Raw genomic sequence first — 56,338 nt, 5'->3', positions numbered from 1 at the left:
CCTCCGGGCGCGAATGGACGGAAAGAGCGGATGCCGTGCTCGACTGCACCGGCTCCTACGGCCAGCCCAATGCGCTGGGAGACGGCGGCATTGCCGCCCCCGGTGAGGCTCCGCTCGACGACCAAATCCGCCGCACGATTCCCGATCTAGAGGCAGAAGGCGGGCAGTGGGCCGGACGGACGATCCTTGTGGTCGGTGCCGGCCACTCGGCTCTCACCGCGGTCTCCGACCTTGCCAAGCTCGCCGAGGAGGCGCCGGCCACATCGGTGGTGTGGGCTCTGCGCCGTGAGCATCCCAGCTGGCACGTTGATCCGAAGGACCCTCTGCCGGCGCGATCGCGGCTCGCCGAGCGGGCCCACCAGTTCCTGGCAGGCGAGTCGCCGGCGATTCACCCAATCAGCGGCGTCGTGGTGGAATCCGTCAGCCGCGACGGAAACCGGTTCGCAGTCGGCCTGCGCCGCACGGATGGCACGGTCGAAACCGTCCATGTCGACAAGATCCTGTCGCTAACCGGCTCCGTCGGCGACCACGATCTCTACCGACAGCTACAGATTCACGAATGCTATGCCACCCACGGACCGATGAAGCTGGCGGCGGCCCTGCTCGGATCGTCCGGATCGTCGAGCGCAGACTGTCTCGACCAGCAGAGTCAGGGCGCCGAGACCCTGCTCAACCCCGAGCCCAACTTCTTCATCCTTGGAGCCAAGTCCTACGGGCGCAACCCGTCGTTCTTGATGCGACTGGGCTGGCAGCAGGTCGACGAGGTCTTCGAGCTGCTCGATGCGCCGGAGGCCGAGGCGGCCGCCGAGCCCGATCCAAACTAGACCGGATCAGTCGTCCAGGCGCAGGCGCCAGGCGCCTCGTCCGTGCGTAAAGGCGAACAGATAGCGGGCTCCACCGGGGGTCTCGATGTAGCTGATCCACTCGGTCACCGCCGGCGGCAGACCGCTTGCCTCGACACCCCAGGTCGAGCCGCCGTCGGCAGAGGCAAATACTCCGAGGTCGGTGCCCAGGAAGATCTGTCCGGATTCGGCCGGGTCGACCACGATCGAGTGCACCGGCAGATCCGGGAGCGCGCCCGCGCCGCTGCCGTCCAGGGCGCTCCAGGTCATTCCCGCATCCTCGCTCTTCCAGACGTGCTCGCCGTTGAATGTCGCGTAGGTCGCGTAGACGATGTCCAGGTTCTCCGGATCGAAGGCGATCGATGATACGAAACCGGAACGCAGTCTCGTTCCCGGCCAGTCGTCGGTGCTGCCGGCGAGTGTGGCTTGGTCGTTGGTGTGGATCCAGCCGTTGTCGGTGCCGACGATAACCAAATCCGACCGGCCCGGGGCCACGGCGACGGCACTCACCTTGCCGGCGCTCGACAACGGCGCCGAGGCCGCCCTCCAACCCAAGGCTCCGTCATCGGTTCGCCACAGCCGGCGCCCGCCCAGCCACAGCCGCTGGGGTTGATTCGGATCCATGACGAGTGGCGAAATAAACAGGAAGTTCGGGCCGACGGCACGGAAACTCGCTGTGTTGTTGGTCTCGAGATCGCTGATGCCATCGATCGCCTCGGAGAAACTGGCTCCGCCGTCGATCGATTTGCGCACTCGACCATTCTGAGAGGTGACGTAGATGATCCGGTTGTCGCCGGGGTGGATCGCGGAATAGCCTCCGTCCCCGCCGGAGATCGTCACCCAACCGTTCGCTCCGAAGCTCTCGTCTCCCAGGACTGTGCCGTTGTCCTGCGCTCCGGCGATAAATCGTCGGGCGTCTGGCGTCGCGGTGCCGTGGTAGAACTGGGTTACGCCGTAGTTTCTGTTGAGCGACTTCCAATCGCCCCCGTTCGACCCGGGAGTGCACACCGCCAGCGGATCGCTCGGTATGGCCACTCGCGGGTTGCGCAACTCATAAACGCCGCCGTCATTGAGCGCGTACAGACGCCTGCCGTTCTTGGGATGAAAGACCACCGCGTGTTGGTCGGCGTGCACCGAGTTCGGTATCGGCGGATCACTCCACCAGTAGGTCACCGGGTTGAAGGAGGCGCCACCGTCGTCGGAACGAAAAAGGTCTACCCCGCCTACCCAGATCCGGTCGGCATTCCCCGGATCGACCGCGATCAGGTTCACGTACCAACCCATGGCAAAAAAGCCATTGGTACCCTGAAAACCGCACTCTTCCAGGAAGGCAATAATCGGATTGGAGAGAACGACCCGGTCGATCTTGCGCCCGCCGCTGTTGCGCAATCGTGCTTCCCAGGTGCCTTCGAGGCCGCCAGCGGTCGAACGGAAGACCGCATGCAGAGCTTGCTCGAAGTTCCCTCCGGGGCCCGGCACGTTGCTGGCAGAAAGGGCGTAGACCACGTCCGGGTCCGAGGGCGCAATGGCCAAGGACGTGCGCCCCATGCCTGGCTCGGAGAGCACTTCCCGCCACTCCTTGCTGTCCTCCGCGCGGCGATTGCGAAGCACGGTCGCCTGCTCGAGAGTGCCACAGGAGGCGAAGAGCGTATCGGTACCGTTCGCGGTCGATAGCACCAGGTCGAGACAGCCGCCGCGAGCCTTGGATCTCAAGATCCTCTTCCACTTTCGCCCGGCGTTGGTTGAGCGAAAGACCCCCTTCCGAGTCGCCGCGTAGATTCGATCGCTCGCCCGCGGACTGACCACCAGGTCGTTCACCCACTGAAACGACTCCTTGCGGGTCTTCCGGAGGAGCTCCCAGGTCGCGCCCGCGTCCGTGGTCTTGAAGATGCCGCCGCCCCGCAGAGGCAAAGACGTCTGGCGCACGACCTCGCGGAAATAACCCTCGCCGGTGCCCGCGTAGAGGGTGTTCGGGTCCTCGGGGTCCATGGCCAGTGAATTGACGGCCAGGTTCGAGAGCCGGTCGCCCACCGGCTGCCAGCTCTTGCCGCGGTTCTTGCTCTTCCAGATACCGCCCGAGACCCCACCCGCGTACATGATCTTCGGTCTCTTCGGGTTGATCGCCAGAACTCGCGTGCGCCCCCCGATATTGCCCGGTCCCAACCACTCCCAAGCGGTCGCAGCCTCGAGCTCCAAGGAGCTCCCGGCTTTGGCCACTTTGGAGGGTCTTCTGCTACTGACGCGAAGACGCGGCATCCGGGCGACCTGCTCCTCCGCCAGCCGGTAGGCACGCACTGAGTCAAAACCGGCTGAGCCATCGGGCCGAACACTCGATCCGAGACGCTTGGCCCGATAGTAGGCAAGGGCTTGATCGGGCGCATCGAAGGGGCGCGGATTCGCCCGTGCCCGACCGGCCTTCCGCTCGATCCGCTCGTGGATCTCGGCGCCCTGCAGCGACGCCGCTCCTTGCCCGGCCTCGCCCGCTTGCCCACCTCCCATGACGGCCGCGAGCGCCAGGAGCGCGACCAGGCTTGCGCTGACGTGTATTCTCTTCATCGAGCCAGCTCCTTCGGCGAAGATCGCACCGGATCGAGAGCGTTCTCCGCCAACCATTCCGGCAGCGCGGCGACCGTATCGAGACACTCGAGGGGTCCGCTACCAAGCAGCACGTCCCGCGCCGTGGTGCCACTGGCCACACCCACCGACGCAACACCCGCGTTGGTCGCCATCTGCAGATCGTGGACGGCGTCGCCGACCATCAGTGCCTCTTCCGGACGCACGCCGAGCTCGTTCAGGATGCCGAGAAGCATGTCCGGGCTGGGTTTGCTGGCCGCTTCGTCGACGGTTCGGCTGGCCTGGAAGAAACGGCCCAGGCCGGTGCGCTCGAGATCAGTGGCGAGCCCCCTCCTGCTCTTCGCCGTAGCCACGGCCAGCAAACGACCCTCCTCGGCAAGGCCTTCGAGCAATCCCTCGACGCCTTCGAACAGCACCGGCTCGTCGACGTAGCGTCCGAACCAGAGCCTCCGGTAGACCTCGACGATTCTGCCGAAGGTCTCCTCGCTACACCCCGGACAGAACGAATCCACCGTTTCGCGGATGCCCAGGCCGATGGCCGAGCGGATATTGGCTTCGTCCGCCGGCGGCAATCCCAGCTCGTCGAGCGTCGCCTGCGTGCAACCCACGATGGTGGCAATCGAATCCAAAAGTGTGCCGTCCCAATCGAATACAACCAGCCTGTAAAGAGACCCCGCCACTCCGGCAAGCTTACGCTATTCGTCGCCGAGGGGACCGTAGACCAGTCCGCCGACAACCGAGGCCTTAGCGTGTGGCGGCGTGTCGGCGCGTGCCTCGGTGACGAGGCGGTTCTCGACCACCGTACCCGATGGCAGGTTCACCGAGAAGCCGATCACCGAATCCCGAACTCTGGCACCGGCGCCGATCGAGGCCCCGGAGAGGACCAATGACCGGCGAACCCGCGCGCCCGCAGAGATCTTGGTGCCCGCTTCCAGCACGGATCCTCGGACCGAGGCTTCCGGGTCCACCTCGGCTTCCGAGCTCCACCAACCGCGCCGGCGCCAGCCGCTCTTGCCCGCCCAACCGATGACCCCTTGCAGATAGCGCCTCGGAGTTCCGAGATCGAACCACAGGTCCGAGCTCTCGACGGCGTCTATGCGTTCACCGCTCTCGACCAATGGTTGATACAGGTCGAGGATGAAATCGGACGGTGAGGGGGGAACTCTCTCCACGAGTTCCGGCGAAAGGACATGGGCGCCGGCAAAGACCCTTCGCCTGGTCTCCTTGGATTCCTGGGGCTCATCCGGGGCTGTTTTTCTGAACGACACCACTCTGCCATCGCGCTCGATGCCGATGCCGCCACCGTAGTCGCCGACTCGCGCTCGCGAGGAAACCATCAGAGTCGCCCTTGGCTGGTGTTTCTGGTGGTGCCGAAGGAGCTTGGCAAGCGGCCATCGCGCGAGGCTGTCGCCATTGAGCACGAGCACGACTTCGGATGGGGCGAGAAACTCTCGAAGTGGACCCAGAGCACCGAGCGTTCCCCGGATCTCCTCCTCGCGCGAGTAACGAATTGGCATGCCCTCGAAATCCGAGCCGAACCGAGAGGCGATCTTCTCCCCTTGATAGTGAAGATTGATCGCGGCTGCCTCGCAACCACGCTTTTGCAGCGCCTGCAAAGTGTGGCCCAAGACCGGCAGGCCGGCCACGGGAAGCAGGGGTTTCGGCAAGGAAAGCGTCAGCGGACGGAGCCCGGTGCCTAACCCGGCAGCAAGGATGACGGCCCGAAAACGCGCCGGCTTCAAGGGAAGACCATGTCCTCGGGCGCTTCGGGATGGTCTTGCCTGTACTCCCGGTAGAGCTCGAGGTAGTTGCCGCGCTCGGCCTCGGTGGGCGAAAACCCGAAGCGCTTCGCTACCTGGGCCGCCTTCGAGCCCTCGAACTCGACGAAGTCGCCGATCGGCGTATGGTCGAGGCACACCGAGACGCCACCCAACCGCCAGGTCTCGCGAAACTTCTCATAGCGGCGATTGATCTCGTACCCCAGCGCCCGAAGAATCGCGATTACCTCTTCGTGGTCGTCGACCCCGACCTCGCGCTCGGTGCGGATCTTCGTACCCTCCTCGAAGCGCGCGGGTCCCTTGAAGGTGAGGTGCGCCTCCGTTCCCTGGGCGCGAACTCGCAGTAACTCGCCGCGCTCCTGGAGGTCACCTTTTCGGTCGAACACCCAGTTGGTCTCCTTGGCCGAAGCCGAGACCCTTTCCGCTTCGGCCTCGATCAGGCGTTCGCGCAAACGGCTGAGGTCTTCACAGCGAAACTTGATCTCGCGCTCTTCCGTGCCTTCCGTCGCGCGGTCGTTGTTCTCCTGCGACACCGGCTGACTAGATCTCCGCGACCCGATCGAGCAGGCGCACGGTCGTACGGATGCCGTTGTAAAAATGGCTGATGTTGAACTTCTCGTTGGGCGAATGCAGCCGGTCATCGCTGAGCCCAAAGCCCATCAGCAACACCGGCACCGCCAGAACCTCTGAGAACGTGCCCACGATCGGAATCGAGCCGCCCTCGCGAATCAGCACTGGTTTTCTGCCCCAAATATCTTCCTGCGCTGCCATGGCGGCTTCGACAATCGGGCCCTCGGCATCGATCAGCACCGGACCGGCACCATGATTCCAACTCACCGAAACCCGCACTCCCGCCGGCGCGATCGACTCGACATAGTCTGCGAACAACTTCGCGATCCTGTCGGGATCCTGATTCGGCACCAGGCGCATGGAGACCTTGGCACCGGCCCAACCAGGCAGCACGGTCTTTGCGCCCTCCCCTTGATAACCGCCGAAAATGCCGTTGACGTCGCAAGTGGGCCGGGCCCAGGATCGCTCCAGCGTCGAGTAACCCTCTTCGCCGAAAGTCTCCGAGATTCCGAGCTCCTCGCGATAGGCGTCGTCATCATGAGGCAACGCGGCGAACGCCTCGCGCTCCCACTCCTCGAGCGGCAACACCTCGTCATAGAAACCCGGGATCCTCACCTTACCGGTCTTCTGGTCGAGCAACCGCGCGAGGATATACGCGAGCGCGTTCGCCGGATTGGCGACGGCGCCCCCGAAGGTCCCCGAGTGCAGATCCCGGTTCGGACCGTCTACGCGAATCTCCATGTAGGCAAGGCCTTTGAGGCCGTATAGAAGCGACGGTTGCCCGGGCGCGAACATCGACGAATCCGACACTACGATCGCGTCACAGGCCAACTTCTCGGCGCCGTTCTCGCGTACGAAATGCTCGATCGATTCGCCTCCCGATTCCTCCTCGCCCTCGATCACGAACTTGACGTTGATCGGAAGTGAGCCGCGCTCCGCCAGCATCGCAGCTACGGCCTTGATGTGCGCGAACGACTGGCCTTTGTCGTCGGTTGCGCCGCGGGCCACCAACAGGTCGCCTTCTTCGGTCGGCTCGAACGGCGGGTTGCGCCACTCCTCGATCGGGTCCGGCGGCTGCACATCGTAGTGACCGTAGAAGAGGATGGTGGGTTTGCCTTGCGCTCCGAGCCACTCCGCGTAGACCAGCGGATAGCGCTCGGTGGAAATGATCTCCGCGTCCAGACCGGCAGCGTCGAACTGGGCTTTCAGGAACGCCGCACACTTGTGCACGGCATCGGCGTAGGCCGGGTCGGTCGAGATCGAAGGTATCCGCAGATAGTCCTTGAGCTGCCCCAGATATCCGGGCTTCTCGCCGTCCACGCGAGTCAGCACATCGTTCGAATCTGTCGCCATTCGTCACACCTCCAAGAAAACGGCAGTCAGTCTAGCAGAGGTCAACTGGGGGCTCTGGTGGCGCCGGGGTCAGTTTCCGCAGACGTGAGAGCCCTACTAGATTCACCGAAAAATGAGCGACGGTCGGCGCCAGAAGGTTGCCCCGCCAGATCATGAGAGCCCCCAAGGCAGCTCCCGCCAGCAGAGCAAATACCGTCCACAAGCGGAACTCCCGCCCCGGACCCATATGAAGCAGAGCGAAGAACAGCGTCGCGGGCAGAATCCCCCACTGGGACTGAACCGCACCTCGGAAGAAGAGCTCTTCGGCGAAGCCGGAGAGAACCGCCAGCGTGACAACCTCGGCGCCGCTCAGCGGCCCGACCGTCTCGGCGATGGTTCTTTCGAGCGCTCGAGCACTCGGCAACAGATGCAACCCGAGCTGCCAGAGCCCGATCACGGCGGCCGCTGCAGCGGCGCCAACCGCTAGATCCAGGAGCCAGGTCGTGCGATCAAGAAACAAGGCCATCGGAATCAAGCCATCGCGCAGCCCTAGCCACAAGACCGCCGCCACCGCCAGCACCAGATAGATCCACGAGCCCCAGCGAAGGAGCGCACCGGACGGCATCGGCTGCTGGTCTTCAGGCAACTGGCGCCAACTCGAGCCGTCGGGGGCCTATTCGGCGTCGGGCTCGGCGGGAGTCGTCGTCAGCTGGGCGAGCTCCGCCGGTTCTTCCTCTCCACCTTCGGCGAGGTCGTCTCCCTCGTTTCGTTCGGCGAGCTTCGCGACCGCCACCACCCGGTCGTCGGCACCGAGGTCCATGAGCTTGACCCCCTGAGTCGAGCGGCCACTGACGCGCACGCCGTCGACTCCGATCCGAATGATCTTGCCCTCCTGGGTGATCAACATCAGGCCATCGTTCGCCACGACCTGGCGAGTGCCTATGACCTCCCCGGTCTTCTCCGAGACCTTGAGGTTTATGATCCCCTTGCCGCCGCGGCTCTGGATGCGGTACTGAGAGGCCACGGTGCGTTTGCCGACTCCACGCGCGGTCAGCGACAAGAGCTCGCCGCCCTCGGGGTCGAGAGACTCCATGGCGACCACTCGATCGTCCTTGCGGAGACGGATTCCGCGCACCCCCCTCGTGGCCCGGCCCATCGGCCTGGCGTCCGACTCGGCGAATCGGATCGCGAAGCCCTTTGCCGTTGCCAGCAGGATGGACCTCGAGCCATCGGTCATGCGGACCCCCAGGAGCCGGTCGCCCTCGTCAACGTTGATCGCCCGAATGCCACCGGCACGGGGTCGCGAGTACTCCATGAGCGCGGTCTTCTTGATGGTCCCGCTCTCGGTCGCAAAAACCAGGAACTGGTCCTCTGTGAACTCACGCACGGCTACCGTCGTCGCGACTCTCTCGTCGCCGGCCAGGTGGAGCAGGTTGACGATCGCCTTGCCTCGCGAGGCCGGACCCATCTGCGGAATCTCGTGAACCTTGAGCCAGTGGACCTGTCCCGTTTCGGTGAAAACCAGAATGTAGCTGTGCGCGGTGGCGACGTAGAGATGCTCGACGAAGTCGCCCTCTTTCGCCACCATGCCCCGCCGACCCTTACCGCCCCGATTTTGCGCTCGGTAGAGCGACAGCGGGGACCGCTTAACGTAACCCGCATTGGTCACGGTGATCACCATCTTCTCGTCGGCAATCATGTCTTCGACCGTGATGTCTTCCTTCTCGGAGATGATCTCGGTACGCCGCGGATCGCCGTAGCTCTTCCGGATCTCGAGCAGCTCCTGGCGAATCTGGGCCAAGACCAGTTCGTCGGACGCAAGCAGAGCTCTGAGGCGCTCGATCAGAGCGGTGAGTTCCTTGTACTCCTCGACCACCTTCTCGCGCTCGAGGCCGGTGAGCTTCTGCAACCGCATGTCCAGGATCGCCTGGGCCTGGGGCTCGCTCAGCGAGAACTCGGCAATCAGGCGCTCCCTTGCCCCCGCCGGAGTGCGGCTCGAACGAATCGCGGTGATGATCTCGTCGAGCTGGTCGAGGGCCTTGAGGATTCCCTCGAGGATGTGAGCTCGCTCTTCGGCTTTGCGCAAATCGTAGCGAGTTCGTCGAACCACCACGGTTTTGCGGTGATCCAGGAAATGCTCGAGCATCTCGAGCAGGTTCAACACCCTGGGCTGGTTGTCGACGATCGCCAGCAAGATGATCCCGAAGGTGGTTTGCATCGGAGTCAGCTTGTAGAGCTTGTTGAGGATGATCTCGGCGATCTGTTCGCGCTTGATATCCACGACGATCCGAATACCGTCGCGATCGGATTCGTCGCGCAGGTCTGTGATCCCCTCGATCCTCTTCTGATGAACCAGGTCCGCGATCTTCTCCAGCAGCCTGGCCTTGTTCACCTGGTACGGCAGCTCGGTGATGATGATCGACTGCTTGTCGCCCCGCTTTCGGGTCTCGATGGCCGCCCGCGCCCGCACCTGGATGCTGCCGCGCCCGGTGGCATAGGCATTGCGGATGCCCTGTCTGCCATGGATGAATCCCGCAGTCGGAAAATCCGGTCCTGGAACGACCCGGAGCAGATCCTCCATGCCGGCGTCGCGCTGGTCGATGAGAAGCACCAGCGCGTCGATGATCTCCGCCAAGTTGTGCGGGGGAATGTTGGTGGCCATACCCACCGCAATACCGGCGGCGCCGTTGACCAGGAGGTTCGGGACACGGGCGGGCAACACCACCGGCTCCTGCAGTGAGCCGTCGTAGTTGAGCACCCAATCTACGGTTTCCTTGTCGATGTCCTCGCGCAGGGTCTCCTCGGCCAGTTTCGTGAGCCGAACTTCGGTGTAGCGCATCGCCGCCGCACTGTCACCATCTATGGATCCGAAGTTGCCCTGACCGTCGACCAGTGGATAGCGCATGGAAAAGTCCTGCGCCAAACGCACTACCGTGTCGTAGATCGCCGAGTCGCCATGGGGGTGGTACTTACCCATGACGTCACCGACAATGCGAGCCGACTTCTTGTACGGTCGGTTCGAGCGGTTGCCGCTCTCCCACATGCCGTAGAGAACTCGCCGATGGACCGGCTTCAAACCGTCACGAACATCGGGCAGCGCTCGGCCCACGATCACGCTCATGGCGTAATCGATGTAGCTGCGCTTCATTTCATCTTCGATATCGACGACCACGGAATCGTCGAACGGAAGCAGTCGATCTTGCTCGCTCATTCCTCGCTTACCTTTTGTCCGCTAGGCCGACCACCTAGATGTCGAGATTCACCACGTTGAGTGCGTTCGAGATGATGAACTCACGGCGCGGTTGCACCTGGTCACCCATGAGAACGGTAAAGATCTCATCGGCGCCAACCTCGTCCTCAACGGAGACCTTGAGCAGGCGGCGCTTTTCAGGATTCATCGTCGTCACCCAGAGTTGCTCGGCGTTCATCTCGCCCAAGCCCTTGTAGCGCTGAACTGAAAGCCCCTTCTTGGCACCGTCCAGGATTGCTTCGAGCGTTTCCTCGAGGGTCAAGTACTGGGTCTCTTCATCTCCTTGGCGCAGTATGAACTCGTCCGCCTCGATCGCGGCCATTCCGACCTTGTTGCGGTGCATCGAGCGATACTCCGCGGCCGAAATCAGCTCCCAATCGAAACGGACCCTCCGTTCGACGCCATCCCGCCGGCTGACGAAGGAAATCACCGAGGTTCCGTGCTCTTCGTCCTCCTCCACATCCACGGCGTGAAAACCCGAAGCCTCGATGATCTGAGCGACCATCTGGACCCGTTTTCGGTCCGCCAGCGCCTCGCGGTTGGTGAGGCCATGTAGAAGCGCGGTTCGCAGGGCGTCCTTGGGATATCCCCTGGCCGAAAGCCGATCGAGATCGCGCAGAAACTGGTCGGTCTTGGTAAGAAACGTGGCCAGGCGCGCACCCTTATGTTCTTTCTTGTTGCCGTTCGAGCGGATATCCAACTCCCAGCTGTCCTGGATTCTCTGCACCAGGAACTCCTGGTACTCCTCGTCGTCCTTGAGGTATTTCTCCTTGCGCCCCTCAGCGACCTTGTACAGCGGCGGTTGAGCGATATAGAGGTGACCTCGCTCGATGATCTCGGGCATCTGCCGGTAGAAGAAAGTCAGAATCAGCGTTCGGATGTGACTGCCGTCGACATCGGCATCGCACATGATGATCAGCTTGTGGTACCTGAGCTTGGCGACGTCGAAATCGTCTTTGCCGATGCCGGTGCCCAACGCCGAGATCAGCGTCTTGATCTCCTCCGAAGAGAGCATCTTGTCGAATCGCGCCTTTTCGACATTCAGGATCTTGCCCTTGAGCGGCAGTACGGCCTGAAAAGTGCGATCTCGCCCTTGTTTTGCGGTGCCGCCCGCCGACTCTCCCTCGACCAAAAAGAGCTCCGAGAACTCCGGATTGCGTTCACTGCAATCGGCGAGCTTGCCGGGCAGGCTCGAGGACCCCAGAGCTCCCTTGCGACGCGTGAGCTCGCGAGCCTTACGCGCGGCCTCCCGCGCTCGAGCCGCCTCCAGGCACTTGGAAATGACCCTCTTCGCTACCTTGGGATTCTCCTCGAGAAAGTTCCCGAGGCTTTCGTTGACCACCTGCTCCACCCAGCCCTTGACCTCGGAAGACACGAGCTTGTCCTTGGTCTGACTCGAGAACTTCGGGTCTTTGATCTTGATCGAGACCACGGCCGTCAGCCCTTCGCGAATGTCGTCTCCACTCAGGTTGTCCTTGCCGTTCTTGAGCAGTCCGGCCGCTTTGGCGTAGACGTTGACGGTTCTCGTCAGTGCGGCCTTGAACCCGGACAAGTGGGTGCCACCGTCGCGATTGTTGATCGTGTTGGTGAACGAAAAGATCTGCTCCTGGTAGCCGTCGTTCCACTGCATGGCCACCTCCACCCGTTCACCGTCGGCCTCGTCATCACGGTTGTCTTCGAGGTGGATCGGCTTCTTGTGCAGCGACGTCTTGTTTCGATTCAGGTGTTCGACAAAGCTCTGAATGCCGCCGGCATAATTGAACGCGGCTTTCTTGTCGCTGCGCTCATCGAGAAGCTCGATGTGAGCCCCACGATTCAGGAACGCCAGCTCGCGGAGACGCTGGGCAAGCGTTTCGTAGTGGAAGTCGGTGCTGGTGAAGATTTCGTGATCCGGAGTGAAGGTCACCTTGGTGCCGGTCTTCTTGGTTTTGCCGATCGGCTGGATGCCCTCGTCGGGGAGCCCACGCTGATAGGTCTGAAACCAGACTTTGTCGTCACGCTTGATCTCGAGCTCCAGCCGCTCCGAAAGAGCGTTGACGACCGAGACGCCAACGCCGTGAAGACCGCCGGAGACTTTGTAGGAGTTGTTGTCGAACTTACCGCCGGAGTGAAGCTCGGTCATGATGACTTCGGCGGCCGAACGGCCTTCCGCCTTGTGCATATCGACCGGAATCCCGCGCCCGTCATCCTCGACCGTGACGGTGTTGTCGGTATGGATCGTGACCATGATCTTCGAGCAGTAGCCGGCCTGGGCCTCGTCGATGGCGTTGTCGACGAGCTCGAAAACCAGATGGTGGAGACCCGATCCGTCATCGGTGTCTCCGATGTACATGCCCGGCCGTTTGCGAACGGCCTCCAGTCCCTTGAGAACCTTGATGCTGTCTGCGGTATAGCCCGAAGTGATTGCCGTTGCCAAAGTCCAAGCCTCCTCGGGAAAGGCCACACCCAACCCCCCGACCGCTCCCAAGGAGATATTGCACACCCCTTGGAAGCCCAATCCCGCGTCGCTTTTTCGTTGGAAAACCCGCCGGGATCGGACAGCCGGTGACCCTCGGACGGGGTCTGTTCGGACGACCTTTGCCCTCCGTGAACTATACCATCGAAGCGGGCAAATACAAAGCAATAAGCCCTTTTATTTCAATGACTTATACTACGATTCTCAGCGATTTTCCGAAAAGTCCAAAATCTCTACAGCGGCTCGATTCGGCCGTCCTTCAGACACCAGCTACTGACCCCATTGAATCGGCGACCTGTCGCCGGATCCGCCGACGAAGCGACCACCTGCGGCACGTTGTCGAAGAGTCGCCAAGCAGCCTCCAGATGGGGGCCGTCGAGGGTCGCGTCCAGGTCATCCAGCAAGATGATCGGCTCCCGGCCACCGGCCCGTAGAGCCCGCCGTCTGGCCGCGGTCAGCACCAGCCCGAAGAGCTTGCGCTCTCCGGCCGACGCCGAACGGCCGATATCCGACATACCCCAGCGGATCTCGAGGCGGTCCCGGTGTGGCCCCACCAGGCTTCTCCTGCGTCTCAACTCACTCTTGCGCTCGAGTTCCAGAGCCCTCAGAAAACCCTCGACCGATTCGGCCCCCGACTCGGGGTTGGGCCGGTAGCGTAACTCGACGGGCTGAAGCTCGATCCCGCTCTCGATCAGCGTTTCCGCGAGCGCAGCCTGGAGCTCACTCAGGTAAGTGTACCGAAGCCTAATCAGCTCATTCCCAAACTCGGCAAGAAGCCTATTCCAGGACTCGAGAGTGTCGCCCGAGCTCGTGCCGCCGCCATCCGCCAGGAGCCGCCTCTTGGCCACGAGGACGCGCCGATAGCGCGATAGCACCTCCACTTCGAGCGGCTTCTTGGAGACGATTCCCTGATCCAACAGCCGCCGGCGCGCCTCCGGCTCCCCATCGAGCAGCGGATTGTCCCGCGTGGACCATGAGAAGGCCGGCAAAACCGCCAAATAGTCGCTCAGTGGGGCGCTCTTGCCGTTGACCAAACGCTGGCCTCCGCCGGGCTTCCAGGAGGCCACCAACTCGGTTCCCCGATCCCCTTCCAGACGTCCGCTGACCCAGAAACCATCGTGCTGCCAACGCACGCAGTCGGCGAGCCGGCTGCTGCGAAAGCTCCGAGTGGTGGCGAGAAAGTAGATCGCCTCGAGGACCGACGTCTTGCCGGCACCGTTGTCGCCAACGAGAATGTGGCGACCGCTTCCCGGAGCCCAGCTCGCTCCCGCAAAGCAGCGAAAGTCTTGAATTGAGATGCTTTTCAGCAGGGAGACGACTACTGCTCAGATGCGCATCGGCATGATGACGCAGAGGTATCGCTTGTCCTCGCCGTCGACCGGATAGCCAATGCACTGGGTGTTCTCATCCTTGAGATCGAGCCTGACCTTGTCGGTGTCCAACGCCGCAAGAAAGTGAACCAGGTAGTCCGGATTCATCCCGATCTTGAGCTCCTCGCCCTCGTAGTCACAGGCCAACTCCTCCATCGCCTCGCCCAGATCCGGATTGGCCGCGGTGATCACCAGGTTGCCGCTGGCGAGTTCGAGTCGAACCGCCCGCGCCCGGTCCCCGGTCAGCAGCGCCACCCTCTGTACGGCCTGCGACAGGGCTTTCTTGTCAAAGACCGCCTGCTTGTCGTTCTCCTTCGAGATCACTCGGTTGTAGTCCGGGAATGTGCCTTCCAGGATTCGGCAGATCAATTCCCGGCTACCCAGTCGAAACGACAGGTGGTGCTCGCTCCTACGGAAGGACAGATCGCCGGCTTCTTCGAAACGCTGGAGCTCATGTAGAGCCTTGCGCGGAACCAGAACCCCTTCGGCGACGCTCGAACCCGGCAGATCATTCTCGATCAGCGCCAGCCGGTGACCGTCGGTCGCTACCAACTCGACCCCATCGTCATTCAACTTCAGCAACGCACCGTTGAGCTGAAATCGAGATTCCTCGGTCGAAACGGCAAAGATAATGCGACCGATCGCTTTCTTCAGAAGCTCGAAGGGAATGGTCAACTCCTGATCGTCCGCAACCTCCGGCAGAGTTGGAAAATCCTCGGCCGCCAACCCGTTGATCTTGAAGTGGGAATGACCGGCGTCGATGCTGAGACGCTTCTCGTCTTCGAGCTTCAGATTCACGTCCTCGGCACCAACCGCCCGGATGATCTCCAGGAACTTCCTCGCCTGTACCGCAATCGAGCCCGTGCTCGAAAGTTCAGCCTCGCAAGACGAGGTCAGCGACACGTCCAGGTCGGTCGAGGCAAAGTGAAGTCGATCATCCGCCGCACGCAGGAGGATGTGCGAAAGGACCGGAATGGTCGTTCGGCGCTCGACGATTCCTTGCATTGGAATCAGTTCGCTCAGCAAGCTGGATCGTTTGACTCGAACTTCCATTTCTTTCTACCTCTTCTACTAGATAGGGAAGAGAAAAAATAACACAGTAGTAGTAGTAAGCGGCCCTCGAAAAACGGAAAAAGCTTCCAAGTTGTTCAAGCCGCTCAGGTCAGCGCGCGGAAGCGGTTCCGGAAAGGCCTGTCGAAAACTTGTGAGAATCTGCGCAAAATCAATCCGCCAGCGGAAGGTCCGCAGGTTTTCCTCAGCATCTAGGTGGCTGTTGGAGGAGTGGTCCTAGGAAAACTTGCGGGCCAGGTGATCGAGGGTACGGCCGAGCTCGCGATCCTCGGAGCGCAAGCGATCTATCTTCTCCACCGAGTACATGACCGTCGAGTGGTGTTTGTTGTTGAAGTGCTTCCCGATCTCCGGATAGGAGAGATCCGTGATTTGCTTGCACAAGTACATAGCAACCTGGCGCGGAAACACGATTTGCTGCGAGTTCTTGCGGCTCTTGATCTCACCGACCTTGAGCCCATAGTGGTGGGCTACGGTCTTGATGATGTCACTGGCGTTAACTCGTGGATCTTCCGGAAGGATGTCTTTCAGGGTTTCCTTGGCCACCTCGAGAGAAAGGGGCCGCCCGGTGAGCGACGCAAAGGCGAGCACGCGATTGAGCAGGCCTTCCAACTCGCGGATGTTGGAACGGACCTGGTGAGCTATGAAGTGAGCCACCTCGTCCGGAAGGTGCAGCTTCTGGGTGTCGGCCTTCTTGCGCAGGATGGCTATCTTGGTTTCGAGATCAGGGGGTTGAATGTCGGCGATGAGGCCCCATTCGAATCGGCTCCGGAGTCGCTCCTCGAGGTCGGGGATATTGCGTGGTGGCGCATCCGAGGAGAGGATGATTTGCTTCTGGCCGGTGTAGAGAGTGTTGAAGGTATGGAAGAACTCTTCCTGCGTGCGTTCTTTGTTGGCCAGAAACTGAATGTCGTCGACAAGCAGAATATCGATGTTGCGGTAGCGCTCACGAAACGACGGCATGCGGTTGAATCTGAGCGAGCTGATGAGATCGTTTACGAACTGCTCCGCGGCCAGGTACATGACCTGGAGCTCCGGGTGCTGTTCCTGGAGGCGGTGACCAATAGCGTTCAGGAGATGGGTCTTGCCGAGCCCGACGCCTCCGTAGAGAAAGAGCGGGTTGTAGCTTCGAAAGGGCGATTCGGTGACGGCTCTTGCCGCGGCGTGGGCGAATTGGTTGGAATTGCCGACAACGAAAGTCTCGAAGACATAGCGAGGATTGAAGCGCGATTCCGAATGCGAGCGGGCTCGCGCCTTGACTGAGGATGCCTTGTCCTCGACCGAGAAAAGGACTTCACAAGTTTCGTCCTCAAGTCCGGCGATTGCTCGGTCCACCGCGGGCCGGTAACTTGCTTCGAGCGTATGCAGGAATGTCTGATTGGGCGCGAGCAGCACGACGCGACCGCTTTCTTCGCGCCCCAACCGAAGGGGCTGGAACCAGGTGGAAAATTCCTCGGGGTCGAGTTCGTTTTGGAGGTGGTTTCGGAGACGAAGCCAGAGGGAATTGGACATTAATTCTCCACCGCAAAGTTTTCCACAGACTGTGGAAGAATTGTGGAAAACCTGCGTGACTGAGGCGCCGCTCGAGGGTCCTACCTTAACGGAGCAGGAGGGATATTAGCACAGTTTTCTTGGGCGCCAAGAGGGACCGGAAAGCCGTTTGTTGAGGCGTATTTGGGCCAGTACGCCCAAGTTGGCACGAATACTGCTGGGGATAAATGACAGTAGTTTTTGACGGTTATTGGGGAGGTTCACCCACAACATCAATCCTACCTACAATCGAAAGCTAGTCTTTCACCCATTCTCAAAAGACCTGCCAAATTCCCCTTATTCCACAGGGGTAGAACCACAAAAACCCACCTCATCAGAACCTCCCCCGGTAACCCCTTTGACTGCGAATCCAGCGCCCGCCTGATCCGACGCCCACGGCTCCCGGGGCACAGATGCCTCGGGTATGCCATATTGACCCGCTCATGGCGAAGACCCCGAGCGGCTCGCTTTCTTCTTTGCTTGCCTGGTACGAGCAGGTCAAGAGACCTCTCCCCTGGCGGCAAGACAGAGACGCCTATCGGGTTTGGGTCTCAGAGGTAATGCTCCAGCAGACCCGGGTCGAGACCGCGATTCCCTACTACGAGAGGTTCTTGAGCGCGTTGCCGACGGTCGAGGCCCTCGCTCGGGCCGAGGATGACGAGGTTCAGGCTTTGTGGTCCGGACTCGGCTACTACCGTCGCGCTCGAATGCTCGTCAAGGCGGCTCGAGATGTGGTTCGGAACGGAGGATTCCCGCAGTCGGCAGAAGCTTGGCAACAGCTTCCGGGTGTCGGCCCCTACACCGCCGCTGCAGTGGCAAGCATCGTCCATGGTGAGCGAGTGGTAGCGCTCGACGGCAATGTCGAGCGAGTGCTGGCCAGGCTCGAGGCCTACGACGGCAGACCGAAGAGCGCGGCCGGAAGGCGATTCCTGACTCAGGCTGCGGAGCCCTGGATCGACGCCGATCGACCCGGAGACAGCAACCAGGCTTTGATGGAGTTGGGTGCGACCATTTGCCTTCCCGGGAATCCACGCTGCCATCGTTGTCCGATAAACCGGTCGTGCACGGCGAGGCGCCGGGGAAGAGTCGAGGACTATCCCAATCGATCTCGGGCCATTCAAAAAGAGGAACGCCGGCTTCTGGCCGTGATGGTGCGACGCAGAGATCGATTTCTCTTGTTTCGGCGGGACTCGAGAACCGCCATTCTGCCGGGTACCTGGGAGCTTCCCTGGGTCGAGAGCGATGATCCTGATCCGTCCGAGGAACTCGCCGAGCGCTATGGCGGCGCCTGGCGCGTGGGCGCACGCATCGCCTCGATTCGCCACACGATTACCCGCCGCAACCTCGTGGTTACCGTGAGCGAAGGTGGACTCGAGTGCGCGAGCTCGGTGGCCGAAGGGCGCGAAGCCCGCTGGGCGAACCTGACAGAGCTCGACGAGCTTCCGCACTCCTCTCTGGTCCGCAAGGCCATCCTGGCGGCCGCGGACTAGGGCGGAGCCGCCTCGATGTCACCGCCGGCCAGAAGGAAGAGGCCGACTAGCTTGTTCTGGATCGCTCGGGTGCGTTTGCCCGCGAGCGAGGTCAGGATCTTGAGTAGACGAACCGACGAGACCTTCTCGATGTTGAGAAGTCCCTCTACGACCGCGCGCGGCAGCGCCAGAACCGTCACGCCTTTGTCTGGATGAGCACGGGCGTCGGCGGAGCGCGGACGCCGATCGATCAAGGCCATCTCTCCAAAATAGTCACCGCGCTCAAGGAACGCGAGGGCCTCTTCCCCGACGCCGGCGATCAACTTGCTGATCATCACGGTACCGTCGGCGACGATGTACATTTTCTCACCGGGTTCGCCCTCTTTGAAGATGGTCTTGCCCGGCGGGAAAACCTCCTCGCGAGACAACGAGGCCAGAAAGTTGATCTCCATCGCCGAAAGGCGCTGCTCGCGAAAAAGCCCGACCTTGTGAGCCATGTCGAGATGGGTTTCGGCACCGAGGGACTGCTCGGTTCTGGGGGGCAACTCGGGTAGCTCGGAATCGCCCGAGAAGATGCTGGTCAACCGATCGTTGGCGAGCCGTAGTTTCTTCGAGAGGCCTCGCCAGAGTGCCCAGTGGAGGGCCAGCTCGAAACGCGAGTCCTGGTCGGAGGCGGACGCCAGGGCCTGCGCATTCATGACCAGGAGCTCGGAGTCGATGATCACGTCCGCGTCGCCATCTCTGGGAATACCCGTGAGAAAGGAGTCTTCACCGAAGAGGTCCCCAGTCAAGGGTCGGAAGAGCTCGTATTCGCCGAAAGGCGTCATCTTCCGTACCCGAATCTCGCCCTTCTCGAGGAGATAGAGATCGCCGGCAGGATCATCTTCCTTGAACACCTGTGCTCCGGCGGTGAAGCCCTCTTCTGAAACGGCTTCGCTCAGCAGGGTCAGTTCCCGCGCGCCGAAATGCGAGAAGGGATCCAGGAGGTGAAGGCGTTCCGGATTCTTCAAGGTGCATCCATTGTAGAACGGCGTGAGCTGGCTTTGAAAGCTGCTACCGGCGTGCGGGAATGCCTTCGAGCCCCGTCATCTGTTCAAGCACCGCAGCCTCGACATGCGACAACCAGGAGCTTCGATCATTGCCGTCGAGTCGGAGGTGATCCAACTCTCGACGAGCGAGCTCTTGCTGGAGACGTTGGTCGACGGCGAGCTGAAATGAAGGATCGGTGGCCCTCACCCCATCCGCCGCCGGCGTGTCGAGCACGGGCACGTGCACGAGAAGTTGGTAGGACGTCATCCAGCTGCACACCAGTGGCTCTAGCGTTTCCTGCGGTCCCGCGGCCAGCAGCAGATAGACGTAGTTGTCCAGAATACTCCGGTCGCAGATGACCGCTGGATATCTCGAGACCGCAGACAACTCCTCGGCTATCTGGGTGTGAAGTATCCAGGACTGAGCCTCGACGCTGGTTGTCTCGTTGATCGGTAGGGGGCAGCGCCGGGCGACTTCGTGCACGACTTCCAAAGAGACGTCACTGGCTTTGAGCTGTGCCGCGAGCCCGTAGCAGAGCGTCGTCTTACCGACGCCGTGGCTACCGATGAAGGCCAACTTGAAAGGCTGACACGCTTGTTTCATGGTTGCGATTGTATGCGCCCCACGACCTCGAAAAGCTCACAGCCGGCGGGAAACGAGATTGCTGACTGGATGAGCCTGATGGCGGCGCTGCTGCGGATGCCGGGCGACGGCATGATGCTGCTCAACGGCCCGGCTGCGCGTTCGGTGGCTGGAATCTGTGGCGCTGCCGCCGTGACCTTGGGAAACGCGGTGTTGTTCTCGGCGAACGGCTGGCTCGAGCTCGATCGAAGGAGCGAAGCGGGCCTGGTATTGCTCGCGCACGAGCTGGTCCATGTCCGCCAGTACAAGGAGTTGGGATTCTTTCGGTTTCTTCTGATCTACGTCGGCGAGTACTTCGCGGGACGGATTCGCGGTCTTGCCCACCGCCAGGCGTACCTGGCGATCTCCCTCGAGTGAGAGGCGCGAAGCGGCGAGGTCGTGGCTCGGCGACTCTTGGACGGTGGCGGGCTGCTGCGAGGCGGACCGGGCTGATCGGGGGGCCTTCGTCACCTCGATCAGAAGCTGCGCCGGCCGATCAGCGAGCGCGCGAGAGTCACCTCGTCGGTGTACTCGATATCACCGCCGACGGGCATCCCGAAGGCGAGACGGGAGACGCCGATGCCGCGATCTTTCAACAGACGGCCGAGATAGAGAGCCGTGGCCTCGCCCTCGACGTCGGGATTGGTCGCCAGAATGATCTCGCTGACTCCCTCCAGACGATCGAGCAGATCGGCGACCCGAAGCTGATCCGGTCCGACGCCGTGCTGCGGAGACAGCACACCCATCAGCACGTGATAGAGGCCGCGATACTCGCCGGTCTTCTCGAGTGGTTGAATGTTGAAAGGTTGCTCGACGACGCAGATCTGAGAGGAGTCGCGCTCGGGATCGGAGCAGATCGAGCAGGGATCTTCCTCGGTCAACGAATAACAGGTCGAGCAGGGGCGAAGCTTGTCCTTGACCTCGACAATCGCGCCGGCGAGGGCTTCGGCTCCGGCCCGGTCCGACTTGGCAATGTGCTGGGCCAGCCGGGCTGCCGTTTTGGGCCCGATGCCCGGCAACCGCGCGAGCTCAGAGACCAGGCGAGAAAACGGATCTGAAGACAAGGTTTCGGCTTCGGAGTCGGTCCGGCGATCAGCCCAGCAGGCCGCCCAAGCCGGCGCCGAGACTTCCCATGCTGCTCTGCACGGCCTCGTCCACCTGGCGGGCGGCATCGTTGACGGCGGCCAGCACCAAGTCGGCAACCATGTCGGACTCGTCGGGTGAGAGCACTTCCGGGTCGATCTGCACGGAGAGTAGCTGCTTCTTGCCGTTCATTTTGACCGAGACCATGCCGCCGCCCGCGCTGGATTCGATGACCAGATTGGCGAGGTCCTGTTCGAGGCGGGCCTGCATTTCCTGGGCCTGTTTCATTAGCTTCTGGATCTTCATGGACTCTCCGCTAGGTTTCGTTGAGGGGCTCGACGGATTCGACCGACCCGCCGAAGATCTCGAGCACGGTCTGGACTCGTGGGTCTTTAAGTGCTTTTTCGGTCGCTTTCGTTTTAGCCGGTCGTTGCTCGCTTCCCGGCAGATCTTCTTCGATGATCTTCCAACTGGCGTCCTCGCCCCAGGTGGCGGCGAGAGCTTCCTCGAGCACTTTGCGATTGGCGGCCCGGTCGAGCCGGTCGCGCAGCCAGGTGTCTCCGCTGGGGACCGAGATCTCGAGCACTCCCGCCGCGAAGGTCAGTGAGTTTGCGCCCGACAGGTGCGCCGCTAGCGCCTGCCGGTTGCGTCCGACGGCCGCAAGGAACCGAGCGTGGGGATCCGCGGGCTGGCCATCGCCGGCGTTCTGGTCCGAGCCGGTGTCGGCACGGACACCGGTCGTAGCTTGCGACGGTGGTCCCGGCGTCGAAGTAGCGGTTTCCCTTTCGGCCGCCGCCGGCGCCCGGGCCGCGCGGCGCTCGACGGTCGTCTCGGCCTTCGGCGGCGCTTGCGGGGCGGCTTCGTTTCCGGCCAGTAGAGTCTCGATGGCCACGAGTTTGGGCAGCTCGGTGGCCCGTAACCAGGCGATCTCGAGCGCGAGCGCGGCGCTCTCGCTTCGCCGAATCGCCTCCTCACTCTGGAGCAAGAGGTTGAGTACACGGAGAACCTGCTCGTAGCCGATGTTCTTGGCTACGACGGTCAACGCCTGGGCCTCTTCCCGGGTGGTTTCGAGTCGTTCCGGGTCCGCTCCGAGACAAAGATGAAGCGCCATTCGGCAGTAGGAGAGAAACTCTCCGAAGACGAACCGAGGATCCCAACCCTCCTCTTCGATTCTGGCGGTGATCTGTGCGACCTGCTTGCAATCGCCGTGGCCGATCGCGGTCAGGACCTGGCGAAAGACTTCCTGGTCGAGGCCGCCCAACAGCCGCACCGCGTCGCCGTCGTCGATCGAGCCGGAGCCGAAAGTGGCAAGCTGGTCGAGCAGCGCGATGGCGTCCCGAACCGATCCGTCGCCGGCCTGCGCGATGATTCGCAGCGCCGAGGTGCCGACGGAGATCTTCTCTCGTTTGGCAATCGTCTCGAGGTACTCGGCGAGCTGGTCGAGCGGTACCCGCCGAAAGCGGAACTCCTGGCAGCGTGACAGGATCGTGGCGGGGACGGCATCGGACTCCGTCGTCGCGAAGATGAAGACCAGATGGTCGGGAGGCTCTTCGACGATCTTCAGGAGCGCATCGAACGCCTGACGGGACAGGCGATGAATCTCATCGAGAATGACGACCTTGAAGCGACCATGTGCCGGGCCGTATTTGAGGCTCTCGGTGAGTTCGCGAACCTGTTCGACCTTGGAGTAGGTCGCGGCATCGACCTCGATGACGTCAAAATCGGACCCCGCGGTGATCTGCCGGCAGGTGTCGCAGTCGTTGCAGGGCTCGGCCGCAGGCCCGTTCTCGCAGTTGAGCCCCTTGGCCAGGATCCTCGCGACGCTGGTCTTGCCGACTCCACGGATACCCGAGAACAAATAGGCATGGGCGATGCGCTCCTTCGACACCGCGTTCTGCAATGCGGTGACGACCGCCGCCTGGCCGACGACTTCGGAGAAGTCCTGCGGGCGCCACTTCCGTGCGAGTACCTGGTACGCCATAGCCAAAAAGAAAAGAGCAGAAGGCAACGAAGGGTTCCGGTGATTCTGCGGCACCCAGCCGGACGCCTTATCGCTGCTCCCTTCCGGGCCTGACGAGGTTCGGCGCCAGCCGCTGCACAGGGCCCGAACCCTTCGTCGCCTTCTGCTTCGCTCATGCTATGCACAGCACCGAGCGAAGTAAAGTCGTTGCCGGTTTCCGGTCCGACGCGGTTTCGTTACACTACGGCCCCTGTGCTCGGTGAGGTGCCAGGAATCGAAGCCGGGCCGGATGTGCCGGAAACGTGATGTGAGGTGACTGCGGAGCAAGAGATTCAATGGATGGGCGAGGCCTTGGCGCTCGCCCGAAAGGCTCGAGCTCTCGGGGAGGTTCCGGTCGGAGCCGTGGTGGTGCGCGAGGGCAAACTGCTGGGTAAGGGCTTCAATCGACGCGAGACCAGGGGAGATCCCTTGGCTCATGCCGAGCTGGAAGCGATCTCGGACGCCCGAGAGCACATCGACGGCTGGCGGTTCGATGGCTGCGAAATGGTTGTAACTCTCGAACCGTGCGCGATGTGCGCCGGGGCCCTGGTCAACGGGCGTTTCGCCGGATTAGTGTTCGGTGCTCGGGACCCGAAGGCCGGCTTCTGCGGCAGCCTGGGAGACTTGGTGCGAGACCAGCGCCTCAATCACAGGCTCGAGTTGAGGGAGGGAGTGCTGGCGGAGGAATGTGGCTCGCTGCTGAGCGAGTTCTTCTCAGACCTTCGTCGCTAGCGAGTTCTTTGCAAGATCAACGGAGAGGTGACCGAGTGGCCGAAGGTGCACGACTGGAAATCGTGTGTGCGGTAACCCCGTACCGAGGGTTCGAATCCCTCCCTCTCCGCCAGTTTTTCCAAAAGGAGAGGTGCCGGAGTGGTCGAACGGGGCGGTCTCGAAAACCGTTGACCGTGCAAGCGGTCCGAGGGTTCGAATCCCTCCCTCTCCGCCATTTTCTCAACGTGAGACCTGTAAACCGTATGGTTTCAGCTGTCGTACATTGACCTTGCCCTGTCGACTCGGCGAAACGGCCCACACGCGCGATGAAGAGCAATGGCCGACCTGAGACGTCCTACCCTCACCCGACATCACGCGCGGCCCGGCCGCGGGGACCGTGATGGCGCGCCGGGCGTTCCAACGATCCACAAGGCTGAGTCTCACAGATCCCTTGACGGGCTAACTCCGGGGTGCCAGAGGACGCGCAACCCGAAGGGGTAGGGCTATCCTCAAGAGCGGCCGGAGCAAGTACAGTGAGGCAGGCCGTCACCCCAGAGCCGGCTTCTTCCGCAGCAGAAAGTAGGCGAACGCTCCAGGGAGCTTCCCCAAGACGAAGAGGCGGCATCATGACTTGGAGCAGATTTCAGGGAATCCTGCGTTGCATTTATCGCTACGACAGAGAGGCCTGGGAGCGCGTGTTTCCCAGCGCCAGGAACCGAAAGAGCGCTAAAAGGTAAGAGGCGAGTGACTCCTGCCGCAATGGCTGATTGCTGCCGGCCTACGTCGCGAGCTAATCCCGGTCGCGTGGCCGGAGTCGCGCCTCGTTGAGGCGGATTCCCAGCCTACCTGGGCGGCCAGCGGCCGAGGTGCCCGGGATTTCCCTCCAAACCAGGAAAAGCCGCGAAGCTCCGGCCGGCACGAGCGAGAGCGGAACAAGCGGCGCGGAGCCCCCCTCGAGGGGATGCTCGACTACTTCCTGACCGTCATCCACGAATACCGGCACCTGGGTCCCGGCCGACTGGGCACCCGTGCCGATGCGGAGTTTCACTCGGAGAGCTCTTTTGCCGGAGTTTTGTACGACAACCACAGCCGGTCGGTCGCCGACGGTCCAGCGGTCCTCGGTCACGCTAGCCAGGCGAACCCGATCGTCGCCCAGCGACCTCGACCTGAGGGTTCCGTCCAGAATGGCTGTCAGGACCCGCTGGCGCAGCTCGGGGTCTCGCTTCTTGTTCAGGCCGGGCAGCTTCAAGAGTAGCTCTCCTCCGGGGTCGTTCGCGTCTGCCCATGCCAGCGCGTCGTACACCTCTGCCTCGGAACCCTCTTCAGTGAGGTCCAAGACCACGGCAACCCCTGCTCCCCGCACGCGCCGAGCGAGCTGGTCTGGCTGTTCGTTCTTGACCGCGATTGGAACGAACAACGAGGCGAACTCCTCCGCCAGCATTGCTGATCGTCGACCCGCGAAATCGCTAGTAGCCAAACCATGGACTACCCAGACAGCAAATCGGCGCTGGCGATGGAGCACTCCCACTCGCTGCCCGGCGCGGATCCTCCCAAGAGCCTCCTGGAACGGCCGCAGCGGTCGGTAAGCTCTTACATCCTTGACACGAGAGTCGAGCACTGCCCAAATGGGCACATGATGAATAAGGAGCACAACAGCCAGCGTGGCCAGACCGCGGGCCCGCTTGGGAAAGGCCCGCCCCAACGCGTCGAGCGCGACCCCAAAGAACACCGCCAGGACCGCCATTGGCACGAACAGGTAGTGGAATCCGTTGAGATTCCCAAACACCGAGCTTCGGTACCCGAAGATCATGAGCGTGTAGACGGAGAACGCAAGTGGCCACAACGCAGCGCCGCGCTCCGCCTCCCGGCAGCGGAAGAAGAGAACAAGCCCCACCAAAGCCACCGCCAGGAAGGAGAACTCGCAAAGAAGAAAAATCCCGCCGGCGCTCGCATCTGGAAGCAGGTGGTCCGCGGTGAGGATCCGTTTCAGCCCCTCGAGCCGACGAATCACGCGGACTAGGCCTCCCTCATTGACGACCCTCCAGAGGTCGAAAAACTCCTTCCAATTCAAGAACAAAGAGTAGAAGAACAGAGTCGCGCTCGACGCGAGAACATACGTACCGGCTGCCCAAGAACGGACCTTCCACGCAGAGCCAACGGACAGCCCTGACTTGGTGGGACCCATCGTGATCACGTACAACAGTCCAAACACCGGCAGTGGTGCCAGGAAATGGAACTTGGTGACGACGCCCGACACGGCCAGAGCGGCGGCAACGGCGGCAAAGCCGATCGCCCGCAGACCTGCACCACGTGAGAGGCACTCGCGATAATTCCAGAGGCCAAGGAATGTTGCGAGAAAGAAGATCACCATCAAAGGCTCGACTGAAATACGCGAGAGAAAATAGAGCACGGGCAGACTGGTTGCATAGCCCACTACGGCAAGCCGAGCCGCGCGCGCCGAGTCGAAGAGCCTCCGGGAGAAACGGAACAGCGCGTAGAAGGACACGAGGTGCAACAGGGTCATGAGCGTTCGTGCCAAGAGGCCGAACTGGTGGAGGTTTCGTGCCACAAACGCAGTCAGCTCCTCGCCTCGGCCGGCTTTCATCAGAAAGAAAACTTGTTCGACGCCGTACAGCAGCATCTGTAAGGTAAGGCCAGGATGGCCGGGAAACAAAGGGCTCCCTTCCGAGGCAAACAGCTCGTGTGCGCTCGAGAGGTACGAGCCTCCGGGATCGTTATCCCACCAGAGAAAGAACCCGAACATCCGATTCCGCCAGTGACCGATCGGAGCAAGCGCACTGAATGCCCCGGCGGTGACCAAGTACACCGTCCACAGCGTCAGCCAGAAACTCCGCTCCCTACCCTCACTCATTCAGATGTCCCAACCTGTGTTGGCCTAGCTCGTCTTCCCCATTCGGATCCTGAACAATCCGAGGAGGGTCATCTTGAGCAGCACCAGACCGTGACGGAAGCGGCTGATGTTGGTGGAGCCGTAGGTGCGGGCCTTGTAGCGAACCGGAATGTCCACACAGCCCAGACCCAGTTCGGCCGCGGAAAAGAGCAGCTCGAAGTCTCCGAACGGATCGAAGTCGCCAAAGTCGTCGTGCCAGCGTCCGACTCGCTCGTAGTCGTGGGCGGCGAGTAGCTTGGTGCCGCACAGCGAGTCTCCGATCTGCATCCCCAGCAGCACACTGAGAGACTTGGCGAAGAACAGGTTTCCGAGGTGATTGAGGAACCGCATGGCCTCTCCTTCCATCGGGTAGAGCAGGCGGCTGCCATTAACGAAGTCAGCGTGCCCTCCAGTATAGGCTTCGTAGAACCGCGGGAGCATCTCAGGCGGCATGGTCAGGTCGGCGTCGAGGATTGTCAGGATCTCGTTGTTCGCTTTCGAGAAGCCGAGCCGGACCGCGTCTACCTTGCCCTTGCCGGGCTGTTGGTAGCAGGAGAGTCGGAAGGTGTCGTGCCCTTCCCCGACCGCCTCCCGGATCACCTCCCAGGTGTCGTCGGCGGAGTGGCCTTCGACGAAGATGATCTCGGTGTCGACCCCAGGCATCTGAGGAGTCTCTTCGATGGCGCGTCTGATGCTGCCCGCTTCGTTTCGGGCAGGAATGACAATGGATATGGAGGGCTTGTCCGCGCTGGCAAGCTCCGGGCGCAGCATTATGACCTCGGCCAACGCCAGCAGGCGCCGCAAGATTGGAATTGCCGGTAGCACCCTGTTGACCAACGAGCCCAGCCCGAGCAGCTTGAAGGGCATGTGGCAGCAAGGTCGGCTGCGTATTATTTCGAACCCTGCGAGGCTGGCTATTTGGGAGATCGCGCTCTCGGTGACGAAGGTCGTCATGTTCCCGCTGCGGCTCAGGCCCATGGCGGAGAGCGTTCTGAACAGCCACTTCAGATAAGGGTTGTAGGCGACGGCGATGATGCGAGAGGTGCGCGACATCTTGGGCCGCACACGGGAGAGCAGATCCTGGATATCGAGGCTGAAGTTGAGATTGCCGTTGAACAGGACCGCGCTCCTCCGGCGGCGCTCCCCGCTCAGATCCGGCAGTTCCTCGATGGTAGAGACGGCCGACTTGTCTGCGTTGTCCACGAGGGCGAGCAGGTCGCCCTCGTCGAACACGACCGGCGCACACTGAACGACCCTGTCGTAGTAGCGGGTCGAGGTGGAGACCTCGGCGGCCAGCACCCGGTTGAAGTAGCGGGTATGGCGGTACCGTCTCTTTTCCGCTGGGCTCATGGCGAGTTAGAGTTTCGCCTCGCGCGCAGGGAGGCCGAGGCGCCACAGCTGGCAAGGAGGTGTGAACTGTACCAGAGGGGAGCCCCTACGGCTCCTCCCAGAGGCTGGTCGATCGCTCTGGAGAAGATTGGGCGCGCAGTGTACTCCGATGGACACAGTGTGTAGGATGCTGCATCGTACACGTAGGGGGATGGAGGAGCTGGGATGAAGAATCGTGCTCCCAGGGCCTCCGACTCCTGATGGCCTCGGGCCATAGCGGCCCTGCTGACTGGTTCCGCGCTCAGTGCTACTCTCCTCCCGAACGAAAATCTGGGTCGCTCGACTCATGTCCGGGGCGATTCGAGCGATACGGCGACCGATCGGCCTCGGGAGCCGACGAGTCCTGTGTCGTCGCCGAGGCGTCACCTGGGAGCTCGATCTCTCCGAGGGCGTGGACTTGGCGATCTTTATATTCGGGCGGTTCGAGCGAGCCACTTCGAACGCATTCACCCGGTTGGTTCGGTCGGGAATGACCGTGTTCGACATCGGAGCGAATATCGGTTCCCACACCCTCCCTCTTGCGAAGCTGGTCGGAGACGAGGGGCGGGTCGTGGCGGTCGAGCCGACACACTGGGCCTTCTCCAAGCTCACCCGAAACGCAGGTCTCAACCCTGATCTCACGGGGAGGATCGAGCTACTCAACGCCGCAATAGTCGAGGACCCGACTCAGAGGCCTGCCAATTTCTATGCCCGCTGGACGCTGACCTCCCCCAGCAAACGGAACACCTGGCGTCACCCGGTCCATCTGGGGGAACTGGAGAGCGCGGAGGACGCGGCTACGTTTACTCTCGACGAGCTCACGGCGCGGGCGGGGCCACCGGACTTCCTGAAGGTGGACGTCGACGGCTACGAATACCATGTCCTCAGCGGCGGCCGCAAGACGCTGACCGAGCACCGACCCCGCATCCTGATCGAACTCTGCCCCTATCTACACCGCGAGCCGGGAAGGGATTTCGCTGCGCTCGTGTCTCTCCTGCTCGACAAGGAGTACGACCTGTTCGACGAGCGGGGCGCTCGGCTCCCCCACGATCCTTGCACGCTCGAGCGCCTGATCCCAGAAGGCGGGAGTATCAACGCTCTCGCGAACCCCAGAGAGGCCGGCTGGGCAGATGGGACCGCCCGGATCGGACACGAGAAGACGGGCCAACTCAACACGCGACTCGTCTGAGCACGATGAGCGCGAACATGGCGGCGCGACGAATTGGCCAGACTCGTTCGAGAGCGCGCCATGGGCCAGATGTCCAGGCCGGCATCAACGGCCGCCACGACATTCCTCCGCTCATGAGGTAGCGAAGAGGCATGATGGGTCGGATGATCTCGATGCGCCACATGGGAAACTCGCGCTCGAAGCGTGGACGATCCCGCTCGAAGACGATCCAGGGTAAAGCGCCGTTCGCGCCGGATAGGGGGCCGGTTCGGGAAAAGGTCCAGTCCGTCGCCGCCGGCTCGAACGGTTCATGGTGGAGGTGGGTATAGAAAAACCGAGACCAGCTCGTCAGCCAGGGCTCGACCATGGCGAGAGCACCGCCCTCCACGACGCATCGGGCCGCTTCTGACAGGAACGACCGTACGTTCGGGATGTGATGGAGGACGTTGGTCATCGCAATTGCGCGGAGCGTTCGATCGCCCAGTGGAAGCTGCTGGGCGTCGGTGACGATGTCGATATTCCTCAGGGGCCAGATATCCGTGGATATCAATCCGGGAACATGGTCCCGGAAGAAGCTGGCGCCGCTTCCCACCTCGAGCATCGGCTGGGAGCCACTGGGGAGGACGCCGGCCAGGAGCTCGTACCAGTCCTCGTAGATAGCGCGGAGAAACCGGTTCTCGAGGAGGATGGACCGGCGCAGCTCGGTCGTGATGGGATGATCGATTTCCATCCCCCGCGTCAGGGGATGGCTCAGCCATGTTCGAACTGTGGACCCTAGCTTCCCGAGCACGCTCTTCACTGAATGACCAGGCCCGGGGGCGCCTTGCTACGCGCCACGCTTACCCGCTCGGAGTTCTCGATGAACCACGCGTAGGTGCTTTCGATCCCCTCCCGCAGCGCGATTGTGTGATGCCAGCCCAGGTCGTGGATGCGTGAGACATTGAGCAGCTTTCGCGGGGCGCCATCCGGCTTGTCAGGATCGAAAGTGAGCTCCAAACCGGGCGCCACCACCTGGCGGACTATCTCCGCAAGCTCACGGATAGTCAGATCCTCACCAGTGCCGACGTTGATGTGCTGATCCTCGTCGAAGTGGCACATCAGGAAGAGGCAGGCGTCGGCCAGGTCATCGACGTGAAGGAACTCCCGCCGGACTGAACCGGTACCCCAGACCACGACATCCCGTCTTCCCTCGGCCGCGGCGTCGTGGAAGCGTCGGATCAAGGCCGGCAGCACGTGGGAGCTCTCGAGGTCGAAGTTGTCGTTCGGTCCGTAGAGGTTGGTCGGCATCGCAGAGATGAAGTCGCAATTGTATTGCCTCCGGTAGGCTTGACAGAGCTTGATTCCCGCGATCTTCGCCACCGCGTACGGCTCGTTCGTCGGTTCGAGTTGACCGGTCAGGAGATCCTCTTCCTTCATGGGCTGTGGCGCTTCGCGAGGGTAGATACACGAGCTGCCTAGGTAGAGGAGCCTCTTCGCTTTGAAAAGGTGCGCGGCATGCACGACGGTCGCGTGAATCATCAAGTTGTCGTAGATGAACTCGGCAGGCCGGGTGCTGTTGGCCAGGATGCCACCGACGGTCCCGGCGACCAGGAGGACATACTCCGGCCGGTTAGCCTGGAACCAGTAGTTGACGGCCGACTGATCGCGGAGGTCCAGCTGCTCGCGAGTCGCGGTGAGAATCTGGCTGAACCCCTCTTTGCGCAACCGCCGGAGGATCGCCGAACCGACGAGCCCGCAATGTCCCGCGACGAAGATCGATGAATCCAGGTTGAGCACAGGCGGCATCGAACTGTCTCTCGACCGGTCGAACCATACCACCGGCACGCTTGGATTTCTTCGCGGGTCCTTCTTACGTAGTCCTGGATCGTGCGAGGCTGATACTTGTTTGGCGAAGGGGGCGGGATTCGAACCTGCGAGAGACTTGCCCGATGACAGCTAACAGCAACCGAATCAGTGGACTAGGCACCTCGCCCTTGCTGCCGCCTCCTGCTGATAGCGGTCATTTGTTGTGTCCAAGTGTGCCAGGAGTGTGCCATGGGGGGTGGCCCCTTGAAATCAGCGCAGGCCGCTTCCTGAACCAACCCCCTCTTACGGGGCGAGCTCGCGCGGGGGCCGCTGCCGCTTTAGCCCCTTTGCCGGACACGTGCACGAGAGTAATCTCTCCCTCTCCGCCAAACCTTCCACCTCGGGCTGGCCGGCGAGTCTTGACCTGGTGTGCCTTGTTCGGTTAAATTCTAAAGTTCGTCCGTCGATGGCCCGACCCCGCCGGGGTCGTTCACCAAGCAGGGGTCACCGGCGACAACAACGAGAACAGTCGGGACAGAACCGTGAAACGTACATACCAGCCCAAGAATCGGCGCCGCAAGAAGAAGCACGGCTTTCGATCGCGCATGCAAACCCGCCAGGGGCGAGCGATCTTGTCGCGGCGCCGTCGCAAAGGCCGGGCACGTCTGGCCGTCTAGCGAAATGCCGGTCGGGCGAGAGCCGTCTCGCCCCGGAGAGTCGTTGCGTCGGGCAGAGCGGCTTTGTCGCCGAGAGGACTACCGCCGTTGCTACCAAAAGGGCCGGCGAAACTTCGGGTCGCACTTAACGCTCCACTTTGTTGACAATCAGCGCGATTGCGCGCGTATCGGCATGACCGTAAGTCGGAAGGTCGGTGGCGCAGTCGTTCGGGTCAAACTCAAGAGAAGATTCCGGGAGATCTACAGGCGATGGCCTCAGCGCAGGGATCTTCCCCCACTGGACTTGGTGGTTCATGCCAAGCCGTCCTCCGCGAGAGCCACGTTCGGCGAACTGGAACGGGACCTGATCCGGGGGCTTCGGCGGGTGCTCGAGAACTCGAACCAGGCGTGGCGGCAAAGGCGGCCCTAGCTCTCGTTGCGGTCTATAAGCGCTTTCTGTCTCCTCTGTTGCCGAGGGCCTGCAGGTTTTCACCCTCCTGCTCGGAGTATGCCCGATTGGCGATTCTCAAGTACGGCTTCGTCGGTGGGAGCTTGCGAGCGCTTGGCCGGTTGCTGCGCTGCCATCCCTTTCACCCCGGCGGGGTTGATCTGCCTTAAGTTGGACGCAAAGGAGCGCCTTGGATAACAAACGCCTATTTCTGGCTGCTTTACTTTCGGTCGCAGTGCTGCTTCTCTGGCAGACGATATTCCCGAGTGCGCCCCAACCTAGCCGCGAGCCGAGCCCAGAGCCGAGGCCGATCGAGAGTCCGACCGGCGGCGCCGAGAGAGGCTCGTCCGGTTTTGCGGCCGAGCCCCGGGACGTCGGCCCGCCGGCGGGTGCCGACGCCGACCGCCGGCAAGAGACTCTCGGGGAAGAGCTCCAAGAAGAGATCGTGGCCGCCGCCGAGCGCGAGGTGGTGCTCGAGAGCGACCGCATTCGGGCGATTTTCAGCAACCGCGGTGCCCAGCTGCATTCGTTCGTCTCCAAGGAGCACTCGAATGGGTCCGGCGGCGGTGTCGACCTGGTCAAGCGTCGCGCCGAGCCCCCCTACCCTTTCGCCATCGTAGATTTCCGTGGAGCCTCCGATCCGCTCAACGACGCTCTGTTCGTTGTTTCCGAGGGAGCAGGCACCGAGGAAGATCCTATTCGCTTCGAGTATTCGGGGGCTTCGGGCCGGGCCGAGAAGAGTTTTTGGTTGCGAGATGACGGCATGCTGGGCGTGCGCCTCTCGGTGGCCGGCCGGTCTGATTGGTCCTTGTTGCTCGGCCCCGGGGTTCGAAATCCGGAGCTCGAAGAGACCGAAAGCCGCTTTGCCCGGCGGGCCGCGATCTACATGCGAGACCAGGAGGTCGAACGGCTGGATGCCCGGAAGACCGCGGAGGCCGAGCGAATCTCGGGTAGCGGAGTCTCGTGGATAGGGCTCGAGGACACCTACTTTCTGACCGGCTGGGTAGTGACCGGCGCGCCCTTCGAGTACGCGCTGGTTCGGCCGGTTTCGGGCCGGATCGCCGGCAAAGGCGAAGAAGCCGTGTTCGAGGTGGCCGCGGCCCCGGTCGAGGACGACGACGGGGTGGTTCGCGAGCTCGAGCTGCTGATCGCCGCCGGAGCCGAAGTCCTGGAAGGCTCGGCCTATCTCGGTGCCAAGCAGTATGACCACCTGGCGGTGTTGCCGAACGGTCTTCAGGAGGCCGTCAACCTCGGCTTCTTTGCGATCTTGGCGAAGCCCATTCTCTTCGGTTTGCGCTGGCTCCACCACGAAGTGACCGGTAACTGGGGCTGGGCGATCATCCTGATGACCGTGTTCATTCGCCTGATTCTGTTTCCGCTGACGCACAAGAGCTTCGTGTCGATGCAGAAGATGCAAGAGGTCAACCCGAAGATCCAGGCGATCAAGAACAAGTACCGCGGCAAGCTCAAGGACAAGCAGGGGCGGCCCAACACCGAGATGCAGCGCAAGATGAATGAAGAGGTCATGGGGCTCTACAAGAAGGAAGGTGTGAACCCTGCGGGGGGCTGCCTTCCCATGTTGCTCCAGATCCCGGTTCTGTTTGCCTTCTACAACCTGCTCTCGGCCGCGGTCGAACTACGCCACGCGCCGTGGATTCTGTGGATTCAAGATCTTTCGGCACCGGACCCCTTCTATGCGCTGCCGATCATCATGGGCGCGAGTCAGTTCGTGCAGCAGAGGCTGACGCCTGCAGCGGCGGATCCGATGCAGAGAAGAATCTTCATGCTGATGCCGTTCTTTTTCACGTTTCTATTCTTGGGTTTTCCGAGTGGAATGGTGCTGTACTGGCTGACAAACAACGTCCTGGGCATCGCCCAGCAGGCCGGCTACAAGCGCTTGAAGGAAAGCCGGGCGGCGAAGACGAAGGGCGACAAGAAGTAGAGGAAGGAAAGTCCGTTATGAGTCCCGCAAAGAAGTTCTTTTCCGGCAATACGCTCGAACAAGCGGTTCTTCAGGCAGCGCGCTATTTTCAGCTCGACCCGGAGGAAGTTGCCTATGAGCAGGTCGAGCGCCGCCACGGCTTTCTCAAAGTCCGACGCCGAGTCGTGATCGGCGTCGATCCCGAAAGCCCACGTCAAGACCCGTCGTCTGTGGGCAGCCTGGCTCCGGAGCCGGAGAGGGGCGCGCCAGAGGAGAGCGTGCAGGCCGTCTCGGATGGCGGCGAGGGTGGGTCTGAGCCTGGGGAAACCCCGCAGCCGGCGGGTCGCTCCGATTCCTCTCCCCCGAGCTCGGACCCGGAGGGCGAGAACGCCTGGCTGGACCTGAGCCCCGCGGACGCGACCGAGGCTGCCGAGGAGGCGCTGCGGCGGCTGTTTCGGCTCGGCGCTTTGGACCTTTCGGCGGAGATAGCAACTACCGAGGCCGGGCTCGAGGTAGAGCTGAGCGGTGCCCACGAGGACCAGCTCTTCGAGGACCGCGGCCGCTTGCTGCTGGCGCTCCAGCACCTGCTACCGCGGATGATTCGAGGCTTGACCGGAGCCTCGGTTCCGTGCCGGGTCGATTCAGACAACTTTCACGAGGTTCGCGCCGAGCAATTGCGGGTACTGGCGCAGGATGCGGCCGCCAAAGTCCGCAGGGAACACCGAATGCAGAGCCTCGAGCCGATGTCGCCGGACGAGCGCAGGATCGTGCATTTGACGTTGGCCGACGATCCGGCCGTGGAGACCGAGAGTCACGGCACCGGTCTGTTCAAGCGAGTTGCGGTTCGGCCCATTCGCCGGCAAGCGCCGGGTCAAGACCGCGACAATCGATAGCGTTCTTTCATTGCCACGAAGCGGTCGTAGCTCTTGCGATCGAGTTCGGGGGCGAGGTGCTCTTCGAGAATCGGGAGCAGCTCGTCTTTCAGGAATCTGCCGCGGGCCATCCATTGGAAGTAGCTGCGGCCGCCATGGTGGTAGGGGCCATAGAGCTTTCCACCCGGGAAAGTACTCTCGATCCATCGAAACAGCGCCTCGTGGTCGGTGTGCATCCTGAGAGTGACCTGAGGCTGGCGCCCGTCTCCCCCGAAGTGTCCTTCCCCGACGAGCACTCCGACCAGAAAGCCTTTTGCGAATTGCGATGTATCCTGTTTCACCGTCAGGTTTCCCGTGGAACAAAGGTGCAGCGAGTTGTTTCACCGTCAAGTTTCCCGTGAAACATGGGCTGTCGTCAAGGGGGCGTTTTCGGGGCCGCTGAGGCCGTAGAATGACAGAGTGGCAACGGTCTTGGACGCAATTTCGGCAGATCAGTTTCGCAGTCGGCTCGAAGCGTCGGGCTGCGGAAGTCTCTCGGCGGATCTGGTAAGAAGACTTCTTGCCCATTACGTGGAACTCCGGCGGTGGGCCGGACGACTTGCGCTGGTGAGCGCGGGTGAAGCCGAACTGATCGTCGAGCGCCACTACGCGGAGAGCTTGCGCGCCCTACCCCTGCTCGGTGACGCCTCAACGGTGCTCGATCTGGGATCGGGCGCGGGCTTTCCGGGGCAGGTGCTCGCGGCGGCTCGCCCGGATCAGCGTTTCTGGCTGTTCGAGTCGCGGGTTCGCAAGGCCTCTTTCCTGCGCGCGGCTGCTGCCAAGGCGGAATTGTCCTGCCGTATTGTCAATGCTAGAGTTTCCGGGCGTCACCCGGTGACGGCGACAGTGACAGATGGAAAGATAGATCTGGTGACCGTCCGAGGTGTCAGGATCGATCGAGATATCTGGGCGGGCCTCGAGCCGGGGCTCGCGTTCGGGGCTCGAATCCTCCGGTGGGAGGGTCCGTCGGCCGCTCCCTGGCCCCAGGCGAGCTTGGGACGAGTGGTCGAGCTTCCGGGGCATGGGCGCAGGATCCAGGAGTGGCTTCCCTTGGCCGAGAGCCCTCGATGACAACCACGATCGCGATAGCCAATCAAAAAGGAGGCGTCGGAAAGACGACCACCGCGATCAATCTCGGCGCCGCCCTGGCGGCTCTGGAGAGAGACATTCTGATCGTGGACTGCGATGCTCAGGGCAATGCCAGCCGTGGGCTGGGAGTGGAAACGGAGGGTCCCACCGTTTACGAGGTCTTGATTGGAGAAGCCGAGATGGCGGAAGCGATTCGCCCGACATCGCTCGCCTGTCTTCAAATGGTCCCGTCGAACCGAGCGCTCGTCGGAGCCGAGGTGGAGTTTGTCGGGCTGGCAGGGTGGCAGCATCGCTTGGCGCACGCGCTGTCCGAAGTGACCGCGAACTACGACACGATCCTGCTCGATTGTCCGCCGTCTCTGGGGCACCTGACGGTCAGCGCCCTGGTGGCGGCCGACGGTGTGCTGGTGCCGCTCCAGTGTGAGTACTTTGCGCTCGAAGGCATCAAAGAGCTGCTCCAGACGGTGTCGAGAGTGCAGCAGAGCTTGAACTCGCGGCTCCAGTTGACCGGGATCTTGTTGACCATGTACGACGAGAGAACCAATCTGGCTCGCGACGTGGCTCGAGAGGTCCGAACGCACTTTGCCGGCCGGGTCTACGACACCGTGGTTCCGCGCAACGTCCGATTGGCCGAGGCACCCAGTCACGGTCTGCCGGTTCTGAACTACGACATCAGGAGCCGCGGCGCGCAGGCCTATCTGGCGCTGGCCCGAGAGGTTCTGACGAGGAGAATATGATGGCGAAGAAGAGCGGCCTGGGCCGCGGTCTCGATGCTTTGTTCTCGGAAGCGCCCGCTGCTTCGGTGCCTCGAACCGAGATCGCGCTCGACGACCTAGTGCCGAACGACTATCAGCCTCGCGCTGAGTTCGATCCCGAGGAGCTCGCCGAGCTGGCTGCGTCGATTCGTGCCCAGGGTCTCATTCAGCCGATTCTGGTGACGCCCCGAGCGAAGGGCGGGTACTCGATTGTCGCCGGAGAGCGACGTTGGCGAGCTGCGCGCGAAGCCGGCTTGTCGCGGGTGGCGGTCGTGGTGAGGGACATGGCCTCGAAACGAGAGTTTCTGGAGGCGGCTCTCGTAGAGAATATGCAGCGCTCCGACCTCAATGGCATCGAGGAGGCGGAGGCGTTTGACCGGCTGAGGCGGGAATTCGGCCTGTCGCACGAAGAGATCGCCGAGAGGGTGGGCAAGAGCCGCTCGGCGGTTTCCAACCGGTTGCGACTGCTCGGGCTGCCGGACGAGGTGCAGGGCATGTTGCGGAGAGGGCAGTTGACCGCCGGCCAGGCGCGTCCGTTGCTCAGCTTGCCGAGGGCGCGAGATCGGATCCTTTGGGCCCGGCGAGCGGTCAAGGAGGGGCTCAACGCGCGTCAGCTCGAAGCCGCGACCCGGCCGAAGGAGGCTTCCCAGCGAAGCCGAGCCCGGCCCACGGTCGATCCGGACACGGCGGCGGCGGCCGAACGCTTGACAAAACATTTACAAACGAAAATTGAAATAAAAAGACACGCCAAGGGTGGCAAACTTATCCTGGCCTTTCACTCGGAGGAAGAACTGATTCGTCTTTATGACATGCTCATGAGTACTGGGAGCGATGGATGAAGAAAACAGGATCCAGAGGTGATCTCAACGGCTTCCTCGATGAGGGCAGTTATATCGAGGGCGCTCTCCATTTCGAAGACACCTTCCGCCTCGACGGACGACTCAAGGGGCGCGTCGTTTCGCGTGGCGACCTGGTGGTCGGTGAGCACGGTGATGTCGACGCCGAAATAGAGGTTGGCAGGATCTTCGTTTCCGGGACGGTTCGCGGCAGCGTGGTGGCCCAGCACCGGGTCGAGATCGCCGCCGGTGGCAGAGTCTTGGCCGATCTCGAGACGCCCAGCCTGGTCGTGGAAGACGGCGCCGTGCTCCAGGGCCAGTGCAACATGTCCACTCAGGCCGGCTCGGTCGATCGCGATCGGCCGGAGCAGGCGCCCGAGAGGGCGCAGAACGTCACTCGGCTGCCGTTGCCGAAGAAGAGCTGAGGTCTTCTTCGACCATGGAGGGCGGCTGCCCGACCAGCGTCTCGTAGGACGGGACGAAGTTGAGCGGCGTTTGAGCCAGGAACGGCGCCGAGAAGGCATCCACCAGAACCTGGCCGTCCAACTCGCGACTGATCGGCAGCTGGGTGGCATAGAGCAACGTCGGCATCACGTCGAGGAGACTTGCGCGTTCGAGGAAGTGTCCCTGCTTGACGCCCTCGCCCATCAGAAACAGCACGCCGTCATTCGCGGGGCTGAAGCTCCCCTCGTCTGATCTTCCGGTGGTGGCGAACCAGACCCGTCGCCAGCCTTCGGGGCTCTGAGCGCCAAACGGTGAAACGATCGCCATCAGCTTGGGTCCATCTTGGCGCTCCCAGAGATCGGCCAGATAGCTGTCCAGGTGCCGGTAGTAGGCGGTGACCAGATGGGCCGCGGTTCTGCGGCGCTCGTTTCGGATGCCCTCGTGCTCGAAGGCGGAGAAGCCTCCCAGATAGCGCGTGGAGACTTCTCCCAGGCCGGGAAGCAGGATGAAGAAGCGGCGCAGATCCTGACGCTGCTCGAGAAGGAACTGCGCAAGAGACTCCCGCCAGACATCTCCGGCAAGAGCGCTCAGTACCTCCGGAGGTGCGTCGGTAAACGCGGCCAGGGGTCCGGGACCGAGCTCGTTCTGGCCAATCTGAAAGAGGATCCCTCGCTCGGCGAGCTCGGGCGGGAGCGCGGCCGGCGCCGAGAAGTTGCCCGCGAAGTATCGCTCCGAGAAGGTGAAGGCGGACGTCTCGGTAACCGGATAGAGCGAGGGCCAGGACACGACGCCTGTCCTCAGGCTCAGTCTCGAGTAGATCTCCCAGAGTGCGAGGCCGCGACGACTCGTGGCGTCGGGTCGAGCGCGGCGAAAGCCCGGCATCAATCGGTCCGGCAGCGGTAGCCCCCACGGCAGCAACGTCAGTCGCGGTTTGCCGGGAAGAAAGCCGACTCTGAGCGAGGTCTCCGAGAGCACTCCATGCTTGTACGGAAACTTGCCGGTGGCGAGCGAGGTCCACAGCGCCGAGCGCATGATCGGAGACAGTGGCTCCAATCGAGCGTGAACGCCGCCTTCCACGATCTGCCCGAAGAAGGGCAGCTGGCCCTCTTGGACCAGCGGCAGAATGGCGTCGAGGGTGGCTCCTTCGAGACCGACGACGAAGAGAGCGGGACCTTCTTCGAGCTCGACCAGCGAGGGTAGCGGCGCCGACTGGAGCCGGGGCCGGTAGGCCTCGCGACGTTCTCCGAGCGCATACACGGAGGCCAGAGAGATCACCAGAAACAGGAGGATCGATCGGCGGCCATATCGTCTCGGAGGGAAGCTGTGCAGGAGCGCCGTGTAGAAGAGCACCACCGCGGCAAAGCTCAGCAGGCCCGCGGCCTTGATCAACCGGATATTGATTCCGGGCGGTGTGTAGAAAGCCAGAAAGGAGGCCTGAATCCAGTCGGCAAGCGCCGCCGTCGCCAGCACCGCGATGATCGCCCAGGGCAGGATTCGTTGGGCCGCTCCCGGCCGCCTCCAGGTGTAGAAGGTCAGCCCGGAGGCGCTCACAACCCCCAGCAACAATCCGAGAACCGCCGATGCCCGAAAGAAACGAAACCAATCGAAAGGGATGTCGGGGTTCAAGAAGAGCAGCAGGCCGGCGAGTTGAGCGCCGGCGAGAAGACCCGGCAGCAGGTTGAGCGCTATCTCTCGCGCGCGCCGCGACGAGCCAGGCAACCGGCGAGGGGCGGTTTCAGGCATTGACGACTCTTGCTTTGCTAGATTGGAGCGACTCGCCTAGAGGGGGCCGGTGAAACAGCAGAATAACAGAGGTCCTGATGGCGCCGTTGCGCACCTTTCCTGGCCGCATCGGCTGTTGCTGTCGCTGCCCGCCGAGAGCGCCCACTCCATTGCGCTGAGCGCCTTGCGGCTCGTGCAGTCGACGCCGGTCCGCGGCCTGATCGAAAGTCGATACCGAGTAGACACCAACGACCGTCTGTCTCAAGCGAATCTGCTGGGCCAGAGGTTCTCTAATCCGGTCGGTCTCGCCGCCGGCTTCGACAAGGACGGACTCGTCATTCCCGGAATGGCTGCGCTTGGATTCGGCTGGCTGGAGGTCGGAGCGGTGACCCCGCGTGCACAAAAAGGGAATCCGCGTCCGCGACTCTTTCGATACACCACCGCGGCCAGCCTCGAGAACGCGATGGGCTTCAACAACCGGGGCTCGCGGGCACTTCACGGGCGTCTCGAGCTCTTTTATCCGGCGGCGGTCCCGCTATTCGTGAATCTGGGAAAGAACCGCGATACGCCCAACGCCCAGGCGCTCGACGATTACCTGCTGCTGATCGACACTCTCCGCGATCGCTGTGATGGCTTCGTGCTGAATGTCTCTTCGCCCAACACACCCGGGCTTCGCGACCTTCAGCGAAGGCACGAGCTTGGCGACCTGGTGCGCGGCACTCGCGCGGCGACCAACCGGCCGCTGCTGGTCAAGCTCTCTCCGGACCTCGAAGTCTCGGAAGCTCTCGAGATCGCCGAGGCGAGCGTCGCTTCCGGGGCCGACGGAATCGTCCTGGCGAACACCACCACGGACTATGAGCTCCTTCCCGGGGCCAGAAGAGTCGGCGGATTGAGCGGCCGGGTCCTGCGCCGCCGCAGTCTCGAACTGCTTGAGGCCCTGGCCGGGGACCTGTTTGGCAAATGCCTTCTGGTGAGTGTCGGCGGGGTCTCGTCCGGGGCGGATGTCTACCAGCGCTTGCGAGCCGGTGCCGGCCTGGTGCAGCTCTACTCCGCGCTGGTATTCGAAGGGCCGGGACTTGTCGCCCGGATCCGGAAAGAGCTGGTCGAGTTACTCGACCGAGATGGATACGAGTCGATAGCGGAGGTGATCGGTGCCGATCTGGAACCCAAGGGAGAGGGGTAATACCTGAGATGAAAACGAACGCTGCGCGCAAGATCGTGGTTGCATTGGACACCTCGGACTGGGATGAGTTTCGCCACTGGTGCCGGACCCTCGGCCCACGAGTGGGACTGCTCAAGGTCGGGCTCGAGGCCTTCGTCAGGTGGGGACCTCGGGCGGTGGAGGAGGCCCGGGCGAAGGCAAGGGTCTTTCTGGATCTGAAGCTCCACGACATTCCGAATACCGTCGCTCGAGCCGTCAGCGCGGTTGCGGATCTGGGAGTCGACTACGTGACCGCCCACACGACCGGGGGGAGCGACATGCTGAGCGCAGCTTCGGAGGCCGGGAGCGGCCGGGTCGGGATCCTCGCCGTGACGCTCTTGACGCACATGGATGAAGGGTCGCTCATGGGCCTGGGGATCGATGACCCGCCCGACGTCCTGGTTTCGGCCTGGGCCAGGTTGGCGCACCAAGCCGGGTGCGCCGGTGCCGTCTGCTCGCCGCGTGAAGTCGCCCGGTTGCGCGGCGTTCTGCCCGGATCCTTCACCCTAGTGACGCCGGGCGTTCGGCCGGCCGGCTCCGGCCCCGACGACCAGAAGCGCACGGCGACCCCCGCCCAGGCGCTTGAGGCGGGCGCGGATCTGCTGGTTGTGGGAAGACCGTTGACAGCGTCCGACGATCCCGAGGCCGCGCTCGAGCGTCTGCTAGCCGAGCTCTGAGCAGATCCTGGTCGAAGGAAGGCGGCAGCTAGACAATGATGACCGGTCGATCCACCTTGACCTCGAACGACCAGTCGTAGGTCGTAACGACGAGGTTGATGGGCACCGAATAGCTGTAAGAGATCCTGATCCGGCCGCCGACGCGCTTGACGTGGACCGCTTTTTTGTCGACCGGAAGGCCTAGGTTCTTGACCTGGGTGAGCACGTTGGCCGCGATGTTCTCGACCGGAGCTTCGGCGCTACGCTCGGCCTGGTTGGTCATGAAGCTCTTGAGCTCAGCGGCCTTCATCTGTGCCGGGATGGCCTGATAGGCGACGTAGGCGGCGAATCCCAGAGCTGCTAGCCACATCAGACAACCGAGCTTGCTGTCTCCCCGACCGGGTCGAAACGTCCTCATAGAGCTCTATCTTAACCTCAACCCGTCTGGCTAGCGGATCAGGCGCAAGCTCCGGCGCCAACGCGTTCGGGCTGGGAACTTGACGACGACCTCCAGCAGCTGACGCAGGCGGGGTCCCAAGCCCGGCCAGCCGGTGCCCTGATGAGCGGCATCGAAGGACCAATAGACGATGAGTGCGCGGCCCTTGACGAATTCTCGCGGCACGGTGCCCCAGAAGCGGGAGTCGTGCGAGTCGTCCCGATTGTCGCCGAGAAAGAAGAGCTCACCTTCGGGGACCGTTATCGGCCCGAAGTTGTCTCTACGCCGATACTCCTCGGAGAGAAAGATGGATCGCGGGTAGATGCGCGGATCCCGGTGAAGAACATAGGCGGATTCGTCGAGAGGCTCGCCGTTGACGAAGACGACCTTGTCTCGAATCTCGATCCGGTCGCCGGCAACGCCGATGCAGCGCTTGATGAAGTCGCGAGTCGGCTCTTCGGGGAATCGGAACACGGTGATGTCGCCCGGTCGAACCTCGCGAGCCGGTAACAGGCCACCTTCGAGGTAGGTCGGCCCGTAGATGAATTTGTTGACCAGGATGTGGTCTCCGACCAGGAGATTCTCTTCCATCGAGGAGCTCGGAATCTTGAAGGCCTGGAGTACGAAGGAGCGCGCAAACGTGGCGAAGATGACCGCGATGAGCAGGGCCTCGAGGTAGTCGCTCCAGGGATGCTTCGCGCGCGGAGTGGTCGCCGGCGGCGGGGCGTCAACCGGCGTTCGCGGCGCTGCCCCTTCCGAGGCGGCGGATGTCATCAGCGGATCACGTGGAGCGTGCGGCCCCAGCGGGTCTTGGTGACGAAGCTGGCTGCGGTCTGTCCCAGTTGTCTTAGCCGCGCCCCCCAGCCCGGCCACGATCCGTCGGGCGTCTCGCCGCCGAAGGACCAGTAGACCAAGAAGGCCCGGCCCTTGATGAAGTGAGCGGGCACCGGTCCCCAGAAGCGCGAATCGTACGAATGATCCCGGTTGTCGCCCATGCAGAAATAGTGCTCCGCGGGCACCACATAGGGCCCGAAGTCATCCCTGGAACGCAAGCCGGCCCGGCCGCGCCTGCTGTCCCGGTGCACGGCGAAGCCCGATTCGTCGACCGGCTCGCCATTCACAAAGAGCGTCTTTCCCGTGACCTGGATCGTGTCGCCGGGGATCCCGACGCAGCGTTTGACCATGTCCACCGCGGGCCGCTCGGGCGAGCGGAAGATCACGACGTCGCCACGTTGCACCTTGCGCAGCGGGAACAGGGCTTTTTCGAGATTCGAGCTTTCGGACCCGAAGATGAACCGGTTGACGAAGAGGTGGTCGCCGATGAGGAGGGTCTCCTCCATCGAAGCGCTGGGAATGTAGAAGGTCTTGAAGACAAAGGCGTTGGTGAATCCGAGAAAGATCCCGGCGATCAACAAAGCCTCGAAATACTCGCGGAAAGTAGAACGCCGTTTCTGCACATCCCTAATCTAGCAGGCACGAGCGCAAAGTCGATGACAAGCGTTTTTGCGCCAGTCCAAATGGCTTGACAGGGGGCCGGTCCCCGATGCCCTCTACCGCGCGGGCTCCGGGCCGCAGCCCTCGTGTCCAGATCCCTTGACGCCCGGGACTTGCCCAAGAGCCGGGCATAGCCCGGTAAACCACGACAAACAAGCGGCTTGACCGCTTTCTCGAGCCTTGGCCGGGATCGTGATCTGGGGACCGAGCACACGGAAACCGGAGAAAGGAGGCGCGATCAGTAGAACAAGGACCCAGCAACTGGCCACGGCAGGCAACCCCTGGCCACCTTTGACCAGAAGTGATTCGAAAGCAAATGAGCACAACGCTCGAAACCACCCACAACAACAAAAGGAGAAAATCATGGGTGACCTCAAGAACAGACTTTTCGTTGGACTCTTGATCCTGGCCGCGCTCGCGCTGGCCACCGGAAGCATGGCCGCGGCCGCCGAGGGCAAGGTCAACATCAACCAGGCCGGCGTCGAAGAGTTGTCTCTTCTGCCCCGAGTCGGCGAAGTGGTCGCCGGTCGCATCGTCGAGTTTCGTTCGGCCAACGGCGCCTTCGAGGCGACCGAGGACCTGATGCTCGTCAAAGGGATCGGCGAACGCACGTTCGAGCTCATCGAGCCACACATCAGCTTGTCGGGCGAGACGACCCTGACCGAGAAGGTTAGCGCGCCGCGCAAGCCCAAGGACGAGGGCGAGGAGTAGTCGGTGAAGCGGGGGCGCTCGCGCGCCCCCGCGCCGGCTTCGACATGGATCGATCAACCATGAAACCGAACTGCGGATTTCAACTGATCGAGCTCGTTCTCGTACTGGCGCTGATCGTGCTGGTGGCGGGGGTGGGCCTGCCCTGGATCACGAGCGGAGCCACTTCACTCGAGCTCGACCTGGCCTCGGCGGAGGTCGTCAACGCGTTGCGCCTGGCGCGGGCCACGGCGATTCGACTGGGCGTCAAGGTCGGGGTCAAGTTTCGTGAACAGCAGAAAGGTGTCTTCACCTTCACTCTCTATCGAGATGGTGACGGTGACGGCGTTTTGACCAGAGACATCGAGTCCAGCGTCGACCCCCCGGTCGGACCACCTCGCAATCTTCATCATTTCGGCCGGCGGGTCAGGCTTGGATTCCCGCTCGGTCCCGCACCGAGGGACCCGGGCAATCACCGCCGCCGGCTGCCGCCCGACCCGGTCCGCTTCAACCGCTCGGATCTCGCTTCCTTCGGTCCGCTCGGTGGGTCGACTCCGGGCTCGATCTACTTGACCGACGGCCGATCTCGGCTGGCCGCGGTGCGGCTCTTCGGCCGTACGGGCAAGGCCAAGATTCTGCGCTACGACGTCGAATCCGAGACCTGGCGCTGAGCGGCCATGAGAGCCTTGACCGAAAAAGCAGGGGTGAAGTAGATTCCCCCTCACCTTGAGCGCCATCGTCGTCATCACAACCGTTGGAACCGAAGAGGAAGCCAACAGCCTCGCCGGGGAGCTGGTGGGTCGCCGGCACGCTGCCTGTGTCAACGTTATTCCGATTCGCCGGTCCGTCTACCGGTGGCAAGGCAAGCTCTGCGAAGACAGCGAGTTCATGCTTCTCATCAAGAGCGTCGAAGACGAGTATCCGGCGATCGAAGCCGCGATTCAGGAGCTCCACAGCTACGAGCTGCCGGAGATTCTGCGTTTTGCGGTTCAGGGAGGCGAGGAGAGGTTCCTGGCGTGGCTGGCCGAGTCGGTTCAGAAGAACCCGACCTTGGCCCAGGGCTCGGACTCCTAGAGCGCCGACAGGGCCTGCTCGAGATCTGCCAACAGGTCTTCGCGGTCCTCGATTCCGACCGAGACCCGGACCAGCCCTTCGCTGATGCCGAGCTCTGCCTGCCGCTCCGGTGGCACCGAGGCGTGGGTCATCGAGGCCGGGTGCGAGATCAGGGTCTCGACACCGCCCAGGCTCTCGGCGAGGCTGAGCAGCTCGAGCCGATCCAGAAAGGTCTTGGCGGCCGAGCGGCCGCCAAGATCGAACGCGATCAGCGCGCCAAAGCCGGACGCCTGTTTCTTCTGGGTCTCGTGTCCGGGATGATCGGAAAGCCCGGGGTAGAGCACCGAGCGGACCTTGGGATGGCCCGCCAGGAACCGGGCGACGGCGCGGCCGTTGACCTCGTGCCGCTCCATGCGAACGGCGAGGGTCTTCAGGCCCCTCAGGACCAGAAACGAGTCGAAGGGACTGAGAATGGCGCCTTCCGACTTCTGCACGAAGCCGAACCACTCGGCGTCCTTCTCGTGCTTGCTGACCAGAGCGCCGCCGATCGAGTCGCTGTGGCCGTTCAGAAACTTGGTCGTCGAGTGGATCACGAAATCGGCGCCGTGCTCGAGCGGCTGCTGGAAGTAGGGGGACATGAAGGTATTGTCCACGGCCAGCTGAGCCCCACGCGCATGAGCAATCTCGGCGGCGCCGGCGATGTCGGTGACCTCGATCATCGGGTTGGTGGGCGTTTCGATGTAGACGAGCTTGGTCTCAGGCGTGATGGCGCGCTCAATCGTTGCCAGGTCGGGGGAGTCCACCCAGGAGAACGAAAGGTCGTAGCGCTCGAGGACGTGATGAAAAAAGCGATAGGTGCCGCCGTACACGTTGCGCGAACAGACGACATGCTCACCGGCCCTGACCAGGGTCAGGAGAGTCGCGATCGCCGACATGCCCGAGGCGAAAGCGTGGCAGGCGAGCCCCCCTTCGAGTGAAGCGATGTTCGCTTCCAGGGCCTCCCGGGTGGGATTCTGAACGCGCGCGTACTCGTAGCCCTTGTGGACCCCGAGCTCCTCGTACATGTAGGTGGAGGTCTGGTAGATCGGGACCGTGACCGAGCCGGTGACCGGGTCGGGTGATTGCCCGGCATGAATCGCGCGGGTCGAAAAGCCGAGTTTTCTGGAATCGCCTTTCAAAGGGGTATCTCCTCAACGACAAACGCCGGCCGAAGCGGACCGGCGTGAGCAAGCCGGCGAGATTCTAGCAGCGCTCTCGGCGGAGCCTGGCCGGCAGCGGCACTCCGGGCTGGCTCGACGAGACGCCGAAAAGACCCGCCGCGACCACTAGAATACGGCCATGAGTCAGAACCCGGCCACTTTCAGTCCGATCCGCTGGCAGGACGGCGGCTTGAAGCTTCTTGATCAGACCCGGTTGCCGCGGGAGGAGACCTGGCTGGACTGTGAGCGACCCGAAGACGTCGCCGCCGCGATTTACCGTTTGAGTGTGCGCGGCGCTCCGGCCATCGGGGTCTCCGCGGCCTACGGTCTGGTGGTGGGCTTGAACACGCGCGCAGACGATCAGAGCTTGGAGGAGCGCTTCGTCGAGGTGTCGGAGCTTCTGGGCGCGACCCGGCCGACCGCGGTCAACTTGCGCTGGGCCCTCGAGCGCGGCCGCAAGGTGTTCGACCAGACCCGGGGATTGCCCGACGAGAAGAGAATCGCCGGGCTGCTGGCGTGGGCGCACGAGCTCCATGCCGCGGACGTGGCTTCGAATCGACGCATGGGCGCGCACGGAGCGACCCTGTTCGCCGCCGGCGACCGGGTGCTCACGCACTGCAACACGGGCGCGCTCGCGACCGCCGGCTACGGCACCGCTCTGGGAGTCATCCAGGCGTCTCACGACCAGGGCAAGGTCTCCCAGGTTTGGGTGGACGAGACCCGGCCGCTTCTCCAGGGCGCGCGCCTGACCGCCTGGGAGCTGCAGCGGCTCGACATTCCGTTCAAGGTCGTGACCGATTCGAGCTGCGGCACGCTCATGGCTCGGGGCCTGGTCGATCGTGTCGTGGTCGGCGCCGACCGGATTGCCGCCAACGGCGACGCCGCCAACAAGATCGGTACCTACACCGTGGCCGTGCTGGCGAACCGGCACAACGTGCCGTTCTATGTCGCCGCACCGCTGTCGACTATTGATCGGTTGACACCGACCGGCGACGAAATTCCCATTGAAGAACGCTCGGCCAATGAGGTCACCGAGGTCTTCGGTACGACGGTCGCACCGGCGGCCGCACCGGCGGCCAACTTCGCTTTCGACGTCACTCCCAACGAGCTGATCGCGGCGATCATCACCGATGCCGGCGTGCTCGAGGCCCCGTATACGGAGTCGATCGCGCGCGCGTTCGCGCAACAGGCAGGCTAAAGCCGGCCCCTAGGTGATAGCGGTCAGACGATGGTCCTGAGGACCTTCGACGCTCTCGACCGCGACTCCGTGATCGGCGAGATAGCCGACGCCGTTCTTGCCGGCATAGCCGCCGCCGACGACGATGACTTTCGTGATGCCGGCGTGGTGGATGAGCTTCGCACACAGCATACAGGGCTCACCAGTGATCAGCAGCCAGGCGCCCTTGGTCGGCACGCCGGAGGCGGCACAGTTGCAGACCACGTTCATTTCGGCGTGGTGACAGCCGATCTCCATGTGGGTCCCGGATCGGATCTCCTGACTGTCTCGCAGGCAGACCTCGCCGCCGCAGAGCTCGCCACCGCCGCGCGGACCGCCGTTGTAGCCGTCCATCAGGGTGACGTTGCGCTCGGGGTCGAGAAGCAGAGCGCCGAACTTGCGCCGGGGGCAGTTCGAGGCTTTGGCCAGAGCCAGGCATTGCTCGATGCGAATGCGGATGTGCTTCTCTTTCATCTCAGATCGGCTCAGATCGGCATTGGGATTGGCCCGGAGGCCCGCGTCGAGCTACTCGCCCGCGCCGGAGCCCTCCACCGCTGAACCCTCCCTCGCCGGTACGGGGAATCCGCGATCTCGCATCAGGGCTTCCATCTCCGGGTCACGGCCGCGAAAGGCACGGTAGGCCTCCGCCGGGTCGACGGCATTGCGCACCGCGAACAGTTGCTCGACGAGCTTCTTGGCGAGCGCCTTGTCGTAGAAACCGCCCGGAGCCTCCTGGAACGCCTCGGCCGCGTCGGCCGTCAGGACATCGGCCCATATGTAACCGTAGTAACCGGCGGCGTAGTTCTCGTTGTTGAAGATGTGGCCGAAATGCGGCGTTCGATGGCGCATCGGAATCTCATTCGGCATCTCGAGCTCGCCGAGGGCCGCGCGCTCGAAGGCGTCGACGTCGAGATCCGCCGGGTTCATCGTGTGGTACTTCATGTCCATCAAAGCGCAGGCCAGATACTCCGTGGTCGCGAAGCCCTGATTAAACGTGTCGGCCTTCTTGATCTTGGCGACCAGATCGTCGGGGATCGGCTCCCCGGTTTGGTGATGGACGAGAAACCGGTCGATCACCTCGTCGGTCAGCAGCCATCTCTCCAAGAGCTGCGACTGAAACTCGGTGTAGTCGCGAACGCCGCCGTTGAGTGTCGGGTAGGCGACGTTGGAGGAGAGATAGTGCAGGGCATGGCCGAACTCATGGAACAGGGTCGAAGCGTCGTCCCATGAAACCAGCACGGCCTCTCCGGGCGCGCCCTTGATGAAGTTCGAGTTGTTGGAGCCGAGGACGGTCTTCTTGCCGTCGAAGGTCTCGTGGCCGCGATAGGTCGTGGCCCAGGCGCCCGAACGCTTGCCGGTGCGCGCGTAGGGGTCGAGATACCAGAGCCCGACGAGACCGCCCGAGGTCTTCTTGGAGACCTCCCAAACCTTGACGTCCTCGTGAAAGACGGGCACGGAACCTTCCGGAACCGGGTTGAAGGTGAAATCGAACAGCTCGCCGGCGACAAAGAACATGGCCGCGCGCAGTTTGTCGAGCTGTAGGTACTGCTTGACCTCGTCGGAGTCGAGATCGTATTTCGCCTTGCGGACCTTCTCGGCGTAGTAGCGATAGTCCCAGGGCTCGATGGTGATACCGGCGCCTTCGGCGTCGGCAATCGCCTGCATGTCGGCGACCTCTTCGCCGACCCGCGCGAGCGCTGCCGGCCAAACCGTTTCCATCAACTCGAGCGCTTGCTCCGGGGTCTTGGCCATTCGGTTCTCGAGTCGCCAGTCGGCGTAGCTGGCATGACCGAGAAGCTGAACGCGCTCGCGACGCAGTCGCAGGATCTCGGGAATTAGGGCGTTGTTGTCGTGCTCGTCCCCGTTGTCGCCACGGGAGTAGTAGGTCCGCCAGACCTTCTCGCGCAGGTCACGCTCGTCGGAGAAGGTCAGGAACGGATCCATCGATGACCGGGTGTTGGTGATCGCGTATTTGCCCTCGTGGCCACGCTCTGCCGCGGCTGCCGCCGCGGCTTTGACGAAGGAGTCGGACAGGCCGCTCAGCTGGTCCTCGGCTAGATACTCGGCGTAGCCTTCCTCGTCGGCCAGCACATTGTTCGAGAACTTCGAATGAAGCTCGGCCAGTTCCTGGTTGATCGCCGCATAGCGCTCCTTGGCCTCGTCGTCGAGGGTCGCGCCGTTGCGCGCGAAGCCGTCGTAGACGAGCCACACCAAGCGCTGCTGGTCCGGACGCAGCGCCTTCATCTCGTCGCTTTCGTAGACCGACTTGATGCGCTCGAAGAGAGTTGCGTTCTGGGTGATCTTGGAACGGAACTGGGCGAGCTCGGGAGCCATCTCCTGCTGCACCGCCCGTGATTCCGGTGTCGATCGGTTCGATCGCCAGATTCCCCAGTAGCTTAGGATCCTCCCGGTATTGCGGCCCGAGCTTTCCAGGGCGACGATGGTGTTCTCGAAAGTCGGCGGCTCGGGGTTGGCGGCGATCGCGTCGATCTCTTCCAGGTTCATCGCCATGCCGGTTCGAAGCGCGGGCTTCAGGTCCTCGATCTTCATCCGATCGAATGCCGGCACGCCTCCGTAGGGACCGGTCCACTCTTCCAGCAGGGGGTTTTCGGCTTGCTCGAGCTTCGATTCGGAGTCGATCTCGGGCTCGGAGACGGCGGAGGTGTTCATGGCTTGCGGGGTGCTCACGGGTTGGCTCGCGCAGCCAACGATGAGAATCATCGCGGCCGCGAGAACGAGCGTTTGGAGTTCCTGCTTTTGCTTCATCGTGCTTCCTTCTCCCTCGGCGAAGCCTACCAGTGGAGCGAGCGGTTTGGGTTCATCGCGAGAGGAGTCTGGCGCCGGCAGGGGACCGCTCAGGGAGCGACCAGGGAGCGCAGAAAGTGAATCAGCGCCCAGGCGCGATGGTCGCTCAAGGCCCGGCTCTCGCCGTCGGTCATCGAGCCGAGCGCAACCGAGTCTGGCTGTTCGTCGAGGTACCTTCCGAGCTCCTCGAGCTCGGCGGCACAGAAGGCCCCGCTCAATCCGTCGAGGTTGCCGGCGCTCTCGCGTGAGAACACGAGGGCGGTCGAGTACGAGGGCATGGGCGAGCCCGCCAGCCCAGTGTGCAAGAAGCGATAGAGATCCCGGTCCTCCCCGCCGCACTTGAATCGCCCGGGCCGGGTGAAGTTGTAGACGCGGATCCGATTGCCCCAATCGTCGAGCAGCGTCTTCGCCGCCGGCCCGTCGCCGCGACCCTCGACGCCGTGACAGGTCTAGCATCTCAGCAGCCGGTAGACCTGCCGGCCCTCGGCCACGCTTTGATCGCTCGAGGGCTCCGGCGTCGGCACCTCGAGGCACTGCGGCGTCGGTTGGTCGGCGAAGGCCGGAGACAGGCTCTTGACGTATTCGACCACGCTTCGCCGATCGACTTCGGAAATCGCCTCCTCGTAGCCCTTCATGGGGGTTCCGGGAAGGCCGCGCGTGACGACCCGCAGCAGGTCCTCGTCGGTGGGCAGGCTGCCGCTCGGAGTGCACCGGCACTTGAACGAGCCCAGAGTGAAATCACGCGGCTTGAAGCCGAGCCGCCGGGCCCTCTCGCCGTCGCCCCGGCCGTCTTTGCCGTGACACTCGAGGCAGTGGTTCCTGTGGACTTTCTTGCCGCGGTCGAGTGAAACGTCCGGTTCCGAGCTCGCGCGAGCTCCCGGGGCGGCGAGGAGCGCCAACAGCGCCGAAAGCAACACGGCCGGGGCGACTGGGCGCCGAGCGACAGACATGGCCCGGGACGTTAGCAGAGGGCTTGGAACAGTCCGCGCCTGGTACCGTATTGAACCTTGGAGGCCGAGAGAGCCTCCGTAGGTACACACGCGGGCACGGGCCGCACTTACTCCGGGAGAGACCGTCATGAAGAAAGTAAACAGAAACGGCCTGCGAAGCATTCTGGTAGGCGCCTGGCGTGGCGTCGGCAGGGCGCGGCGGTTCACGATGGACGTGCTCTTTGTCGCGCTCGTGGTCGCGGTCCTGGTCGTCGCCTTGCGCTCCGACAAGCCCAAGGTCCGCGACTCCACCGCTCTCGTGATCGCCCCCAAGGGCCAGATCGTCGAGCAGCTCGCCGGCGACTCGATCGAGCTCGCCAAGGGCAAGCTCACCGGCTCTGCCCGGCCCGAGACTCTCGGCCGGGATCTCGTGCGGACGATTCGAGCGGCGAAAGACGATGAGCGAGTCAAGGCCCTGCTGCTTGACCTCAACAGCCTGACCGGCGCCCGACCCGCCATGCTGCAGGACCTGAAGGCCGCCATCGAGGAGTTCAAAGAGTCCGAGAAGCCGGTGATCGCAACCGCGGACATGTATCTGAAGACGCAGTACTACCTGGCTTCGACGGCTGACGAGATCTACCTCGCCGACATGGGAGTCGTTCTGCTGGACGGTTGCGGGCGATTTCGCGCCTACCACCGGGAGGGTCTCGAACGGCTCGAGGTCGACAGCAACATCGTCCGGGTGGGCGAGTTCAAGTCCGCGGTCGAGCCCTTCCTGAGAGACAGCATGTCGGATGAGGCCAAGGAAGCGAACCTCGAGTGGCTGGGGGATCTTTGGAGCTCCTATCTGGCGGACGTCGCCGTCGGGCGGGGCCTGACCCCGGAGACGTTGACCGAAGGTGTCGACAACCTGAACGCGCACCTGGCCGAGGCCGACGGCGACATCGCCCAGCTGGCGCTCGACAGCGGTCTGGTGGACCACGTCGGCGGGCGGGACCTGCTTCGCCAGCGCATGATCGAGCTGGTCGGAGAGGACGAGGAAGACCAGAGCTTCCATCGCATCGGTCACGCCGACTATCTGGAAGTGGTGGGCCCGGACCTCAAGAAGGGCAAGAGCGGCAAGGTCGCCGTGGTGGTTGCCAAGGGCTCGATTCTCAACGGCAACCAACCTCCGGGAACCATCGGCGGCGACTCGACGGCGGCCCTGATTCGCCGGGCTCGCAACGACGAGGACGTCAAGGCGGTCGTGCTCCGGGTCGACTCGGGCGGCGGCAGCGCCTTCGCCTCCGAGCTCATTCGACAGGAGTTCGTACTCGCCCGCGAGGCCGGCAAGAAGGTCGTGGTCTCGATGGCCGGCGTCGCCGCCTCGGGTGGCTACTGGATCTCGACGGCCTCGGACGAGATCTGGGCGAACCCCAACACGATCACCGGCTCGATCGGCATTTTCGGCATGTTGCCGACCTTTCAGAAGCCTCTGGCCAAGCATCTCGGCACTCGGATCGACGGCGTCGGCACGACCTGGATCGCCGGTCAGGGCCGGCCGGACCGGGCCCTGGACCCGCGCGTCATAGAGGTCGCAACCCAGGTGGTCGAGAAGGGTTACAGAGACTTCCTCGAACGCGTGGCAGAGGCGCGTGACATGACGACGGAGGAAGTCGACAAGATTGCTCGAGGCCGAGTCTGGAGCGGCGTCGACGCCCACGAGATCGGTCTGGTCGACAAGCTCGGCGGTCTGGATGAGGCGATCGCTTCGGCCGCCGAGCTCGCCGAGCTCGGCGATGACTACTCGGTCGAGTACGTCGAAAAAGAGCTCGACTGGAAGGACCGCATCCTCGCCGACGTTCTATCGAAAGTAGCCGATCGCTTCCAGGCCGCCGGCCGGACCGAACGCTCGTCACTCGAGAAGCTGGCTCTGGGCACTCTGGAGGAGTACGCGAACGCCCTGGCCGGTTTCGACGACCCCTTCGGCATGTACGCGTATTGCTTCTGCGAGGTGGAGTAGCGAGAGGCCGGAGGGCGCGTCCCGCGCGCGTGGGGGTTGGTGACTGAAGGTTAGGCAGACCGTACGGGATTCAAACCCGTGCCGGCCGAAGTGCTGCAGACATCACGGCCATGGATTCGAGTCTCTTCTAGGTTGCGATAATGGTCCTCCATGATGGTGGTCTTGCGGCCGAGCTTCGGTCGTCGGTTCTTGAAGCTGGTTGTCGGCGCTGTTCTCTTGCCGGTGGCCTTGAGAGCCGGAGACGATCCGTCGATCCGGCTGAATCAACTCGTCGAGCAGTATTACGAGAAGTCGCTCGAGCTCAACCCTCTGGTCGCGACCTATAACGGGGACCATCGCTTCGATGATCGGCTGACGATCGATATCGCGCCAGTGCACCGCGCGCGGGAGCTGGATCTCGAGAGACGCTTCTTGGCGCAGGTCGAAGCCATCGATCAAGCGGCCCTGGACTCAGCCGATCGACTGACGCTCGAGCTTTTCAGGTACGGCCGCAGGCAAGCCATCGAGGCTCTCGGTTTTCCGGACCACTTGCTGCCGGTCGATCACCTGCAGAGTCTGCCGGTGGTGCTGGCGGTGCTCGGCGGCGGCTCGGTGCAGCCTTTTCTGACGGCAAGGGATTACGACAACTGGCTCGCACGCCTCGACGGCTGGAGACCGTGGGTCGAACAGGCGATCGACAATATGCGCACGGGGCTCGAAGCGGGCGTAGTGCAGCCTCGGATCGTGATCGAGCGGGTGCTGCCGCTCGTGGCGACTCAGGTCGTCGAAGATCCGCGGGAGAGCGTTTTCTACGGCCCGATCGAGCGGATGCCGGCGGCGATCACAGGTCCGGAGCGCGAGCGGCTCGAGGCCGCCTATCTGGCGGCCATTCGCGATCAGGTAGTGCCGGGGTACGCGCGCCTGCGCGATTTTCTGATTGCCGAGTACCTGCCGCATTGCCGCGATTCGGTCGGCCTGTCGGATCTTCCCGGCGGCCTCGACTGGTACGCGTCTCGGGTTCGCGCCGAGACCACGACCGAGCTGACACCCGAGGAGGTCCACAGCATCGGCCGGCGGGAGGTGGCGCGCATTACCACCGAGATCCGGCGGATCCAAGGCCGGCCCTGGGCCGCGACGCCCGGCACCGGTGACACCGGCAGCGGACGCTTGCTGGACGGCTACCGGGCGCTGCGACAGCGCGTCGAGCCCCGGCTCGGCGAGTTGTTCTCTACTGTTCCCGAAGCGGATTTCGAGATCCGTCCCGTGGAAGCGTTCCGCCGCCGCTCGGCGCCCGGAGCGTCCTACGTCGCCGGTACGCCCGACGGGTCGCGCCGCGGACGCTTCTACGTCAACGCCGATGCGGAGACCCGGGGCGCGGCCAGCGAAGCTCTGTTTCTGCACGAGGCCATTCCGGGGCACCACTTCCAGATCTCGCTGCAGCGCGAGCTCGAGCGTCTGCCTCGCTTCCGCCGGTTCGGGCACGTCACCGCGTACAGCGAGGGCTGGGCGCTCTATGCGGAGAGCCTCGGAGAGGACCTCGGCCTCTACCGGACCCGCGACCAGAAGCTCCGCGCTCTGCGCTCGGAGCTGTTTCGCGCGCGGCGGTTGGTGGTGGATACGGGTCTCCACGCGTTGGGCTGGAGCCGGAAGCGCGCCATCGACTATCTCGGCAGCGAGCGTGAAGTCGATCGCTATATCGCCTGGCCGGGGCAAGCCCTGGCGTACAAAGTAGGAGAGCTCCGTATTTCGGAGCTGCGCGCGCGAGCCGAGAAGCGGCTGGGCAGGCGCTTCGACCTGCGCGGCTTTCATGAAGTCGTTTTGGGCGAGGGCGCGATGCCGCTCGATATCTTGGAGCGGCGGGTCGAAGCCTGGATCGAAGAGCAGAGAGAATGAGCCGGGCGTGTAAGCCCGGCTCGTTGTTCGCGAATTGGTGGAGGCGGTGGGACTCGAACCCACGTCCGAAGAACGCGTCCCCGCAACGTCTACGTGAGTAGCCGTCGATTTGAAGTCTCGCCCGAGCGGTTAGGCTGACGGCCACCGCCGCAAGGGCCAGCCCCGAAAATTATCCAGGTACGCTCCGAGGCCTCACGCACCTTTCGATCCACTTCAGTGTCGCTCTTCGCCGGTGCCGTGAATCAAGGCCTCGGCGAGAGCGTGGCTAGCGTCTAAGCAGCCAATGCCAAATTATCGTTGGCAACTATGGTTTTCCGTTTTAACGAGCGGAAACCTCGACACGCAGTTACGGAACCGCCCTGTTCCCCGTCGAAACCGGAGCGCCCCCATAGGGAATCAAAGAACCTCACCCAGTATAACGGCCGGCAGTCGACTGAGATTCCCGGATCTCGGGCCTGGGCTCGTTTAGTCCGGCGGCCGGCTGGGCTCTCCCGGCCGGTCCTCGTCTCCGGCCGACGCCACCATCTTGAGGAAATCCTCAACGCCCGCGCTCTGGAGGCGGGAGGCGATGACCAGCCAGGCCACGAAGGCGAACACCAGGGCCAGCGGAGCGACCGCCAGAAGGGGCGGATAGAGCGGCCAGAGGGTCAGCGCCAGAGCTCCCAGGGCGCCGACGGCGAGAATCGAAACGGCGCCCTTCTTGAGTGAGTAGTGACTGGACTCGACTCGAACCACGACCGAGGTGCCGTCGCGCTCGGGCTCGGTCCACAGACGCCCGGTGACGATCCCGTGGCGAACGCCGGCATGGACCGGGATCTCGAGTCGACCCCCGGTGCCGAGGCGGTTCCACTGGGCGCCCCAGAGCTCGGCGGCCCGCTCGACGGCTTCGAGGCTCTGCTCGGCGCTCAGGGCGACGCTGACCCGGTGATCCTGGACGCCGGGGTTCAATCCGGCAGCTCGCCCTGTGCTTCCAAGAACGCGCGCTCGAAGCCCGCGGGGACGAAGCTGTCGAAGTTGCGACCGGCCACCGGGTCGTCGTGGGCCAACTCGAAGCGATGGGCGGCGAGGTCTTCCGACGCGAGAAACGCCGCCTCGGAGGTCTCGAGATCGGTCT

54 protein-coding genes, 2 tRNA genes and 2 other RNA genes (1 of these 58 cut by a window edge) are annotated in these 56,338 nt (G+C 63.1%); 24 read left to right on the top strand and 34 right to left on the bottom strand.

What is annotated here, in order from left to right:
- On the top strand, positions 1-824 hold the 3' portion of the coding sequence (locus GY769_00630) for an FAD-dependent oxidoreductase (GenBank protein MCP4200421.1). 433 nt of this gene lie to the left of the window's left edge; the window shows 824 of its 1,257 coding nt (coding positions 434-1,257); the start codon falls outside the window, past its left edge; the stop codon is at positions 822-824.
- A 6-nt stretch (positions 825-830) separates the two neighbouring features.
- On the opposite strand, the gene GY769_00625 is transcribed toward GY769_00630, so the two are convergent.
- The 11 genes from GY769_00625 to dnaA all read right to left on the bottom strand — a co-directional run bounded on the left by GY769_00625 (position 831) and on the right by dnaA (position 16,751).
- Positions 831-3,398 (bottom strand): hypothetical protein, encoded by a 2,568-nt coding sequence (locus GY769_00625; GenBank protein ID MCP4200420.1) that lies wholly within the window; start codon positions 3,396-3,398, stop codon positions 831-833.
- Complete coding sequence (locus GY769_00620) at positions 3,395-4,096, bottom strand: HAD-IA family hydrolase (protein ID MCP4200419.1); 702 nt, start codon at positions 4,094-4,096, stop codon at positions 3,395-3,397. The genes GY769_00625 and GY769_00620 overlap by 4 nt, the downstream gene beginning before the upstream one ends.
- A gap of 15 nt (positions 4,097-4,111) precedes the next feature.
- Positions 4,112-5,158, bottom strand: coding sequence for an NDP-sugar synthase (locus GY769_00615; protein ID MCP4200418.1), 1,047 nt, complete (start codon positions 5,156-5,158; stop codon positions 4,112-4,114).
- Complete coding sequence (locus GY769_00610; GenBank protein MCP4200417.1) at positions 5,155-5,727, bottom strand: class IV adenylate cyclase; 573 nt, start codon at positions 5,725-5,727, stop codon at positions 5,155-5,157. The genes GY769_00615 and GY769_00610 overlap by 4 nt, the downstream gene beginning before the upstream one ends.
- 7 nt (positions 5,728-5,734) lie before the next feature.
- Positions 5,735-7,117 carry a dipeptidase gene (locus GY769_00605; protein MCP4200416.1) on the bottom strand — a complete coding sequence of 461 codons (1,383 nt, stop codon included), beginning with the start codon at positions 7,115-7,117 and terminating at the stop codon, positions 5,735-5,737.
- A gap of 31 nt (positions 7,118-7,148) precedes the next feature.
- A complete protein-coding gene (locus GY769_00600; protein MCP4200415.1) occupies positions 7,149-7,742 on the bottom strand; it encodes a CPBP family intramembrane metalloprotease in 594 nt (197 codons plus the stop codon).
- A 27-nt stretch (positions 7,743-7,769) separates the two neighbouring features.
- The gene (gyrA, locus tag GY769_00595; GenBank protein ID MCP4200414.1) at positions 7,770-10,289 is read right to left on the bottom strand and encodes a DNA gyrase subunit A; all 2,520 of its coding nucleotides are present in this window, start codon (positions 10,287-10,289) and stop codon (positions 7,770-7,772) included.
- Positions 10,290-10,341: 52 nt separating this feature from the next.
- Entirely contained in the window at positions 10,342-12,750 is a 2,409-nt protein-coding gene (gene gyrB, locus GY769_00590) for a DNA topoisomerase (ATP-hydrolyzing) subunit B (protein MCP4200413.1), read from the bottom strand.
- 284 nt (positions 12,751-13,034) lie between these two features.
- Complete coding sequence (gene recF / locus GY769_00585) at positions 13,035-14,111, bottom strand: DNA replication and repair protein RecF (protein ID MCP4200412.1); 1,077 nt, start codon at positions 14,109-14,111, stop codon at positions 13,035-13,037.
- Between the two features lie 15 nt (positions 14,112-14,126).
- Positions 14,127-15,224, bottom strand: coding sequence for a DNA polymerase III subunit beta (dnaN, locus tag GY769_00580; GenBank protein MCP4200411.1), 1,098 nt, complete (start codon positions 15,222-15,224; stop codon positions 14,127-14,129).
- A 234-nt stretch (positions 15,225-15,458) separates the two neighbouring features.
- Entirely contained in the window at positions 15,459-16,751 is a 1,293-nt protein-coding gene (gene dnaA / locus GY769_00575; GenBank protein ID MCP4200410.1) for a chromosomal replication initiator protein DnaA, read from the bottom strand.
- A 461-nt stretch (positions 16,752-17,212) separates the two neighbouring features.
- Here dnaA and mutY point away from each other — a divergent pair, with 461 nt between their 5' ends.
- Positions 17,213-18,259 carry an A/G-specific adenine glycosylase gene (gene mutY / locus GY769_00570; GenBank protein ID MCP4200409.1) on the top strand — a complete coding sequence of 349 codons (1,047 nt, stop codon included), beginning with the start codon at positions 17,213-17,215 and terminating at the stop codon, positions 18,257-18,259.
- Here the strand turns inward: mutY and GY769_00565 are convergent.
- Positions 18,256-19,248, bottom strand: a complete 993-nt coding sequence (locus GY769_00565; protein MCP4200408.1) for a cyclic nucleotide-binding domain-containing protein — start codon at positions 19,246-19,248, stop codon at positions 18,256-18,258. The two genes, mutY and GY769_00565, sit on opposite strands and share 4 nt — an antisense overlap.
- Positions 19,249-19,291: 43 nt before the next feature.
- Positions 19,292-19,870, bottom strand: a complete 579-nt coding sequence (locus tag GY769_00560) for an AAA family ATPase (GenBank protein MCP4200407.1) — start codon at positions 19,868-19,870, stop codon at positions 19,292-19,294.
- 69 nt (positions 19,871-19,939) lie between these two features.
- Between GY769_00560 and GY769_00555 the strand changes: the two genes are divergently transcribed.
- Entirely contained in the window at positions 19,940-20,266 is a 327-nt protein-coding gene (locus GY769_00555; GenBank protein MCP4200406.1) for a DUF4157 domain-containing protein, read from the top strand.
- A gap of 98 nt (positions 20,267-20,364) precedes the next feature.
- Here GY769_00555 and recR read toward each other — a convergent pair whose 3' ends face one another.
- The 4 genes from recR to ffs all read right to left on the bottom strand — a co-directional run bounded on the left by recR (position 20,365) and on the right by ffs (position 23,081).
- The gene (gene recR / locus GY769_00550) at positions 20,365-21,060 is read right to left on the bottom strand and encodes a recombination protein RecR (GenBank protein ID MCP4200405.1); all 696 of its coding nucleotides are present in this window, start codon (positions 21,058-21,060) and stop codon (positions 20,365-20,367) included.
- Positions 20,981-21,277 carry a YbaB/EbfC family nucleoid-associated protein gene (locus tag GY769_00545; GenBank protein MCP4200404.1) on the bottom strand — a complete coding sequence of 99 codons (297 nt, stop codon included), beginning with the start codon at positions 21,275-21,277 and terminating at the stop codon, positions 20,981-20,983. Before GY769_00545 ends, recR begins: the two co-directional genes overlap by 80 nt.
- 10 nt (positions 21,278-21,287) lie before the next feature.
- Entirely contained in the window at positions 21,288-22,952 is a 1,665-nt protein-coding gene (gene dnaX, locus GY769_00540) for a DNA polymerase III subunit gamma/tau (GenBank protein ID MCP4200403.1), read from the bottom strand.
- 31 nt (positions 22,953-22,983) lie between these two features.
- Positions 22,984-23,081, bottom strand: an RNA gene (ffs, locus tag GY769_00535) — signal recognition particle sRNA small type.
- Positions 23,082-23,270: 189 nt separating this feature from the next.
- Between ffs and GY769_00530 the strand changes: the two genes are divergently transcribed.
- The 3 genes from GY769_00530 to GY769_00520 all read left to right on the top strand — a co-directional run bounded on the left by GY769_00530 (position 23,271) and on the right by GY769_00520 (position 23,916).
- Entirely contained in the window at positions 23,271-23,702 is a 432-nt protein-coding gene (locus tag GY769_00530) for a nucleoside deaminase (protein ID MCP4200402.1), read from the top strand.
- A gap of 21 nt (positions 23,703-23,723) precedes the next feature.
- Positions 23,724-23,814 (top strand) — tRNA-Ser (locus GY769_00525).
- Positions 23,815-23,826: 12 nt separating this feature from the next.
- A tRNA-Ser gene (locus tag GY769_00520) sits at positions 23,827-23,916 on the top strand.
- A 555-nt stretch (positions 23,917-24,471) separates the two neighbouring features.
- Here GY769_00520 and GY769_00515 read toward each other — a convergent pair.
- Both GY769_00515 and GY769_00510 read right to left on the bottom strand, forming a co-directional pair.
- Positions 24,472-26,553: a hypothetical protein gene (locus GY769_00515; protein MCP4200401.1), complete on the bottom strand. Its 2,082-nt coding sequence runs from the start codon at positions 26,551-26,553 to the stop codon at positions 24,472-24,474.
- 24 nt (positions 26,554-26,577) lie between these two features.
- The gene (locus GY769_00510; protein MCP4200400.1) at positions 26,578-27,921 is read right to left on the bottom strand and encodes a glycosyltransferase family 2 protein; all 1,344 of its coding nucleotides are present in this window, start codon (positions 27,919-27,921) and stop codon (positions 26,578-26,580) included.
- Positions 27,922-28,246: 325 nt separating this feature from the next.
- On the opposite strand from GY769_00510, the gene GY769_00505 reads away from it, so the two are divergent.
- Positions 28,247-29,128, top strand: coding sequence for an FkbM family methyltransferase (locus GY769_00505; protein MCP4200399.1), 882 nt, complete (start codon positions 28,247-28,249; stop codon positions 29,126-29,128).
- Here GY769_00505 and GY769_00500 read toward each other — a convergent pair.
- Positions 29,109-29,837 (bottom strand): class I SAM-dependent methyltransferase, encoded by a 729-nt coding sequence (locus GY769_00500; protein ID MCP4200398.1) that lies wholly within the window; start codon positions 29,835-29,837, stop codon positions 29,109-29,111. The two genes, GY769_00505 and GY769_00500, sit on opposite strands and share 20 nt — an antisense overlap.
- A 65-nt stretch (positions 29,838-29,902) precedes the next feature.
- The gene (locus GY769_00495) at positions 29,903-30,892 is read right to left on the bottom strand and encodes a GDP-L-fucose synthase (GenBank protein ID MCP4200397.1); all 990 of its coding nucleotides are present in this window, start codon (positions 30,890-30,892) and stop codon (positions 29,903-29,905) included.
- A gap of 542 nt (positions 30,893-31,434) precedes the next feature.
- Here GY769_00495 and rpmH point away from each other — a divergent pair.
- From rpmH to GY769_00470, 5 genes are read left to right on the top strand one after another with little or no spacing between them, the layout of a single operon-like run.
- Positions 31,435-31,569, top strand: a complete 135-nt coding sequence (rpmH, locus tag GY769_00490; GenBank protein MCP4200396.1) for a 50S ribosomal protein L34 — start codon at positions 31,435-31,437, stop codon at positions 31,567-31,569.
- A gap of 43 nt (positions 31,570-31,612) precedes the next feature.
- Positions 31,613-31,978: a ribonuclease P protein component gene (gene rnpA, locus GY769_00485; protein MCP4200395.1), complete on the top strand. Its 366-nt coding sequence runs from the start codon at positions 31,613-31,615 to the stop codon at positions 31,976-31,978.
- A complete protein-coding gene (yidD, locus tag GY769_00480; protein ID MCP4200394.1) occupies positions 31,819-32,166 on the top strand; it encodes a membrane protein insertion efficiency factor YidD in 348 nt (115 codons plus the stop codon). The genes rnpA and yidD overlap by 160 nt, the downstream gene beginning before the upstream one ends.
- A gap of 20 nt (positions 32,167-32,186) precedes the next feature.
- Positions 32,187-33,938 carry a membrane protein insertase YidC gene (gene yidC, locus GY769_00475; protein ID MCP4200393.1) on the top strand — a complete coding sequence of 584 codons (1,752 nt, stop codon included), beginning with the start codon at positions 32,187-32,189 and terminating at the stop codon, positions 33,936-33,938.
- 17 nt (positions 33,939-33,955) lie between these two features.
- A complete protein-coding gene (locus tag GY769_00470) occupies positions 33,956-34,810 on the top strand; it encodes a hypothetical protein (protein ID MCP4200392.1) in 855 nt (284 codons plus the stop codon).
- On the opposite strand, the gene GY769_00465 is transcribed toward GY769_00470, so the two are convergent.
- Complete coding sequence (locus GY769_00465; protein MCP4200391.1) at positions 34,789-35,130, bottom strand: hypothetical protein; 342 nt, start codon at positions 35,128-35,130, stop codon at positions 34,789-34,791. The genes GY769_00470 and GY769_00465 overlap by 22 nt on opposite strands.
- A gap of 118 nt (positions 35,131-35,248) precedes the next feature.
- On the opposite strand from GY769_00465, the gene GY769_00460 reads away from it, so the two are divergent.
- Genes GY769_00460 through GY769_00445 form a run of 4 tightly spaced genes read left to right on the top strand, consistent with a single transcriptional unit; the run spans position 35,249 to position 37,933 of the window.
- Positions 35,249-35,899 carry a hypothetical protein gene (locus tag GY769_00460; GenBank protein MCP4200390.1) on the top strand — a complete coding sequence of 217 codons (651 nt, stop codon included), beginning with the start codon at positions 35,249-35,251 and terminating at the stop codon, positions 35,897-35,899.
- On the top strand, positions 35,896-36,654 hold the full coding sequence (locus GY769_00455; GenBank protein ID MCP4200389.1) for a ParA family protein: 759 nt from the start codon (positions 35,896-35,898) through the stop codon (positions 36,652-36,654). Before GY769_00460 ends, GY769_00455 begins: the two co-directional genes overlap by 4 nt.
- The gene (locus GY769_00450) at positions 36,654-37,511 is read left to right on the top strand and encodes a ParB/RepB/Spo0J family partition protein (protein ID MCP4200388.1); all 858 of its coding nucleotides are present in this window, start codon (positions 36,654-36,656) and stop codon (positions 37,509-37,511) included. The genes GY769_00455 and GY769_00450 overlap by 1 nt, the downstream gene beginning before the upstream one ends.
- Positions 37,508-37,933 (top strand): polymer-forming cytoskeletal protein, encoded by a 426-nt coding sequence (locus GY769_00445; protein ID MCP4200387.1) that lies wholly within the window; start codon positions 37,508-37,510, stop codon positions 37,931-37,933. Before GY769_00450 ends, GY769_00445 begins: the two co-directional genes overlap by 4 nt.
- Here the strand turns inward: GY769_00445 and GY769_00440 are convergent.
- Positions 37,902-39,695, bottom strand: coding sequence for an alkaline phosphatase family protein (locus GY769_00440; protein ID MCP4200386.1), 1,794 nt, complete (start codon positions 39,693-39,695; stop codon positions 37,902-37,904). The two genes, GY769_00445 and GY769_00440, sit on opposite strands and share 32 nt — an antisense overlap.
- 49 nt (positions 39,696-39,744) lie before the next feature.
- Here GY769_00440 and pyrD point away from each other — a divergent pair, with 49 nt between their 5' ends.
- Together pyrD and pyrF are read left to right on the top strand one after the other, a co-directional pair.
- A complete protein-coding gene (pyrD, locus tag GY769_00435) occupies positions 39,745-40,857 on the top strand; it encodes a dihydroorotate dehydrogenase (quinone) (protein MCP4200385.1) in 1,113 nt (370 codons plus the stop codon).
- 8 nt (positions 40,858-40,865) lie between these two features.
- Positions 40,866-41,552 carry an orotidine-5'-phosphate decarboxylase gene (pyrF, locus tag GY769_00430; protein MCP4200384.1) on the top strand — a complete coding sequence of 229 codons (687 nt, stop codon included), beginning with the start codon at positions 40,866-40,868 and terminating at the stop codon, positions 41,550-41,552.
- 28 nt (positions 41,553-41,580) lie between these two features.
- On the opposite strand, the gene GY769_00425 is transcribed toward pyrF, so the two are convergent.
- Genes GY769_00425 through lepB (GY769_00415) form a run of 3 tightly spaced genes read right to left on the bottom strand, consistent with a single transcriptional unit; the run spans position 41,581 to position 43,433 of the window.
- Positions 41,581-41,949 carry a hypothetical protein gene (locus tag GY769_00425; GenBank protein ID MCP4200383.1) on the bottom strand — a complete coding sequence of 123 codons (369 nt, stop codon included), beginning with the start codon at positions 41,947-41,949 and terminating at the stop codon, positions 41,581-41,583.
- 30 nt (positions 41,950-41,979) lie between these two features.
- Positions 41,980-42,741, bottom strand: coding sequence for a signal peptidase I (gene lepB, locus GY769_00420; GenBank protein ID MCP4200382.1), 762 nt, complete (start codon positions 42,739-42,741; stop codon positions 41,980-41,982).
- Positions 42,741-43,433 carry a signal peptidase I gene (gene lepB, locus GY769_00415; protein ID MCP4200381.1) on the bottom strand — a complete coding sequence of 231 codons (693 nt, stop codon included), beginning with the start codon at positions 43,431-43,433 and terminating at the stop codon, positions 42,741-42,743. The genes lepB (GY769_00420) and lepB (GY769_00415) overlap by 1 nt, the downstream gene beginning before the upstream one ends.
- A 391-nt stretch (positions 43,434-43,824) precedes the next feature.
- Here lepB (GY769_00415) and GY769_00410 point away from each other — a divergent pair, with 391 nt between their 5' ends.
- The 3 genes from GY769_00410 to GY769_00400 are packed head-to-tail and all read left to right on the top strand — an operon-like array spanning position 43,825 to position 45,222.
- On the top strand, positions 43,825-44,172 hold the full coding sequence (locus GY769_00410; GenBank protein MCP4200380.1) for a helix-hairpin-helix domain-containing protein: 348 nt from the start codon (positions 43,825-43,827) through the stop codon (positions 44,170-44,172).
- Between the two features lie 59 nt (positions 44,173-44,231).
- Complete coding sequence (locus GY769_00405; protein ID MCP4200379.1) at positions 44,232-44,819, top strand: hypothetical protein; 588 nt, start codon at positions 44,232-44,234, stop codon at positions 44,817-44,819.
- A 55-nt stretch (positions 44,820-44,874) separates the two neighbouring features.
- Positions 44,875-45,222: a divalent-cation tolerance protein CutA gene (locus tag GY769_00400; GenBank protein MCP4200378.1), complete on the top strand. Its 348-nt coding sequence runs from the start codon at positions 44,875-44,877 to the stop codon at positions 45,220-45,222.
- Here the strand turns inward: GY769_00400 and GY769_00395 are convergent.
- The gene (locus GY769_00395; protein ID MCP4200377.1) at positions 45,219-46,379 is read right to left on the bottom strand and encodes a PLP-dependent transferase; all 1,161 of its coding nucleotides are present in this window, start codon (positions 46,377-46,379) and stop codon (positions 45,219-45,221) included. The two genes, GY769_00400 and GY769_00395, sit on opposite strands and share 4 nt — an antisense overlap.
- 160 nt (positions 46,380-46,539) lie before the next feature.
- Here GY769_00395 and mtnA point away from each other — a divergent pair, with 160 nt between their 5' ends.
- Positions 46,540-47,598: an S-methyl-5-thioribose-1-phosphate isomerase gene (gene mtnA, locus GY769_00390; GenBank protein MCP4200376.1), complete on the top strand. Its 1,059-nt coding sequence runs from the start codon at positions 46,540-46,542 to the stop codon at positions 47,596-47,598.
- Between the two features lie 9 nt (positions 47,599-47,607).
- Here the strand turns inward: mtnA and GY769_00385 are convergent, their stop codons facing one another.
- The 4 genes from GY769_00385 to GY769_00370 all read right to left on the bottom strand — a co-directional run bounded on the left by GY769_00385 (position 47,608) and on the right by GY769_00370 (position 51,371).
- Positions 47,608-48,090, bottom strand: coding sequence for a cytidine deaminase (locus tag GY769_00385; GenBank protein MCP4200375.1), 483 nt, complete (start codon positions 48,088-48,090; stop codon positions 47,608-47,610).
- Between the two features lie 51 nt (positions 48,091-48,141).
- The gene (locus GY769_00380; protein MCP4200374.1) at positions 48,142-50,337 is read right to left on the bottom strand and encodes a M3 family metallopeptidase; all 2,196 of its coding nucleotides are present in this window, start codon (positions 50,335-50,337) and stop codon (positions 48,142-48,144) included.
- Between the two features lie 134 nt (positions 50,338-50,471).
- Positions 50,472-50,699, bottom strand: coding sequence for a hypothetical protein (locus tag GY769_00375; protein ID MCP4200373.1), 228 nt, complete (start codon positions 50,697-50,699; stop codon positions 50,472-50,474).
- 171 nt (positions 50,700-50,870) lie between these two features.
- Positions 50,871-51,371 (bottom strand): cytochrome c, encoded by a 501-nt coding sequence (locus GY769_00370; protein MCP4200372.1) that lies wholly within the window; start codon positions 51,369-51,371, stop codon positions 50,871-50,873.
- Between the two features lie 127 nt (positions 51,372-51,498).
- Between GY769_00370 and sppA the strand changes: the two genes are divergently transcribed.
- Positions 51,499-53,352 (top strand): signal peptide peptidase SppA, encoded by a 1,854-nt coding sequence (sppA, locus tag GY769_00365; GenBank protein ID MCP4200371.1) that lies wholly within the window; start codon positions 51,499-51,501, stop codon positions 53,350-53,352.
- 150 nt (positions 53,353-53,502) lie between these two features.
- Entirely contained in the window at positions 53,503-55,224 is a 1,722-nt protein-coding gene (locus GY769_00360; GenBank protein MCP4200370.1) for a DUF885 domain-containing protein, read from the top strand.
- 35 nt (positions 55,225-55,259) lie between these two features.
- Here the strand turns inward: GY769_00360 and ssrA are convergent.
- The 3 genes from ssrA to GY769_00345 form a co-directional block, all read right to left on the bottom strand.
- Positions 55,260-55,612: a transfer-messenger RNA gene (ssrA, locus tag GY769_00355) on the bottom strand.
- A gap of 77 nt (positions 55,613-55,689) precedes the next feature.
- Positions 55,690-56,172 (bottom strand): hypothetical protein, encoded by a 483-nt coding sequence (locus GY769_00350; GenBank protein ID MCP4200369.1) that lies wholly within the window; start codon positions 56,170-56,172, stop codon positions 55,690-55,692.
- Positions 56,169-56,338, bottom strand: a 170-nt coding sequence (locus GY769_00345; GenBank protein MCP4200368.1) for a hypothetical protein, incomplete at its 5' end; no start/stop codon positions are given. The genes GY769_00350 and GY769_00345, both read right to left, overlap by 4 nt.

This window comes from bacterium (assembly GCA_024224155.1).
Lineage (GTDB): Bacteria > Acidobacteriota > Thermoanaerobaculia > Multivoradales > JAHEKO01 > CALZIK01.
Note: the sequence above shows the minus strand (reverse complement) of the source record. Positions and strands in the feature narration are given on the sequence as shown.

Excerpts from the sequence above, each read along its gene's own strand:
- dnaA (MCP4200410.1), bottom strand. The coding sequence starts at position 16,751 with ATGTCCAATTCCCTCTGGCTTCGTCTCCGAAACCACCTCCAAAACGAA.
- GY769_00545 (MCP4200404.1), bottom strand. The coding sequence starts at position 21,277 with ATGAAGATCCAGAAGCTAATGAAACAGGCCCAGGAAATGCAGGCCCGC.
- GY769_00515 (MCP4200401.1), bottom strand. The coding sequence starts at position 26,553 with ATGAGTGAGGGTAGGGAGCGGAGTTTCTGGCTGACGCTGTGGACGGTG.
- GY769_00385 (MCP4200375.1), bottom strand. The coding sequence starts at position 48,090 with ATGAAAGAGAAGCACATCCGCATTCGCATCGAGCAATGCCTGGCTCTG.
- GY769_00450 (MCP4200388.1), top strand. The coding sequence starts at position 36,654 with ATGGCGAAGAAGAGCGGCCTGGGCCGCGGTCTCGATGCTTTGTTCTCG.
- GY769_00605 (MCP4200416.1), bottom strand. The coding sequence starts at position 7,117 with ATGGCGACAGATTCGAACGATGTGCTGACTCGCGTGGACGGCGAGAAG.
- GY769_00360 (MCP4200370.1), top strand. The coding sequence starts at position 53,503 with ATGATGGTGGTCTTGCGGCCGAGCTTCGGTCGTCGGTTCTTGAAGCTG.
- GY769_00625 (MCP4200420.1), bottom strand. The coding sequence starts at position 3,398 with ATGAAGAGAATACACGTCAGCGCAAGCCTGGTCGCGCTCCTGGCGCTC.
- GY769_00560 (MCP4200407.1), bottom strand. The coding sequence starts at position 19,870 with ATGAAACAAGCGTGTCAGCCTTTCAAGTTGGCCTTCATCGGTAGCCAC.
- GY769_00440 (MCP4200386.1), bottom strand. The coding sequence starts at position 39,695 with ATGCCTGAAACCGCCCCTCGCCGGTTGCCTGGCTCGTCGCGGCGCGCG.
- dnaN (MCP4200411.1), bottom strand. The coding sequence starts at position 15,224 with ATGGAAGTTCGAGTCAAACGATCCAGCTTGCTGAGCGAACTGATTCCA.
- GY769_00375 (MCP4200373.1), bottom strand. The coding sequence starts at position 50,699 with ATGCCCTCGTACTCGACCGCCCTCGTGTTCTCACGCGAGAGCGCCGGC.
- GY769_00555 (MCP4200406.1), top strand. The coding sequence starts at position 19,940 with ATGAGCCTGATGGCGGCGCTGCTGCGGATGCCGGGCGACGGCATGATG.
- yidD (MCP4200394.1), top strand. The coding sequence starts at position 31,819 with ATGGCCTCAGCGCAGGGATCTTCCCCCACTGGACTTGGTGGTTCATGC.
- GY769_00500 (MCP4200398.1), bottom strand. The coding sequence starts at position 29,837 with ATGGAAATCGATCATCCCATCACGACCGAGCTGCGCCGGTCCATCCTC.
- GY769_00405 (MCP4200379.1), top strand. The coding sequence starts at position 44,232 with ATGAAACCGAACTGCGGATTTCAACTGATCGAGCTCGTTCTCGTACTG.
- lepB (MCP4200382.1), bottom strand. The coding sequence starts at position 42,741 with ATGACATCCGCCGCCTCGGAAGGGGCAGCGCCGCGAACGCCGGTTGAC.
- GY769_00495 (MCP4200397.1), bottom strand. The coding sequence starts at position 30,892 with ATGCCGCCTGTGCTCAACCTGGATTCATCGATCTTCGTCGCGGGACAT.
- recR (MCP4200405.1), bottom strand. The coding sequence starts at position 21,060 with ATGCCGCCCGCCAGGTGGACGAGGCCGTGCAGAGCAGCATGGGAAGTC.
- GY769_00380 (MCP4200374.1), bottom strand. The coding sequence starts at position 50,337 with ATGATTCTCATCGTTGGCTGCGCGAGCCAACCCGTGAGCACCCCGCAA.
- GY769_00455 (MCP4200389.1), top strand. The coding sequence starts at position 35,896 with ATGACAACCACGATCGCGATAGCCAATCAAAAAGGAGGCGTCGGAAAG.
- GY769_00410 (MCP4200380.1), top strand. The coding sequence starts at position 43,825 with ATGGGTGACCTCAAGAACAGACTTTTCGTTGGACTCTTGATCCTGGCC.
- GY769_00470 (MCP4200392.1), top strand. The coding sequence starts at position 33,956 with ATGAGTCCCGCAAAGAAGTTCTTTTCCGGCAATACGCTCGAACAAGCG.
- GY769_00425 (MCP4200383.1), bottom strand. The coding sequence starts at position 41,949 with ATGAGGACGTTTCGACCCGGTCGGGGAGACAGCAAGCTCGGTTGTCTG.
- sppA (MCP4200371.1), top strand. The coding sequence starts at position 51,499 with ATGAAGAAAGTAAACAGAAACGGCCTGCGAAGCATTCTGGTAGGCGCC.
- GY769_00510 (MCP4200400.1), bottom strand. The coding sequence starts at position 27,921 with ATGAGCCCAGCGGAAAAGAGACGGTACCGCCATACCCGCTACTTCAAC.
- mtnA (MCP4200376.1), top strand. The coding sequence starts at position 46,540 with ATGAGTCAGAACCCGGCCACTTTCAGTCCGATCCGCTGGCAGGACGGC.
- GY769_00370 (MCP4200372.1), bottom strand. The coding sequence starts at position 51,371 with ATGTCTGTCGCTCGGCGCCCAGTCGCCCCGGCCGTGTTGCTTTCGGCG.
- GY769_00530 (MCP4200402.1), top strand. The coding sequence starts at position 23,271 with ATGGGCGAGGCCTTGGCGCTCGCCCGAAAGGCTCGAGCTCTCGGGGAG.
- dnaX (MCP4200403.1), bottom strand. The coding sequence starts at position 22,952 with ATGGCGTACCAGGTACTCGCACGGAAGTGGCGCCCGCAGGACTTCTCC.
- GY769_00445 (MCP4200387.1), top strand. The coding sequence starts at position 37,508 with ATGAAGAAAACAGGATCCAGAGGTGATCTCAACGGCTTCCTCGATGAG.
- mutY (MCP4200409.1), top strand. The coding sequence starts at position 17,213 with ATGGCGAAGACCCCGAGCGGCTCGCTTTCTTCTTTGCTTGCCTGGTAC.
- pyrF (MCP4200384.1), top strand. The coding sequence starts at position 40,866 with ATGAAAACGAACGCTGCGCGCAAGATCGTGGTTGCATTGGACACCTCG.
- GY769_00505 (MCP4200399.1), top strand. The coding sequence starts at position 28,247 with ATGTCCGGGGCGATTCGAGCGATACGGCGACCGATCGGCCTCGGGAGC.